This window comes from Streptomyces sp. NPDC003042 (assembly GCF_053591315.1).
On record NZ_JBSFTP010000013.1, the window covers coordinates 53,469 to 110,610 of the forward strand.

The 57,142-nt window shown below is 73.8% G+C and carries 47 protein-coding genes (2 of these 47 only partly in view); 28 read left to right on the forward strand and 19 right to left on the reverse strand.

The annotated features are described in order from the left end of the window. Positions 1-200: the 3' portion of a hypothetical protein gene (locus ACWDYJ_RS10285; protein WP_451565069.1), read on the forward strand. Its footprint begins 175 nt before the window's first position; only the last 200 of its 375 coding nucleotides appear in the window; its start codon lies off the left edge, out of view; it ends in the stop codon at positions 198-200. A 4-nt stretch (positions 201-204) separates the two neighbouring features. On the opposite strand, the gene ACWDYJ_RS10290 is transcribed toward ACWDYJ_RS10285, so the two are convergent. After that, positions 205-960 carry an SOS response-associated peptidase gene (locus ACWDYJ_RS10290; RefSeq protein WP_451565070.1) on the reverse strand — a complete coding sequence of 252 codons (756 nt, stop codon included), beginning with the start codon at positions 958-960 and terminating at the stop codon, positions 205-207. 67 nt (positions 961-1,027) lie between these two features. Here ACWDYJ_RS10290 and ACWDYJ_RS10295 point away from each other — a divergent pair, with 67 nt between their 5' ends. Further along, positions 1,028-1,279 carry a hypothetical protein gene (locus ACWDYJ_RS10295; protein WP_451565071.1) on the forward strand — a complete coding sequence of 84 codons (252 nt, stop codon included), beginning with the start codon at positions 1,028-1,030 and terminating at the stop codon, positions 1,277-1,279. 158 nt (positions 1,280-1,437) lie between these two features. Beyond that, positions 1,438-1,938, forward strand: a complete 501-nt coding sequence (locus ACWDYJ_RS10300; RefSeq protein WP_451565072.1) for a hypothetical protein — start codon at positions 1,438-1,440, stop codon at positions 1,936-1,938. A gap of 24 nt (positions 1,939-1,962) precedes the next feature. On the opposite strand, the gene wrbA is transcribed toward ACWDYJ_RS10300, so the two are convergent. Next, positions 1,963-2,577, reverse strand: coding sequence for an NAD(P)H:quinone oxidoreductase (wrbA, locus tag ACWDYJ_RS10305; RefSeq protein WP_451565073.1), 615 nt, complete (start codon positions 2,575-2,577; stop codon positions 1,963-1,965). A gap of 134 nt (positions 2,578-2,711) precedes the next feature. Here wrbA and ACWDYJ_RS10310 point away from each other — a divergent pair, with 134 nt between their 5' ends. Then, the gene (locus ACWDYJ_RS10310; RefSeq protein ID WP_451565074.1) at positions 2,712-3,332 is read left to right on the forward strand and encodes a TetR/AcrR family transcriptional regulator; all 621 of its coding nucleotides are present in this window, start codon (positions 2,712-2,714) and stop codon (positions 3,330-3,332) included. 115 nt (positions 3,333-3,447) lie between these two features. Further along, the gene (locus ACWDYJ_RS10315) at positions 3,448-5,532 is read left to right on the forward strand and encodes a SpoIIE family protein phosphatase (RefSeq protein ID WP_451565075.1); all 2,085 of its coding nucleotides are present in this window, start codon (positions 3,448-3,450) and stop codon (positions 5,530-5,532) included. Between the two features lie 12 nt (positions 5,533-5,544). Here the strand turns inward: ACWDYJ_RS10315 and ACWDYJ_RS10320 are convergent, their stop codons facing one another. The 7 genes from ACWDYJ_RS10320 to ACWDYJ_RS10350 all read right to left on the reverse strand — a co-directional run bounded on the left by ACWDYJ_RS10320 (position 5,545) and on the right by ACWDYJ_RS10350 (position 14,724). Then, on the reverse strand, positions 5,545-7,605 hold the full coding sequence (locus tag ACWDYJ_RS10320) for a prolyl oligopeptidase family serine peptidase (protein WP_451565076.1): 2,061 nt from the start codon (positions 7,603-7,605) through the stop codon (positions 5,545-5,547). After that, positions 7,605-7,967 carry a PRC-barrel domain containing protein gene (locus tag ACWDYJ_RS10325; RefSeq protein ID WP_451565077.1) on the reverse strand — a complete coding sequence of 121 codons (363 nt, stop codon included), beginning with the start codon at positions 7,965-7,967 and terminating at the stop codon, positions 7,605-7,607. The genes ACWDYJ_RS10320 and ACWDYJ_RS10325 overlap by 1 nt, the downstream gene beginning before the upstream one ends. Before the next feature lie 132 nt (positions 7,968-8,099). Next, positions 8,100-11,366 carry a TIM-barrel domain-containing protein gene (locus tag ACWDYJ_RS10330; RefSeq protein WP_451565078.1) on the reverse strand — a complete coding sequence of 1,089 codons (3,267 nt, stop codon included), beginning with the start codon at positions 11,364-11,366 and terminating at the stop codon, positions 8,100-8,102. A 193-nt stretch (positions 11,367-11,559) separates the two neighbouring features. Continuing rightward, entirely contained in the window at positions 11,560-12,336 is a 777-nt protein-coding gene (locus ACWDYJ_RS10335; protein ID WP_451565079.1) for a class I SAM-dependent DNA methyltransferase, read from the reverse strand. An 89-nt stretch (positions 12,337-12,425) separates the two neighbouring features. Continuing rightward, a complete protein-coding gene (locus ACWDYJ_RS10340) occupies positions 12,426-13,379 on the reverse strand; it encodes a transporter (protein ID WP_451565080.1) in 954 nt (317 codons plus the stop codon). Next, the gene (locus tag ACWDYJ_RS10345; RefSeq protein ID WP_451565081.1) at positions 13,376-14,302 is read right to left on the reverse strand and encodes an ABC transporter ATP-binding protein; all 927 of its coding nucleotides are present in this window, start codon (positions 14,300-14,302) and stop codon (positions 13,376-13,378) included. Before ACWDYJ_RS10345 ends, ACWDYJ_RS10340 begins: the two co-directional genes overlap by 4 nt. Continuing rightward, positions 14,299-14,724: a GntR family transcriptional regulator gene (locus ACWDYJ_RS10350; RefSeq protein WP_451565082.1), complete on the reverse strand. Its 426-nt coding sequence runs from the start codon at positions 14,722-14,724 to the stop codon at positions 14,299-14,301. Before ACWDYJ_RS10350 ends, ACWDYJ_RS10345 begins: the two co-directional genes overlap by 4 nt. Positions 14,725-15,024: 300 nt before the next feature. Between ACWDYJ_RS10350 and ACWDYJ_RS10355 the strand changes: the two genes are divergently transcribed. Then, on the forward strand, positions 15,025-17,556 hold the full coding sequence (locus ACWDYJ_RS10355; protein WP_451565083.1) for a serine hydrolase: 2,532 nt from the start codon (positions 15,025-15,027) through the stop codon (positions 17,554-17,556). Positions 17,557-17,578: 22 nt separating this feature from the next. On the opposite strand, the gene ACWDYJ_RS10360 is transcribed toward ACWDYJ_RS10355, so the two are convergent. The 5 genes from ACWDYJ_RS10360 to ACWDYJ_RS10380 all read right to left on the reverse strand — a co-directional run bounded on the left by ACWDYJ_RS10360 (position 17,579) and on the right by ACWDYJ_RS10380 (position 23,881). Then, positions 17,579-17,965, reverse strand: coding sequence for a hypothetical protein (locus tag ACWDYJ_RS10360; RefSeq protein ID WP_451565084.1), 387 nt, complete (start codon positions 17,963-17,965; stop codon positions 17,579-17,581). Positions 17,966-18,318: 353 nt separating this feature from the next. Further along, positions 18,319-19,242 carry a MurR/RpiR family transcriptional regulator gene (locus tag ACWDYJ_RS10365; protein ID WP_451565085.1) on the reverse strand — a complete coding sequence of 308 codons (924 nt, stop codon included), beginning with the start codon at positions 19,240-19,242 and terminating at the stop codon, positions 18,319-18,321. A 109-nt stretch (positions 19,243-19,351) separates the two neighbouring features. After that, positions 19,352-20,146, reverse strand: a complete 795-nt coding sequence (locus ACWDYJ_RS10370) for a hypothetical protein (RefSeq protein ID WP_451565086.1) — start codon at positions 20,144-20,146, stop codon at positions 19,352-19,354. Next, the gene (locus ACWDYJ_RS10375; protein ID WP_451565087.1) at positions 20,146-21,456 is read right to left on the reverse strand and encodes a VWA domain-containing protein; all 1,311 of its coding nucleotides are present in this window, start codon (positions 21,454-21,456) and stop codon (positions 20,146-20,148) included. The genes ACWDYJ_RS10370 and ACWDYJ_RS10375 overlap by 1 nt, the downstream gene beginning before the upstream one ends. Before the next feature lie 310 nt (positions 21,457-21,766). Continuing rightward, the gene (locus ACWDYJ_RS10380; protein ID WP_451565088.1) at positions 21,767-23,881 is read right to left on the reverse strand and encodes a HelD family protein; all 2,115 of its coding nucleotides are present in this window, start codon (positions 23,879-23,881) and stop codon (positions 21,767-21,769) included. Here ACWDYJ_RS10380 and ACWDYJ_RS10385 point away from each other — a divergent pair. Both ACWDYJ_RS10385 and ACWDYJ_RS10390 read left to right on the forward strand, forming a co-directional pair. After that, on the forward strand, positions 23,864-24,025 hold the full coding sequence (locus ACWDYJ_RS10385) for a hypothetical protein (protein WP_451565089.1): 162 nt from the start codon (positions 23,864-23,866) through the stop codon (positions 24,023-24,025). The genes ACWDYJ_RS10380 and ACWDYJ_RS10385 overlap by 18 nt on opposite strands. A gap of 306 nt (positions 24,026-24,331) precedes the next feature. Then, a complete protein-coding gene (locus tag ACWDYJ_RS10390; RefSeq protein WP_451565090.1) occupies positions 24,332-24,541 on the forward strand; it encodes an acyl-CoA carboxylase epsilon subunit in 210 nt (69 codons plus the stop codon). Positions 24,542-24,555: 14 nt separating this feature from the next. Here the strand turns inward: ACWDYJ_RS10390 and ACWDYJ_RS10395 are convergent, their stop codons facing one another. Further along, positions 24,556-26,187: an FAD-dependent oxidoreductase gene (locus tag ACWDYJ_RS10395; RefSeq protein ID WP_451565091.1), complete on the reverse strand. Its 1,632-nt coding sequence runs from the start codon at positions 26,185-26,187 to the stop codon at positions 24,556-24,558. A 277-nt stretch (positions 26,188-26,464) separates the two neighbouring features. On the opposite strand from ACWDYJ_RS10395, the gene ACWDYJ_RS10400 reads away from it, so the two are divergent. From ACWDYJ_RS10400 to ACWDYJ_RS10435, 8 genes are all read left to right on the forward strand, one after another. After that, positions 26,465-27,565 carry a SchA/CurD-like domain-containing protein gene (locus tag ACWDYJ_RS10400; protein WP_451565092.1) on the forward strand — a complete coding sequence of 367 codons (1,101 nt, stop codon included), beginning with the start codon at positions 26,465-26,467 and terminating at the stop codon, positions 27,563-27,565. A 111-nt stretch (positions 27,566-27,676) separates the two neighbouring features. Beyond that, positions 27,677-28,123 (forward strand): cupin domain-containing protein, encoded by a 447-nt coding sequence (locus ACWDYJ_RS10405; protein ID WP_451565093.1) that lies wholly within the window; start codon positions 27,677-27,679, stop codon positions 28,121-28,123. Then, complete coding sequence (locus ACWDYJ_RS10410; protein ID WP_451565094.1) at positions 28,120-29,391, forward strand: beta-ketoacyl-[acyl-carrier-protein] synthase family protein; 1,272 nt, start codon at positions 28,120-28,122, stop codon at positions 29,389-29,391. The genes ACWDYJ_RS10405 and ACWDYJ_RS10410 overlap by 4 nt, the downstream gene beginning before the upstream one ends. Then, positions 29,388-30,641 carry a beta-ketoacyl synthase N-terminal-like domain-containing protein gene (locus ACWDYJ_RS10415; protein ID WP_451565095.1) on the forward strand — a complete coding sequence of 418 codons (1,254 nt, stop codon included), beginning with the start codon at positions 29,388-29,390 and terminating at the stop codon, positions 30,639-30,641. The genes ACWDYJ_RS10410 and ACWDYJ_RS10415 overlap by 4 nt, the downstream gene beginning before the upstream one ends. A gap of 138 nt (positions 30,642-30,779) precedes the next feature. Beyond that, the gene (locus ACWDYJ_RS10420; RefSeq protein WP_451565096.1) at positions 30,780-31,034 is read left to right on the forward strand and encodes a phosphopantetheine-binding protein; all 255 of its coding nucleotides are present in this window, start codon (positions 30,780-30,782) and stop codon (positions 31,032-31,034) included. 3 nt (positions 31,035-31,037) lie between these two features. Then, entirely contained in the window at positions 31,038-31,517 is a 480-nt protein-coding gene (locus ACWDYJ_RS10425; protein ID WP_451565097.1) for an SRPBCC family protein, read from the forward strand. A 20-nt stretch (positions 31,518-31,537) separates the two neighbouring features. Then, on the forward strand, positions 31,538-31,870 hold the full coding sequence (locus tag ACWDYJ_RS10430; protein WP_451565098.1) for a TcmI family type II polyketide cyclase: 333 nt from the start codon (positions 31,538-31,540) through the stop codon (positions 31,868-31,870). A gap of 116 nt (positions 31,871-31,986) precedes the next feature. After that, positions 31,987-32,499 carry a mycothiol transferase gene (locus tag ACWDYJ_RS10435; protein WP_451565099.1) on the forward strand — a complete coding sequence of 171 codons (513 nt, stop codon included), beginning with the start codon at positions 31,987-31,989 and terminating at the stop codon, positions 32,497-32,499. A 53-nt stretch (positions 32,500-32,552) separates the two neighbouring features. Here ACWDYJ_RS10435 and ACWDYJ_RS10440 read toward each other — a convergent pair whose 3' ends face one another. Then, on the reverse strand, positions 32,553-32,963 hold the full coding sequence (locus ACWDYJ_RS10440; protein ID WP_451565100.1) for an organic hydroperoxide resistance protein: 411 nt from the start codon (positions 32,961-32,963) through the stop codon (positions 32,553-32,555). A 121-nt stretch (positions 32,964-33,084) separates the two neighbouring features. Between ACWDYJ_RS10440 and ACWDYJ_RS10445 the strand changes: the two genes are divergently transcribed. The 11 genes from ACWDYJ_RS10445 (at position 33,085) to ACWDYJ_RS10495 (ending at position 50,247) form a co-directional block, all read left to right on the forward strand. Then, a complete protein-coding gene (locus tag ACWDYJ_RS10445) occupies positions 33,085-33,570 on the forward strand; it encodes a MarR family winged helix-turn-helix transcriptional regulator (protein WP_451565101.1) in 486 nt (161 codons plus the stop codon). A gap of 227 nt (positions 33,571-33,797) precedes the next feature. Beyond that, positions 33,798-34,652, forward strand: a complete 855-nt coding sequence (locus ACWDYJ_RS10450) for a DUF4132 domain-containing protein (RefSeq protein ID WP_451565102.1) — start codon at positions 33,798-33,800, stop codon at positions 34,650-34,652. Further along, the gene (locus ACWDYJ_RS10455) at positions 34,649-39,586 is read left to right on the forward strand and encodes a DNA-binding protein (RefSeq protein ID WP_451565103.1); all 4,938 of its coding nucleotides are present in this window, start codon (positions 34,649-34,651) and stop codon (positions 39,584-39,586) included. Before ACWDYJ_RS10450 ends, ACWDYJ_RS10455 begins: the two co-directional genes overlap by 4 nt. A gap of 108 nt (positions 39,587-39,694) precedes the next feature. Continuing rightward, entirely contained in the window at positions 39,695-40,867 is a 1,173-nt protein-coding gene (locus ACWDYJ_RS10460; protein WP_451565104.1) for an ATP-binding protein, read from the forward strand. After that, on the forward strand, positions 40,864-44,757 hold the full coding sequence (locus ACWDYJ_RS10465) for a vWA domain-containing protein (protein WP_451565105.1): 3,894 nt from the start codon (positions 40,864-40,866) through the stop codon (positions 44,755-44,757). The genes ACWDYJ_RS10460 and ACWDYJ_RS10465 overlap by 4 nt, the downstream gene beginning before the upstream one ends. Beyond that, on the forward strand, positions 44,754-46,772 hold the full coding sequence (locus tag ACWDYJ_RS10470; protein ID WP_451565106.1) for a hypothetical protein: 2,019 nt from the start codon (positions 44,754-44,756) through the stop codon (positions 46,770-46,772). Before ACWDYJ_RS10465 ends, ACWDYJ_RS10470 begins: the two co-directional genes overlap by 4 nt. A 499-nt stretch (positions 46,773-47,271) precedes the next feature. After that, positions 47,272-48,015, forward strand: a complete 744-nt coding sequence (locus ACWDYJ_RS10475; RefSeq protein ID WP_451565107.1) for a GmrSD restriction endonuclease domain-containing protein — start codon at positions 47,272-47,274, stop codon at positions 48,013-48,015. Then, entirely contained in the window at positions 48,012-48,287 is a 276-nt protein-coding gene (locus tag ACWDYJ_RS10480; RefSeq protein WP_451565108.1) for a hypothetical protein, read from the forward strand. The genes ACWDYJ_RS10475 and ACWDYJ_RS10480 overlap by 4 nt, the downstream gene beginning before the upstream one ends. A 105-nt stretch (positions 48,288-48,392) precedes the next feature. Further along, entirely contained in the window at positions 48,393-48,605 is a 213-nt protein-coding gene (locus ACWDYJ_RS10485; RefSeq protein ID WP_451565109.1) for a DUF5302 domain-containing protein, read from the forward strand. Between the two features lie 119 nt (positions 48,606-48,724). Next, positions 48,725-49,138 (forward strand): rodlin, encoded by a 414-nt coding sequence (locus ACWDYJ_RS10490; protein ID WP_451565110.1) that lies wholly within the window; start codon positions 48,725-48,727, stop codon positions 49,136-49,138. Between the two features lie 182 nt (positions 49,139-49,320). Continuing rightward, positions 49,321-50,247 carry a glycoside hydrolase family 19 protein gene (locus tag ACWDYJ_RS10495; protein WP_451565111.1) on the forward strand — a complete coding sequence of 309 codons (927 nt, stop codon included), beginning with the start codon at positions 49,321-49,323 and terminating at the stop codon, positions 50,245-50,247. Between the two features lie 39 nt (positions 50,248-50,286). Here ACWDYJ_RS10495 and ACWDYJ_RS10500 read toward each other — a convergent pair whose 3' ends face one another. The 3 genes from ACWDYJ_RS10500 to ACWDYJ_RS10510 all read right to left on the reverse strand — a co-directional run bounded on the left by ACWDYJ_RS10500 (position 50,287) and on the right by ACWDYJ_RS10510 (position 56,191). Then, positions 50,287-53,046, reverse strand: a complete 2,760-nt coding sequence (locus ACWDYJ_RS10500; protein ID WP_451565112.1) for an AAA family ATPase — start codon at positions 53,044-53,046, stop codon at positions 50,287-50,289. Between the two features lie 227 nt (positions 53,047-53,273). Continuing rightward, on the reverse strand, positions 53,274-55,046 hold the full coding sequence (locus tag ACWDYJ_RS10505; RefSeq protein ID WP_451565127.1) for a S8 family serine peptidase: 1,773 nt from the start codon (positions 55,044-55,046) through the stop codon (positions 53,274-53,276). Positions 55,047-55,441: 395 nt separating this feature from the next. After that, positions 55,442-56,191 (reverse strand): DUF1838 family protein, encoded by a 750-nt coding sequence (locus ACWDYJ_RS10510; RefSeq protein WP_451565113.1) that lies wholly within the window; start codon positions 56,189-56,191, stop codon positions 55,442-55,444. A 139-nt stretch (positions 56,192-56,330) separates the two neighbouring features. On the opposite strand from ACWDYJ_RS10510, the gene ACWDYJ_RS10515 reads away from it, so the two are divergent. Then, on the forward strand, positions 56,331-57,142 hold the 5' portion of the coding sequence (locus ACWDYJ_RS10515) for a DUF1996 domain-containing protein (protein WP_451565114.1). Its footprint extends 175 nt past the window's final position; the window shows 812 of its 987 coding nt (coding positions 1-812); the start codon lies at positions 56,331-56,333; its stop codon lies off the right edge, out of view.

Sequence of the window (57,142 nt, forward strand, 5' to 3'; positions counted from 1 at the left end):
TGGTGCGGCGCACGTACCACCTGTGCGCCGCGCTGGGAGCCTCGCTGGCCGTGGTCACACCGACGGCGGAGTCCCGCCGACTGCTGGGGGCGGGCAGCGGCGGCGGAGCCGGCCCGGCGCTCTTCACGACCACCAGCCAGGCGATCCTCGCCCAGCCCCGTCCCGGTCCGGACCCGTCACGGGCCGCGGGCAGCCGATGACCCGCTAAGCGCCGCCCGTCGGGCTCGCGGGTGCCGCGTCCAACAGTTCCGGGCCGTTGTTGCGGACGCTGTTGACCGCGGTGGTGACCGGGCGGACCTCCAGGTGGCCGCCCGCGGGAGCCGCGAGGAGGGCCCGCAGCGCGTGCGGGTCCTCGTGGGCGGGATCGAGCCAGGCGTCGTAGTCGGCGGGGCCGAGGGCAAGGGGCATCCGGGGGTGGATGCGGCCGGCCGCGTCGGTGGCCTCGGTGGTGATGACGGTGCAGGTCGTCCACCACGCGGCCGGGTCGTCCCCGTCGGGAACCTCGGGGTCGCGCCAGAACTCGTACAGGCCGGCCATCGCCATGACCTCGCCGTCCTCGGGGCGGATGAAGTACGGCTGCTTGTACGCCTTCGCCGTGCCGGCGCCGGCCGGGACGGTCTGCCACTCGTAGAAGCCGTCCGCGGGCAGCAGGCAGCGGCGTTTGGCGAACGCGCGGCGGTAGGCCGGTTTCTCCTGCACCGTCTCGACCCTCGCGTTGATCATCTTCGCCGCGCCTGACGGGCTCTTCGACCAGGAGGGCACCAGGCCCCACCTCATGGGGCGCAGCTGCCGCTCCAGCACTCCGCTCTCCCGGTCGGGGCGCTCCAGCACCGCCCAGACCGGGTCGGTCGGGGCGACGTTCCAGCTCGGCGGGACCACCAGGTCGGAGTTCCACCGCGTGACGCGGAACAGGCTGGTGAGGTCCTCGGGACCGCGGGTGGATACGTAACGGCCGCACATGGTCCCAGCCTGCCACGGCGGGGCCCGCGCGGATGCGACCGCGGCGGACCGGCGCCAGGGTGGACGTATGGAGCACGCGCCGATCGTCGTACACCGCATCTCGCCCTCGGGTGGCCGCCGGGTGACCTTGCGCGTCCAGGACCACGACCAGGCCCTCGGTGTCGCACACTCCGACCCTGATGTGATCGAGTTCCTGCGCCGTGCCGAGGTACCGGACCCCGACGAGGTGGTCCTGGGTGACGAGTCCGCGCTGATCGAGTGGCAGGGCGACGACCCCCACGTCTACGAGGCCGAGCCGACGGACACCGAGGTCCTCTGACCTCACCCGACCGGCAGGCGGGCGTGCCTGCGCGCAGGGCGCATTCGAGCCAATACATGATGTGGCCATGACATCTCAAGCCCCCTGTGGCACTCTCCGTGACGCACTCCGCACCGCCCTCGCACCACCCCCACAAGGACGTGTCAAGGAGGAGCGACATGAGGCACACCTCGAAACTCGCCCTGGCGATGCTGGCCGTCGCGGCCACGATCGGCAGCGCGACGACCGCCACCGCGCTCGGACCCGCCGCCGACCAGAAGGTCGACGGAGTCATCGTGGTGGCGGGCAACACCTGCACCTGGACCAACGCGAGCGCCAGCGCCAATCCCCCGAGCGCGCTCACGGTCGACCGCACCACCATCAACAAGCCCGGCGGCAACCTGTCGTGCAGCGGCGGCATCACCGCCTCCCTCAACAACAACCCCGCCTTCACCTTCGACGACGCCGGCTCCACCGCCCGGACCGACCTCATCGACATCACCGGGCAGCAGAGCTTCGTCTCCTGCCGCTACAAGGCCACGAACATCACCTGGGACCGCGACGCGGGGACCCGCAAGTACCTCAACCGCGCTTTCACGGCGACCAAGACCTCGGGAAGCTTCCTGTGTCCGGGCTCGGTCACCACGGAGGCCGGGGGCGCCTCGATGCTGTTCCGCTGACCCACCGCCGGCACCCGTGGCCCGTCAGCCACGGGTGCCGGCCAGGAGGCGGGTGGTGATGCCCGCCAGGCGCGAGCCCTGGTAGCGCGCGGCTTCCAGGATGTTCTCGCCGGGCGCGCCGGTGGCCGAGGCGTGCGCCGTGCCGTACGGGTTGCCGTTCGCGGCGTAGACCACGGGATCGGTGAACCCCGGCGAGACGATGAGCGAGCCCCAGTGGTGCATCGTGTTGTAGAGGGCCAGCAGGGTGGATTCGTTGCCGCCGTGGAGGTTGGCGGCGCTGACGAAGGCCGTGGCGGGCTTGTCCGCGAAGACGCCCTGCGCCCAGAGGCCGCCGGTGCCGTCGATGAACTGCTTCAGCTGCGCCGAGACGTTGCCGAAACGGGTCGGGGTGCCCAGAGCGTACGCGTCCGCCCAGGTGAGGTCGTCGAGGGTGGCCGTCTCGACGTCCCGTGTGGCCTCGAGGTGCTCGCGCCAGGCCGGGTTGGAGTCGATGGCCTCGTCGGGTGCGAGTTCCGGGGCGCGGCGCAGGCGGACCTCGGCGCCCGCCTTCTCGGCGCCCTCGGCAACGGCCTGCGCGAGCTGGTGGACGGTTCCCGTGGCCGAGTAGTAGACGACGGCGATCTTGGGGGCGGTGGTCATGACGAGGGATCCTCCCGGAGACGTAAGCGGATGACTATCCGCTTCATGGGGTAACAGTGAAGCGGATAGTCATCCGTTTGACAAGCGGTCCGGTACGCTCGCAGGGCCGGGACAGGACAGGACAGGGGGCCGCCGTGGGAGAGTCGCACCGCACCGAACTGCCGCTCGCCGGGGGCCGGCCCGTCGTGGAGCGCGCCGACGCCGCACGCAATCGCCGGCGGATCCTCGACGCCGCGACCGCGATCGTGGCCGAGAGGGGACCCGGGGCGCTCACCATGAATGCCGTCGCACACGCCACGGGCATCGGCGTGGGCACGGTCTACCGCCGGTTCGGCGACGTCTCACAGCTGATCTACGCCCTCCTGGACGACCGCGAGCTCCGGTTCCAGGAGGCCTTCCTCAGCGGTCCGCCCCCGCTGGGCCCGGACGCGCCGCCCGCCGAACGGCTGCGCGCCTTCCTCCACGCACTGGCCGACCGCATCATCGAGCAGCAGAACCTGATGCTCGCCGGGGAGGCCGCGTCCCCCAGCGCGCGCTACGGCAGCGGCCCGTACACCGCCATGCACACGCACGTGGCGACCCTGGTCGGCGCCATCCGGCCGCGGGCCGACGCCGCCGTCCTGGCCCACCTGCTGCTGGCCCCGCTCACCCCGAGCCTGATCAGCCACCTGACCGGGGATCGCGGTGTCACGCCCGAACGGATCAAGGAGAGCCTCGACGAGCTCCTCGGCGTGAGCGCCCTGTACCCGGGCTGACCCCGCTCCAAGGCCCTCGCCGGGCCCCGCTTCCCCTCTTGGCGCGCGGCGACCGGGTCGCAGGCCCGGGTGTGGGGCCGCAGCATGGAAGGAGGTCTGGGTGAGGAGGCAGGTGATGGCCGATGCGCAGCCCTCCGTCCCGACCGCCGGATCCGAGCTGGGTGCTCCGGCGGCGGGCGGCCTGCTGGACGTCCTGGGCGTGGCCGCTATCGTCCTGGACGACGAGGGGAGGATCAGGCTGTGGAGCCCCCAGGCCACCGCGCTGCTCGGGTACACGGCCGCCGAGGCACTGGGGCAGTACGCCGCCCAGCTGATGGTCGAGGAGCGGCACCGCGAGGTGGTGCTGGGCCTGTTCGCCCAGGTGATGACCGGCAAGGGCGCGTGGGCGGGGGCGTTCCCCATCCGGCACCGGGACGGCCGGATCGTCCTCGTGGAGTTCCGCAACATGCGGCTGGAAGCCGACAACGGCCGGCTGTTCGCCCTGGGCCTCGCCTCCGAGAAGGCCACTCTGCGCCGGGTCGAGCGGGATCTGGCCCTGTCCCTGCGCCTCGTCGACCAGTCCCCCATCGGCCTGGCCGTCCTCGACACCGACCTGCGCTACGTCCTGGTCAACCCCGCCCTGGAGCGCATCAACGGAGTGGCGGCCGACCGGCACCTGGGGCAGCGGATCACCGAGATCCTGCCCTTCCTGGACGCGGAGGCCGTCGAGGCGCGCATGCGTCAGGTCATGGAGACCGGCGTGCCGATGCTGGACGAGTTCACCACCGGCCGGATCGAGGCTGACTCCGACGGTGAGCACGCCTGGCTGGTGTCCATCTACCGGCTCGAGGACCAGGCCTCACACGTGATCGGTGTCGCCGTGTCGGTCGTGGACGTGACCGAGCAGCACCGTACGGCCGTATCGGCCGCCCATGCCCGGCGGCGCCTGTCCCTGATCGCCGACGCCTCGGTGCGGATCGGCACCACGCTGGACCTCGACATCACCGCCCGGGAACTGGCCGATGTGGTGGTCCCCGAAGTAGCCGACATCGCGGCCGTCGACGTGCTCGACACCATCCTGACGGGCGCCCGGCCCGGCGACGGCGCGGACACCTGGGCCGTACGGTTCCGCGCGCTGGCGGTCAAGACGGCCTACCCCACCCCGGCCGAGGAGGCCGCCGACCCCGTCGGGGACGTCGCCCTCTACGGCCCCACCCGCCTGGTGGCCCGCTGCGCCCGTACGGGCCGCCCCGTCCTCGTGCCGCACGTGCTGCCGCAGGACCTGCCGCGCATCGCCCGCGACGAGCAGGCGGCGCGGCTGCTCTCCGAGGCCGGGGTCCACTCCTACCTCGCGGTTCCCCTCATCGCCCGCGGCCAGGTGCTCGGCGCCCTCGACCTCAAGCGCGCCCGCAATCCCGCGCCGTTCAGCCAGGACGACGTGCTGCTCGCCTCCGAACTCGCCGCCCACGCCGCCGTGTCCATCGACAACGCCCGGTGGTACCAGCGCCAGCGCCACACCGCCCTCGCGCTCCAGCAGCACCTCCTGCCGCAGCATCCCCGCTCGGCCCCCGGGCTGGAGATCGCCTACCGTTACCAGCCGGCCGGCGCGGCGGACGAAACGGGCGGCGACTGGTTCGACGTCATCCCCCTCACCGCCGACCGGACCGCCCTGGTCGTCGGAGACGTGATGGGCAGCGGCATCAACGCCGCCGCCACCATGGGCCAGCTGCGCGCCACCGCCCGCGCCCTCGCCCGCCTCGGGCTCGAACCGGCGACCGTCCTGACCCACCTCGACGCCGCCACCGCCGACCTCGGCGACGCCATGGCCACCTGCGTCTACGCGGTGTACGACCCGCACACCCGCCTGTGCCAGATCTCCACCGCCGGCCACCTGCCGCCCGTGCACCTGCGGACCGGCCGCCACCCGCAGCTCCTGCGGCTGAAGACGGCGGTGCCCCTGGGCGTCGGCGACGTCCCCTTCGGCACCACCGATGTCCTCCTCGCCCCCGGCGACGAGCTGGTCCTCTACACGGACGGGCTCGTCGAGACCCGCGACCAGGACATCGACACGCGCCTGCTCACCCTGACCGACCTCCTGGCGGGCCCGCACCGCCCCATCGAGGAGACCTGCGACCTCCTGCTCTCGGCCCTGCGCCGCCCCGACACCCACGACGACGTCGCCCTGCTCATCGCGCGCACCCACCCGCACGCGAACCCCTGACGGCGGCCGGGTTCAGCGGGGCGGGGTCAGACGCTCCCACAGGAAGGTGTGCACCAGGGCTTCGTTGAAGGCCGTCTGGCCGTGGTCGGTGGCTCCGGCGTGGCCGCCGCCGAGGTGCTCGTGGAAGTGGACGGGATGTCCGTGCTCGCGCAGCCGGGCGGCCATCTTGCGGGCATGGCCGGGATGGACCCGGTCGTCGCGGGTGGAGGTGAGCAGGAGGAGCGGCGGGTACGGGGCTCCGTCCGCGCGGATCCGGTGGTAGGGGGAGATGCGTTCCAGGTGGGGTCGGTCGGCCGGGTCGTCCGGGTCTCCGTACTCGGCGGTCCAGCTGGCTCCGGCGAGGAGCTTGTGGAAGCGGAGCATGTCCAGCAGCGGTACGTGGGCGACGGCCGCGCCGAAGAGTTCCGGGTCCCGGGTGAGCATCGCGCCCACGAGGAGGCCGCCGTTGCTGCCGCCCTCGATGCCCAGCTGGGCGGGGGTGGTGACGCCGCGGTCGGTGAGGTCGCGGGCGACGGCGGCGAAGTCCTCGAAGGCCCGGACGCGGTGGGCGCCGAGGGCCGCCTGGTGCCAGGCGGGCCCGTACTCGTGGCCGCCCCGGATGCCGGCGACGACGTACGTCCCGCCGCGCGCGAGCCAGGCACGGCCGGTGACGGCGCTGTAGTGCGGGACCTGGGAGAGCTCGAAGCCACCGTACCCGTAGAGCAGGGTGGGTCCGGGGCCGGGGCGATCCGGGGGACCGACGAGGAAGTAGGGCACCTTCGTGCCGTCCGCGGAGGTGGCGAAGTGCCGGCTCACGGCGAGACCGGCCGTGTCGAACATCGACGGTCCCTGTTTGACGCTCTCGCCGACGCCGTCGGCGGTTCCCGCCGTGCCCCGGTAGAGGGTGGAGGGCTGGAGGTAGCCGGAGACGTTCAGGAAGTACTCGTCGCTCGCGTCCGGATCGGTGCACACGACCGAGGCCGTGGACAGCGGCGGAACGCCGGCCAGGGGTGCGCGGCTCCAGCCGTCCGGGCCGGGGGTGAGGAGTTCCAGGTGGGAGGAGACGTCGGCGCGGGTGGCGAGTACGAGGTGGTGGCGGGTCCAGCTGTAGCCGGCGAGCGCGGTGCGCTCGTCCGGCGTGAACAGGACGGCCGGTTCCCGCTCGCCCGCCCGGTAGGCCGCGAAGTCGAAGGCGAGCAAGCTGCCCGCGATGTGCCCGAGCCACGGCGACCTCGTGTGGACGATCAGCCATTCGCGGTGGACGGAGGCGATCGCGTCGTCCGGTACGTCGATCTTCACGGGCGGGGCGGCCGGGCCGTGCGGGAGCAGGAACAGCTCCCCGTTCCAGAAGTCGATCTGGCGGGAGACGAAGTCCCGCTCGAAGCCCGGGGTGTGGTCGCGCCAGCCACTGGCGGAGAGGTCCGACGCCTGCCCCTCGTAGACGGGTTCCGCCTCGTCGAGACGGGTGCCGCGGCGCCAGCGGCGTACCTGGAGCGGGTAGCCGGACGGGGACATCGAGCCGGGCCCGAAGTCCGTGCCGACCCAGACGTGGTCGTGGTCGATCCAGCTGATCCGGGTCTTGGCCTCGGCGACGGCGAAGCCGCCTTCGACGAACTCCAACGTCTCCAGGTCGAACTCGCGCACCACGCAGGCGTCCGCGCCGTCGCGCGACAGCATCACCAGGGCGTGCCGGTAGGCGGGGGCCAGCACGCTGCTGCCGGCCCAGGCCCACTTCTCGCCCTCGGCCTCGGCCAGCGCGTCGAGGTCCAGGACGGTCTCCCAGTGCGGCCGCTCGGTGCGGTACTCCTCCAGGGTGGTGCGCCGCCAGATGCCGCGCACGCGGTCGGCGTCCTGCCAGAAGTTGTAGAGGTGGCGGCCCCGGCGGACGACGTACGGGATCCGGTCGTCGTCGTCCAGCACCTCGCGCACCTCACGCTCCAGCACCTTGAAGCCGGGGGCGTCGGCCAGCGCGGCCACGGTCTCGGCGTTGCGCTCCTGGACCCAGGCGAGGGCGGCCTCGCCGGTCACGTCCTCCAGCCAGAGGTAGGGGTCGGTGCCGGCGGTGCGGGGCGCGGAGGGCTGTTCATCGCTCATCAGCCGATTGTGCCGGACCTACCGGAGGCGTAGTACTTCCCGACGAGCTTGACGAAGGTCGATTCGTCCTCGTCCTGGTCCTTCGCGAATTCCGGCGAGTCCTTCACCTCGTCGCGGGTGCACGAGAGGCGTACGACCCCGGCCTCCGTGTCCACACGGGAGATGACACCTGCCGGGATCACGACCCTGCGGCCGAAGATCCAGGGCCCGGTGTCCACGACGACGTAGGAGCGTTCGACGTCGTCGGTGTGCTTGTCGATCTTTCCGATGGAGCCGTCGGTGGCCTCGACCGCGTAGCCGACGAGGTCCGTTCCCGCCACGTATCCCGCATCACGTCCGTATCCCCAGATGCCTCTTTCCATGTCAGCCTCCTCGCTCATGCCTCAGCAGTCCCCTACCCGCCGCCGGGGGGCGCAACCGGGTCGGACGGACGGGCGGGGGGTCCGCGCGGCGCCACCGGCCTGGTGGGGGGCCAGGCCGGGGGCGCGCGCGGGTCAGGGGGTGAAGGTCCAGCGTTGCGCCGGGGTGGCGGCGCAGGCGGTGCGGGTGAGGCGGGTGCCGTTGGCGGTCGCGGAACCCGCCGGCGTCAGGCATTGACCGCCCGTACGCAGACTGCCGTCCGGGCCGGGCTGCCAGATCTGGCCGGCTGCGCGGTCGCAGGTCTGGACGGTGACCTTGGCGGGGTTGGTGCCGTCGAGGCAGACGCCGGCCAGCCCGGTGACGCGGCCGTCGGGCTGGAGGGTCCAGCGCTGGTTCGGGCCGCCGTGGCAGGAGTAGAGGGTGGGTTCGGTGCCCGGGGTGGTGGCGCTGTGCGGGAGGTCCACGCAGCTCCCGGAAGCGGCGTTGACGAGGGTGGCGTCGGCCGGGAAGGGGGACGGGCGGCCGGTCAGGGTGATTTCGGCGGCGCTGGTCCAGGGGCCGCGGCCGCCGGCTTCGGTCAGGGCCTTGAGGCGGAGGTAGCGTCCCGCCTTGGGGGCCAGGGAGATCTGCTTGGCCGCGGCGGTGTCGGCGAAGGTGCCGGTGGCGGCCGGGCTCCCCCAGTCGGTGGTGGTGTCGGACACGTAGACCTCGTAGGCGCCGATCCGGCCGTTGACCCCGCCGTCCTGGCGGGGCAGGTAGCCGAGGCCGTCCACGCGGTAGCGGGCGCCGAGGTCGATCCGGATCTCGTGCGGGAGCGGTGCCGGGCTGGCCGAGGACCAGGCGGTGTGCCACATGGTGGCCGGGTTCCCGTCGAAGGCGCCCGGGGCGGCGCCGTTCTCGGCGGCGGTCTCCTGGCTGTCGGCGGAGACGAGGGTCCAGGCCGACTGCGGCACGGGCGCCGAGGTGGTCGGGACGGGGACGGCGGCGGGCACGGAGGTGCCGGTGGCCGAGACGGTGAAGGCGCCCGTCTTTGAACCCGTCTTGATCCACAGGATGCCGGAGCGGTCCGACGCGTCGAAGAACCAGCCGGTCGCGGCGGAGTCGTAGGCGGCCTTGGAGGTCAGGCGCGGCAGCGCGGCGCCGTCCACCGTGAGGGCGGTCGGGGCGGTGGCCACGTGGAGGCTGAGCTCGTAGCCCCGGGAGGCCGGTTTGCCCGCGTAGCTGCCGCTGGGCGCGGAGACGGCGACCGTGACCGTGCCGGATCCGGCGGCCGGTGCGGTGACGTCGACGCGCTGGCGGGCGTAGGCGCCGGACTGGTGGGCGCGGGTGCGGCCGTCGTCCTCGTAGAGGCTGAAGGAGGAGGCACCGCGCGGGTGGATGTCGTAGGTGAGGGTGGAGACGGGCTTCTCCCCCGTGTGGTTCATCTGCGGCCACATCGGGACGATCGCGCCGCCCTTGACGAAGAGCGGCAGGGTGTCGAGCGGCGCCTGGTAGTCGTTCAGCCAGCCGGGGCCCGCGTACGTCCTGCCCGTCCAGTAGTCCGTCCAGGTACCGGCGGGGAGGTAGATGCCGTCACGGACGGAGGTGTCGGAGACGACGGGGGCGACGAGGAAGGAGTCGCCGGCCATGAACTGGCCGCTGGTGAGGTTCCCCCGGGCCACCGGGTCGTCGGGGTACTCCAGCACCATCGCGCGGGTGCTGGGGACGCCGCTCTCGTGGGCGACGCGGCTCATCGTGTACAGGTAGGGCATCAGCCGCATCTTGAGCTGGAGGTACTTGCGGTTGATGGAGAGGTAGGGCTCGGCGAAGCGCCAGGGCTGCTTGTCCTGGTATCCGGCAGACGGATTGGTCGCGCCCCAGCCGGACATGGTCATGAAGGCGGGGGTGAAGGCCTTCCACTGGAGGTCGCGGGCGTACGTCTTGGGGCTGCCGCCGAAGATGCCGTCGATGTCGCCGGCCGCGTAGTTGTGGCCGGACAGGCCCGCGCCGGTGATGGCGGGGACGTGCCAGCGCATGTCGTCCCAGGTGCCGTGGGTGTCGCCGGTCCATACGACCGCGTTGCGCTGGGTGCCGGCCCAGCCGTCGACGGTCCAGACGAAGCGGCGGGCGTCGGAGTTCTTCTCGATGCCGTCGACGGCCTGCTGGACGCCGTCGAAGGCGTACTTGTAACCGCTGCCGATCCAGGCGACGTCCGTCTTGACGCCCCGGGAGCCGGCCGTGCCCACCTCGTCGGCGATCGAACCGAGGCCGGTGGAGGTCCACAGGCCGGTCTGGAAGCCCTTGGCCTTCAGCGCGTCCACCGTGGACTTCAGGGGCGCGGTGTAACCGCAGCCGTAGCCGTCGTTGGGCAGGAACCAGCCCGAGGGCATGTCGGCGGCGCGGGCGTCGGCCGCGTAGCCGACCACGTCGGGGGTGGTCTGGTGGCGCAGGCGGTTGTGGTCGCCCTGGTAGTCGGGGTTGGAGGCGTTGAAGCAGTCGGCGTTGCCGAGTTCGAAGCCCCACATCGGCGCCATGAAGGGTTTGCCGCTGACGTCGGTGTAGGCGTCGAGGACGGTTTTGAGGGAGTCGCCGGTGAAGTACCAGGCGTCGAAGCGGTTCTCGTCGTGGGTGAGGGTGGTGGGGGCGTTGAATCCGTAGGAGCCGGGGGCCCAGGTGTTGCGCATGACCCCGTAGGCGTTCGTGGACATGTAGAAGGGTGCGGGGCTGGCGTTGTTGTTCTCGCGCCACTTGTTGTCGACGGCGATGGGGACGTTCTTGTCGCGCAGCGACCATTCGCCGAGGCGCAGGCCGGTTCCGTAGAACTGCTCGTCCGCCCCGCGGGCCAGGTACTGGGTGGTCTGCCCGCCGCCCCAGCGGGTGGGCTGCGTCTCCTGCCAGACGAGGGTGGAGTTGTCGGCGCGGTACACGGAGAACTGCAGGGGCGACTTGTTGACGCGGATGGACAGGCCGCCGGTGGTGATGCGGTAGTACGCGCCGGCGTCGGTGTAACTCGTGCTGACGGGCCCGAAGTCGGTGGTGGGGGCGAGGTCGGAGCCGGCCGGGTCGTCGGTGAAGGCGCCGCTCGGGGACAGCCAGAGCCGGAAGATGTCGGCGCGGGTCACGCTCACGCGGGCCTTGGCGCCGCTGGAGGTGCTCACCGTGAAGGTGCTGCCCGACTGGGCGAAGGCGGTGACCGTGCCGGCCGTGGAGGCGGCGGCGCCCGCGGCCGCCGGGGCGGGGCCGTCCGCGCGCGCCGTGGCCGGTCCGGCGGCGGCCAGGCCGGCGACCGTGAGCGCGGCGGCGAGCAGGGAGGCGAGCGGTGAACGGCTGCCGGGACGGCGCGGGCCGGTGCGCGGGAAGCCGGGACGGCTGGGGCGGGTGCGGGGAGGGTCGTGCCGGTCGCGCCTCGTGGTCAGTCTCATCGGGCAGCTCCTCGTGCGGTCCGGATCGCGGACACACCTCTTTGGCATGCTCTCGGCAAGATAGCGGCCCATGGGGCCTTCCTGAAGGAACTTGCTCGAAGTAGTCCGATACCAAGCAGCTTTGAGCATCCACGGCCCGGAAAGCAGCACCGCGGGGAGGCCGTCGCGACGGCCTCCCCGCGGCGGGCGCCCGTCAGTCGGCGGTGACGCGGATCTTGGACTGCCCGTGGCCCAGCTGCTCCCAGTCCTCCATGAAGCGGGCTTTCAGCCCGTGCCGGGCGGCGAGGTCGACGAGGGTCCGCGTGCGGTAGTAGAAGTCCTCGCGCAGGACCTGGTGTTCGACGCCCTCGGTGCGGTCGAAGGTGAAGTCGAACCAGCCGCCGGGCGCCAGTACGCGTCCCACGTGGGCGAGGCACTCGTCGATGATGCCGATCGGCGAATGGGAGAAGACGCTGTGCGCGTGCACCACGTCGAAGTGGTGGTCGGGCAGGAAGTCCAGCGTCAGGTCCTGCGTGATGGTGAGGTGCGGAAGCTTGTCCTGGAGGCCCTGCCCGGTCAGGGTCTCCTTGGCGGCGATGAGGATATCGGGCGAGATGTCGATGCCGTAGTAGTGGCCGGCGTCCAGGTGGTCGATGAAGCGCCAGCCCGCGCGCAGGTTGCCGCAGCCGATGTCGAGCATGCGGTGTCCCGGCGTGAGGCCGTGGCCGGTCAGGTAGTCGAACTGCATCTTGCCGAGCGCCAGCCAGCGGTCGTGGGTCTGGCTGCCGACAGCGGCTTCCGGGTTGCGGCTGGTGTCGGAGGCCATGACGGCGCGGTAGTAGCCCACGTGGTCGGGGTGCTTGAAGCGCAGCCAGCTGTCACGGGCGGCGCGGCGTACGTACGGGGCGATGCGGGTCGGATTGCTCAGCGCGTAGCGGATCTTGTGGCCGACGGCGGCGCGGTCGGCGGTCAGATTCTTCTTCGTGGCCATGAGGTTTCCCCTGGGGTTCGGACGGGAGGTGCAGGGTTCGGTCAGGCGGTACGGGCGGTCAGGCGGTACGGGTGGCCGGGCGCGGACGCTCAGGCGGTGCGGCGGCGCAGGATCAGCAGCGTCAGGGCCACGAGCAAGGCAGCGGCGCCCAGGTAGAGCGCGGTGTCGATCCACTGGAACGTCCAGAAGTCGCTGCTCGGATAGACCTTGTGGAAGCGCGCCACGAAACCGTTCTCCGCCATGCACTGGCGCAGCTCCTCGCCGGAGAACTGGCAGACGCCATCGATGGAGTGCTCCCGCCCGTCGGGCGTGAGGTAGCCGAACTCACCCGTGGACCACGCGCTGCCGACCCGCTGCTTGGGGGTCATGCCCGGGGTGATCCGCGTCAGCGGATCGACCCAGGCCCGGCGGAAGAACGTCACGAACACCGCCGCCGTGCCGATCGCCGCGAACGTCACCGCCATGGCCGGCAGGACCCGGCGTACCAGCAGACCCGCGAGGGTCCCGGCGGCGAGCGCGAACAGGGCGCAGGCCACGGCGGCCGGCCCGGTCGCGTTGTAGATGGTGGGGTCGTGCCAGTACGGCCCGTCGAGGGTGTTGGAGATCGGCGCCCACCACCAGGCGACGAGGGCCGCGACGACCGCCGAGGCGAGGGTCGCGAAGAGCGCCGCGAGACCGAAGCGGGCGGCGAACCAGCTGCGGGGGCCGACGCCCTGCGTCAGGGCCAGTTTGAACGTCCCGCTCTCCAACTCCCGGCCCAGGAGCGGCGCGCCCCAGAAGACCCCGATGAGGGCGGGGAGCGCCAGCCCGAGGGTGCCGAGCATGTTGATCGCCCCGGTGTTCCCGTCCATGATCCGGAAGGTGGCGGTGCTCTCGCATCCGCCGTTCCAGCCCTTGCAGGGGACCCAGCCGTACGCGTCGATCAGCGTCATCATCTCGGAGCGCCGGTACGCCACCCAGGCCGCGCAGACGACGAGCAGCACGGTGCCGGTCAGGACCATCAGGCGCTGCTGGCGCCAGGCCAGCCACAGGACGCCCTTCACGCGGCGGCCTCCGTGGTGGTGCGCGGTGCGCGCAGGTGTGCCAGCAAGAGGGTTTCCAGGGAGGGGGTTTCGGTGATCCAGTGCCCGTCGGCGCCCGGCGGCGCGACGGGCGCCGCGTCCGGGGAGTGTCGTACGAGGGCGGTGACCTGACGGCCGCCGGTGGCGGCGTGCACGACGGTGGTCCGGTCGAACGCGTGCGGCAGGCCGTCGGCTTCGACCGGGTCGGCGCGGCCGGTGAGCCAGGTGTGCGCGTCGCACAGTTCCTGGACGTCGCCGGCCAGCCGGACGGCGCCGCCCTGGAGCAGCAGTACGTGGTCGCAGACGTCCTCCAGCTCGGCCAGGACGTGCGAGGACATGACGATGCCGGTGCCACGTTCGGCCGCCTGCGCCATGAGTACGGCCATGACCTCGTGCCGGGCGAGCGGGTCGAGATCGGCGAGGGGCTCGTCGAGCAGCAGCAGATCGGCGCGCTTGCCGAGGACGAGGGCCAGGGCGATCCGGGTGCGGCTGCCGCCGGAGAGGGAGCCGACCCGCGCGTGGAGCGGGATGTCCCCGCCGCGCAGGAGGAGTTCGGCGGCCGCCTGGTCCCAGCGGCCGGGGTTCAGTTCGCGGCCGAGGCGCAGGGTGTCCTCGACGGTGAAGCGGAGGTGGAGCGGTTTCTCCTGGGCGAGGAACGCGGTGCGGCGGCGGGCCCGCGCGGTGCCGGGGGCGTCGCCGAAGATGCGTATCTGCCCGCTGGTCGGGGGCAGCAGGCCGGCCGCGAGCTGGAGCAGGGTGCTCTTGCCCGCGCCGTTGGGGCCGACGAGTGCGGTGATGCGCCCTGCGGGCACCTCGACGTCGCACGCGTGCAGGGCCCGGCGGCCCGGGAACTCCCGGGCGAGCCGCGTCGCCCGCAGCGCCGGAGCATGGGTCGGATCGCTCACGCCGTGTCCTCTCTCGACTGTCCGGGCCGCTGTCCGGGCCCGGAGGTACTGAAGCTTTCGTCCGCGGCGGCTGCGATGAGCGCCGTGATGTCCTCGCGTTCCAGGCCCGCCTCGCGCGCCTGGGCCATCCAGGCGGCCAGGGAGAGGCGCAGCGGCGAATCGGCCGCCGTCGCGGGACGGGACAGCGACCGCCGTACGAAGGTGCCCGCGCCGGGACGCGGCTCGACGAGCCCTTCGCGCTCGAGCTCCCGGTACGCCTTGAGGACGGTGTTCGGGTTGATGGCGGTGGCCGCGACCACCTCGCGGACGGTCGGGAGCCGGTCGCCCGGTTCGAGCACGCCCAGGCGCAGGGCCTGCTTCACCTGGGTGACGAGTTGCAGATAGGTGGCGACGCCGCTGCGCCGGTCGACCCGGAACTCCATGCCCACCTCCGCTCAATCCACTAACATGTTAGTGGAATAGTCCACAGTCGGAGCGCGCACGTCAAACCAAGATCTTCTGAGGGGGTCTGGTCGGGTCGGCTCGGACTATGACCGAACCGTCACAGCTTCCGGCGGCGGGAACGGGCGGCGCGTGTGCGGCATCTTGGGGGTCGGCAGGGCCGGAGCAGGCCCCGCCGATGGTGACGGCCGGGTGTGAGCAGCAAGGTGGGCGCTGGGATGAAGGCGGAATCGGTGTCGGGTGAGGTTGGGGACCCCGCGGTGCGGGGACCGGAGGAAACGGTGACCCCACGGGGGGCCGACGCCGAGGGGGTGGGCCCCCGGGAGCGCACGCCGGAACAGGCCCCGGCCGCAGCGGCGCCCGCGCACGGCGAGGGGGCCCCGGCCGATGCCCTGGCCGAGGGCCCGGCCGAGCAGGACGGCTCCGCCGCGGAGGACGGCCAGGAGGCTTCCGACTCCACGGAGCAGGTTCCTGACACGGCCTCAGCCGGTGCGCGGGGGCCGGCCGCCGCTGCGCCGCCGCCGAGCGAAGCCGTGGCCGCCGACGGAAAGACCCCCGTCCGGCAGGCGGCGGCCGACGGCGCCGCCGTCACGCCGCCCACGGAACCGGAGGACCGACCCACCGGGAAGGCAGCTGCCGAACCGGCCCAGGTCGGCGGCGCCGTCGGCCTCCCGGGCGCGGACACCCGGAGGACCCGGAGCACGGCCGGGCACGACGACGGCGGAGCCGCCACGCCGGGCGGCGAAGCCGCCGAAACAGCGCCCGGGGGGCGGCCCCAGGGCAACACCACGGCGGGGGACACTCCCGCCCGCCCGGCCGTCACGCCGAAGCCGTCCAGCGCGAAGGCCCTCGCCGAACCGGCCCCGAACGACGAGGCGGACACCCCGACCCCCGCCACGAGGCCGAGCAACGCCGACGCGGCCGGAACACCGGATCCGGCGACGGACCGCCCGCTCGCAGACCGCCCGCAGGACGGCGAAGCCGTCGAAACCGGGGGCACGCCCGAGCCGGAAGGCGAGTCGGCGAGCGACAGCGCAGCCGCTGCGCCGAGCCTGGCCGCGGGGAAGGCTCCCGCCGAACAGGTGGCGGACGACACCCCGTCCGCCCGCACGGACCGCACTGAAATCGCCCCCAGCGAGGAGGCCGGAACACCGGATCCGGCTGCGGAGCGCCCGCTCGCACAGCGCCCGGAGGACGGCGGAGCCTCCGCACCAGGGCCGCAGAGCAGCGCCGCGACCGGCGACACCTCTGAACCGGACGGCGCAGAGACCCCCACGCGGCAGGCGTCCGACGACGGCGGAGCCGCCGTGCCCGGCACGGCCACGGGGAAGCCGCCCGCCGAACAGGCGGCGGACGACAGCCCGTCGACCCGGAAGGATCGCGCCGAACCCGCCCCGAACGACGAGGCGGGCTCCCGGGCACCGGACGGGGGTGGGAGTGACGGTGAGCGGACGAGTCAGTTCGCGCCGGCGGTCGTCGAGACGACGCGGGAGGCGCCGTTGCCGCCGTTGCCGCCGTTGGAGCTGCTGGCCGAGCTGACCAACACCGCTCCCCCGCCGGAGACGCCCCGCCGGACCCTCGCGCGCCGCGTCAAGGTGTGGACGCCGATCGTGCTGGTGCTGGCGGCCGCCGTCGCCGGGGGGCAGTTGCTGCGCCCGCTGCCCGCGCCGCGACTCGTCGGCACGCAGGACGCGTACACCCTGGAGGGGACCACCGCGATCCCGTGGCCGGGCAAGGGCCAGGGAGCCGTCCGGGTCCCCGGCTCCGGTGACATCGGCGTCTTCGGCGAGCAGCGGGCGGTGCCGACCGCCAGCGTGGCCAAGGTGATGACCGCGTACGTCGTCCTGAAGGACCATCCGCTGCGCAAGAACGACCCGGGTCCGCAGATCGAGGTCGACGCCAAGGCCGTGGCGGACGGCACGTCCGAGCACGAGTCGCGCATCGAAGGGCTCACGGCCGGGACGAAGTTCAGCCAGCAGGACATGCTCAAGATGCTGATGATCCCTTCGGCCAACAACATCGCCCGTTTGCTGGCCCGTTGGGACACCGGTACCGACTCCGAGGCCGCCTTCGTCGCGAAGATGAACGCCGCCGCCGCAGAACTCGGGATGAAGGACACCACGTACACGGACCCCAGCGGCCTGGACGCCGGCACGGTCAGCACCGCCGTGGACCAGCTCAAGCTCGCCGATGCCGTGATGAAGGAGGAGGCGTTCCGCGCGATCGTCGCCCTGTCCAACGCCACCGTCGCGGGGCTGCCCAAGCCGATCATCAACAACAACGGCAACCTGCTCCTGGCGCCCGGCCTGAGCATCAAGGGCATCAAGACCGGTTCGAGTACGGCCGCCGGCGGCGCGCTGATGTGGGCCGCGTACAAGTCGGTCGGGGACGAGACCCCGCTGATCCTGGGCACGTTGATGGACCAGCACGTGGACGGACCGGATCCCAACGGCGCCAACAGCCTGGTCCTGGTGAAGGAGAACAGCCGGAAGATCATCGAGGCCGTCCGCAACGCGCTCGCCTCGGCCCCCGCCGTCCGCAAGGGGCAGACGGTCGGATACGTGGCCGACGGGCTCGGCGGCCGGACGCCGCTCGTGGCCACGCGGGACCTGGGCGTCATCGGCGTTCCGGGCCAGTCGCTGCGGCTCTCGCTCGGCGCGGGCGCGAAGCCGGTGCCGCACGAGGCGAAGGCGGGGACCGAGGTCGGGGTGCTGACGGTCGGCGACGGGAGCGGCGCGAAGACGGTGCCGGTCGCGGTGGGCGAGGATCTGGCCGAGCCCTCGTTCGGCGCCCGGGTGACCCGTACGTCCTGACTCGGCACCGGGCCCGGGCGGACTACGTCCCGCGCCGGGCCTGGGCGCCGCCGAGGAGCGCCTCGGTGACCAGGCGGGCGCCGCGGGCCAGGCGGCTCAGCTGTTCGAGCTCGATCGCGTACATCCTGATCGTCTTCTCGATGACGGACTCGGCCACGCCCAGCGTCGGCAGGTCCGCCCGGCTGGTGTGCAGGGCCACGCGCACGGCGCGCATCTCGTGCTGGAGCTGGAGCTGTACGTGCCGGCCGAGGAGGGCGGGGTGACGGGTCAGCGTCAGGTAGCCGCCGTAACGGGCCGGCAGGAGGTCCCGCAGCCAGCGGGTCGCGGTGCGTTCCCAGTCGTGCGTGCCGGGGGTCTTGACCTGCAAGGGCCAGTCCGGGCTACGCGTGAGGGCGGCCGTCTGGGACATTCTCGTCACTTCCGAGTGGTGTCGAAATCTTGATCGAGACGTGCTGGGGCGGCCTCGGCCCAGGGGTTGACCGAGGCCGCCATGGGGCGCTCTGCGGGATCCGAAAGCCTGACCTGACCACCCGGTCGCGCCGTGAGGAGGAGCGGCGTACTGGGTGTCTGTTCGAGGAGGACGTGGGGCCGCCCTCCTTGGCATCTGATGGATCCGGAGCGCCGCCGTCAGTAAACATATATACCGTTGAGTAAGCAAGAGCATGAAAAATTTCATGCACACACGGAGTGTGAAAATCCCTGCCGCGAGACGGGCCGTGAGGCGGGTCGTGAGACGGGCGCCGTGAGGGCCGGGAATCCGCCCTACAGGAAGAAACCGTGCTGGTCGGCGACCTGCTCGTACTGTTCGAGCCGCGCCTGCGTCCGCTCCGGATCGGCGTCCGCCATCGCCTGGAGCAGCGCCGCGGACAGCATGCCGGGTGCGGCGTACGAGTCGAAGACGAGCCGCGAGCCGGTGCCGGCGGTGAGGCACACGTCCGCCTCGTCCACGAGAGGGCCGAGCGTGGGATCCGTGATCAGTACGACGCGCAGTCCCGTGCTGCGCGCCGCCCGCACCGCCGCCAGGGTCTCGTTGGCGTGCCGGGGCATGGCGAAGGCCAGCACCCAGGTGCCGCCGGCCGCCCGGGACTGGAGCAGGCCGTCGTAGGCGACGCTGCCGCCCCGGGTGACCAGGCGTACGTCGGGGTGGATGCGGCGGGCCGCGTAGGCGAAGTACTCCGCGAGGGAGACCGAGATCCGCAGGCCGAGCACGGTCAGCGGCACGGAGCGGGCCAGCTCGCGGCCGATATCCAGCACCTGGTTGGTGTCGGCGAGCAGCCGGCGCACGTTCTCCAGGTTCTCGATCTCGGCGTCGACGGCCGCCTGGAGCTCGTTGCGGCGGATCTGCTCCCGGCTGTCCGGGGTGCCGGCCACCGCGCTCAGCGCGATCGGCTGGAGGACGTCACGCAGGGCGGGATAGCCACTGAATCCCAGGGAGGAGGCGAACCGGGTCACCGAGGGCTGGCTGACGCCCACCCGTTCGGCGAGCTCGGTGATCGAGAGGAAGGCGGCCTCGGTGAGGTGGTCGATCAGGTACTGGGCGATCCGCCGCTGACCGGGCGAGAGACGGCGGCCGTCGAAGAGCGCCAGCAGCCGGTCGGCGGGTGCCTTTTCCTGCTCCTGATCGGCCGCGTCCCCGGTCGGCTTGATCGCGGCCGCCTGTGCGCGTGCCTGCTGCCCCGATGACACCGGCGGGCCTCCTTCTCACGTCACTCATCTCCCAACATAGCCCACGCTCCGTGGCCGAATGATCATTCTCCGGTGGCGCCGCCGCACCCGTGGGCGCGGCGGCGCCCGCTCAGGCCGCGGACCGGCCTGGCCCGGGACGGCCCGCGCCGCGGGTGAGCGTGTACCCGCGGATGCCCGCGAGGGCCCCGAGCAGTCCGCCGGCGGCGGTCCAGATCCAGCGGTCGGACCACCAGCCCGCGGACCATCCGTCCTCCGGCGCGCGCGCCGCCCGCTGTTCCTGCGACGCGCCGCCGATGCCGGGGACCAGCGGAGCGCCGAGGGCGGCGTCCACCGCCTGGGCGCCGCCCGCCTCCGTCACGTCGGCCTCCACCCGGGCCCGTACCGGCAGGCCGAGGTCCTCCGCCGGAAGGCTGACGACCGTGAGGCGTACGTAGTAGGTGCCCGGCAGCGGGTCGTTCGCCCACGGCTCCGCACCGGAGCGGACGGTGCGCAGGGTGCACGAGAGCTCCACCGTGGCGGCCTCCTTGGCCGCCGTGCCGCTCTGGACGCCGTACGCGCAGGCCTGGCGGCGGCGCAGGCCGTCGTACACGTCCAGCTGCCAGGTCGCGGCGCCGTGCCGGGCCGCGGACTCGGGCAGGGTCACCGAGGCCTTTACGGTGGCCCGTTGGCCCGCGTCGACCGGGAGCATCCAGTAGAGGTAGTCGCCGGTGGACGCGGAGGCCGTGGCCCGCTGGCCCGGCCGGAAGGCCGTCGCGGTGCGGAAGCCGGTGCCGGCCTCGGTCGGGCCGGCCCTGTCCTGGCCGGCGCTCGATGTGGGGCTCGGGGCGGCGGTGGCCGCTGCCGCGCCGGTGGACAGCGCGAGGCCCGTCAGCAGGGCGGCGCTCAGGGTGCGTACGGCATCCATCAGTTGGTCCTCCAGACGGAGATGCGCCAGCGCGAGATCCAGCCCCAGAGCAGACCGGCCGCCAGGCCGGTGAGCGCGAGCACGGCCAGCAGCCACCAGCCGCGTCCGAGGCCGAAGGAGGCGACGTCGGAGGCCTCGTCGGGACCGTCGACCACGTCGATGGTCAGCTCGACGGGCATGCCGGGGGCGGTCTTGACGGCCGGACCGGCGGAGAAGGAGTTGCTGACCTGGAGGCAGACGGTCTCGGCCCGCCCGTCGCCGTCCCCGTCGGCGTCGCCGTCGCCGTCGCCGTCGCCGTCGGCGGCATCGTCGTCGAGGAGCGCCTTCGGGTAGCGCAGGCCCGTCGAGACCACGTCGGTGCGTCCGTCCCCGGCCTCGGAGCCGCGGACGATCTCCCGCCCGTGGACGGTCGTCGCGCGCAGCAGCACGCCGTAGTCACGGTTGACGGCCCGGTCGGCGGCGATGCTCACCGAGGCGCGCAGCTCCTGACCGGGGCGGACGTCGACCCGGTACCAGCGGTGCTCGCCGAAGGTCTCGCGGTCGCTGTAGAGACCGGCCTGGAGCCGCGGGGCGCCCTCGCACTGCTTGGCGCCCTCGGTCGCCACCGGGGTGACGACGGGGTCGGCGGCGCGGTCGACGAGCTGCCTGACCCTGCCGGAGAGTTCGGCGGTGTGCTGTACCGAGGTGTACGTGCCTCCGGTCGCCTCGGCGATGCAGGTCAGCTGGGCGCGGGTCTTGGCGTCGGGGACCAGGCCGAGGGTGTCGACGACGAGGTGGATGCCCCTGGCCGCGATGTCGCGGGCCACTTCGCAGGGGTCGAGCGGGGCGCAGGTGTCCTCGCCGTCGGTGATGAGCACGATCCGGCGGGTGGCGTTGCCGCCCTCCAGATCCTGGGCGGCGCCGAGCAGGGCCGGTCCGATGGGTGTCCAGCCGGTGGGGGCGAGGGTGGCGACGGCGGTCTTGGCCTCGGTGCGGTTCAGCGGCCCGACGGGGTACAGCTGTTGGGTGTCCTTGCAGCCGAGCGCCTTGTCCTCACCGGCATAGGTGGCGCCAAGGGTCCGTATGCCGAGCCGTACGTCGTCCGGTACCGCGTCCAGCACCTCGTTGAAGGCCTGCTTGGCGGCGGCCATCCGGGACTGGCCGTCGATGTCCGTCGCCCTCATCGAGCCGCTGACGTCGAGTACCAGATCGACCTTGGGCGGCTCTTTCGCCGGTCCGTCGGCAGCGGCGGCGCTCGCCGGGAAGAGCCCTGCGCTCAGGGCGACGAGCAGGGCGCAGGCCCCGGCCGCCAGCCGTTTTCTTATGATCATCGCCGGATCGTAGTGAGGATCCTCCACCAATCCAAAACGGCTGCGGGCAGCCGCTGTTCGGATACCGGGCGCACCGGCTGCCGGCGCACCGGGAACCGGACCACCCCTCGTATCAGAGCGCCGGGAAGCCGTGCGAGGCGTCCGCGGGCCGGGCCCTTCGCCGGGTCGGGAAGGCGCTCCAGCAGGTCGCGGATCGCGATCCGGCCCCCGCATCCGGGCCGGCGGGGCGCGATGCGCAAGTGCGGGCCGCGCCCGAAGGCGTTCCGGCCACTGTCCCGGCCCGCGGCCCGCCTCCCGCGCCCGGTGGCGGTCAGCCGGGCAGGCCCTCGGGGAGGCGGCCGGTGTGGATCACCCCGAGGCGCTGGGTGGCGCGGGTGAGGGCGACGTAGAGGTCGCTCGGCTGGTGGTCCGCGGGCTCGACGACGATCACCGTGTCGAACTCCAGCCCCTTGGCCTGGCGCGGGTCCAGCAGGACGACCGGGCGGGTCAGGTCCGGTTCCTCGCCCGCGCGTACGCCGGGCAGCGCCCCGGCCAGCGCGGGGTGCAGCGGGCCCGGCGCGATCACCGCCAGGCGCCCTTCCGCCGGTGCGGCGGCGCGTACCGCCTCGGCGACCGTGCCCACCAGGTCGTCGGTCGCCCGGACCCAGGGCCGCACCCCCGTGGACCGTACGGAGTCCGGGGGTTCGAAGCCGGGGTGGTGGGCCCGCAGGACGGCTGCGGCGACGTCCATGATCTCGGCCGGCGTGCGGTAGTTGACGCCGAGCCGTACGCGCTCCCACCGGTCCCCGACGTACGGGTCCAGGATCTGCTGCCACGAGCCGCAGCCCGCCTCGTCGCCGGTCTGCGCCGGGTCGCCGACCAGCGTCATCGAACGGGTGGGGCAGCGGCGCATCAGCAGGCGCCATGCCATCTCGGACAGTTCCTGCGCCTCGTCGACGATGACGTGCCCGAAGGCCCAGGTGCGGTCGGCGGCGGCCCGTTCGGCGGTCGTGCGGTGGTCGGCCTCCTCGTGCCGCTCGGCCATGCGCTGCGCGTCGATGATGTCGTGGGCGGCGAGGAACTCGTTCTCCGTGTCCTCGAACTCGTAGGACTCCGAGCCCTGGGACAGGTCGAGAACGCCCTGGGCGTAGGCGATGCGCTCCAGCCGGTCGCGCTCCTCGGCGGCCCGCTGCGCGCTGTCGTCGACTCCGAGCAGTTCGGCGGCCTCGTCGAGCAGCGGGATGTCGGCCGGGGTCCAGTCGCCGGTGGCGCGCCGGATCAGCGCGGCGTCCTCGTCGGGGAGATAGGTGGGCTCCGCGAGGAACTCGCGCATCAGCTGCCGTGGCGTCAGGGGCGGCCAGAGGGTGTCGATGGCGGCGTGGACCTCGGCGCTGGTGGCGATCTCCTTGCCGATCTGCGCGACGTCGTCCGGGCCCAGCAGGTTGGGGCCGCCGTAGGGGTCGGCGCCGAGCCGGTCGGCGACCTGGGCCGTGAGGTCGTCGATGACGGCGAACGCGAAGTAGGGGCGCGCCAGGTTGTGGGGCAGGCCGGTGGCGCGGGCCCGGTCGCGGGCCTTGTACGCCATGGTCCGGTCCAGCAGCAGCGTCCCGTGGTCGTCGTGGTCGATCTCCAGGGCCGGTTCGGGGACCACGGCGTTGTCCTCGCCGCTGCCGGCGGGCACGGCCTCGGGCAGTGTCTGCCGGTCGGCGACGACGCGGGCGAGGACGTCCGCCATGGCGGCGCGTCCCTTCACGGCCGCGGCGCCGGGGCGGTCGCGCCCGGTGGCGTGGACGCCGGGGAACAGGTCGGCGGGGGTGGCGAGGAGTACCCCCGTCTCGCCGAGGGCCGGCAGCACCTGTCCGATGTAGCCGAGGAAGGCGGGGTTCGGGCCGACGATCAGCACACCGCGTTTGGCGAGCAGTTCGCGGTGCGCGTAGAGGAGGTAGGCGGCGCGGTGCAGGGCGACGGCCGTCTTGCCGGTGCCGGGGCCGCCCTCCACCACCAGGACTCCGCGGTGGGGCGAGCGGATGACGCGGTCCTGCTCGGCCTGGATGGTCCGCACGATGTCGTGCATGCGGCCGGTGCGGGCGGCGTCGAGGGCGGCGAGCAGCACGGCGTCGGCGTCGGCCCCTTCGTGGCCGGTGCGCTCGGTGTCGGCGAGGTCGAGGATCTCGTCGTGCAGGGCGGTGACCTGCCGTCCCCGGGTGGTGATGTGCCGGCGGCGGCGCAGGCCCATGGGGACGTGGCCGGTCGCCAGGTAGAACGGGCGTGCCACGTCGGCCCGCCAGTCGAGCACGAGGGGTGTGCGATCGGCGTCGTCCTGCCTGATTCCGATACGGCCGATGTGGTGGTCCCGGCCGTCCGAGAACTCGAGCCGCCCGAAACAGAGCCCCTCTTCGGCCGAATTCAGTGCGGAAAGCAGACCTGATTGCTCGGCTACGAGCACATCCCGCTCCAGTCGCGCCTGAAACCCGCTCCCGCTGTCTCCCAAACCTCCGTGAACAGCGCGTTCGGCTTCGTCGCGCAGGGCTTCGAGGCGTGCGTACAGCCGAGTGATGAATCGCTGCTCATTTTGGATTTCCATGTTTGACAATTCCACTCCCGGCGCGATACGGTGCCTCTGCAAAGCTTGTCGACGCCTTCTTTCAGGCGAGACGTGAAACATTGAATATACGCAGAAGAAGGCCCCGGACGTCAATTGGTCCGGGGCCTTCTTCCGCGATGGGTACAGCGTGCGACGGGAGCGCCCGCGAGGCCTCTGGTCCCGGGCGTGTCGCACGAATGGGTGTGGACAGAGCTCCCCCGCACGACAGGCCGACGGCGGGCTCGTAGCGTCGTGAGCGTCAGGGTCCTGATGGCCCGACAAGGTGAACTCTCCTGATGAGAGGCCGTGTCGATGCGAAGCGACGTTCCCATATCGAGCCTGCTCCGGGTCCACCGTGGCACCGCCGAACCGGAAGAACTGGCCGCGATCGCGGTCGTGGTCGCCTGCCTCGCGGGCCGGGCCGCCCGTGCCGCGTCCCGGCCCGCCCGGGCCGCGCACCGCCGCCCGCGTCCGCGGCCACCGGGCCACGGATGCTGGGCGGGGTGCTGGGCCTGCCGCTGAGTGCGGCTACCGCGTCAGCGGCGCCGCAGCAGCTGCGACATCACGTCGAGGAGCACGGTCTCCGGGTCGGCCACGGCGCCTTCCGAGCGCCAGGCCACGAACCCGTCCGGGCGTACGAGCACCGCTCCGTCGGCCGGCAGCTCGTGGACTTCCGCCCAGTCGGCGTCCTGTGCCTGGACGAGGTCGGCGCCCGGTGCGGAGCCGATCGTCCAGGCCTCAAGGGGTGCGCCCAGCTGCCGCGCCACCTGGCCGGCCGCCGCCCGCCAGGGCGTGCCCTCGCCGCTGAGCAGCACGAACGACTGCTCGTAGAGGTCGAGGAGCGAGATCCGCTGCCCGGCCCGGGTCAGCCACATGTGCGGCGCGCGCGTGCCGACATCGCCCTTGAGCCGCAGCGCTTCCGGGATGACGGGCCGGGAGGGGTCCGCGCCGACGACCGCGCCGCGCGGGTAGCAGTAACCCATCGCCGTGGTGAGGACCCCGCTGCCCGGGCCGCCGCCCAGGGTGGGCGGCGGTACGTACCCGGGGTGGCTGTGTTCGGCCGAACGGGCGGAAGCGCGCTCGCTCGTGGCGCGGGCCACCGGGAGCCGCTCGGCCTCGTAGGTGTCCAGCAGTTCCGGTCCGGCGGAGCCGCTCAGTACCGCCGCGATCTTCCAGGCGAGGTTGTGCGCGTCCTGGATGCCGGTGTTGGAGCCGAACGCTCCCGTGGGGGCCATCTCGTGGGCCGCGTCGCCGACCAGGAAGACCCTGCCGACCGCGTACTGCTCCGCGACCCGTTCCGCGGCGTGCCAGGGCGCCGTGCCGCCGATTTCGACGTCCAGGTCGGGTACGCCGATCGCCTCGCGGATCTGCGCCACGCAGCGCTCGTCGGTGAAGTCCTCCAGGGTCTCGCCCGTCTCCGGGTGCCAGGGGGCGTGGAAGACCCACTGGGTTTTGTTGTCCACCGGAAGCAGGGCCCCGTCGGCGCCCGGACGCATCAGGTAGCAGACGATGAACCGCAGGTCGCCCAGGACCTCGGCGAGCCGCTCGGAGCGGAAGGTGATGCTCACGTTGTGGAACAGCTCGCCGTTGCCCGTCTGCGGGATGCGCAGTGCCTCCCGGACGGGGCTGCGCGGGCCGTCGGCGGCGATCAGGAAGTCCGCGCGGACGGTGAGGTGCTCACCGGTTTCGCGGTTCTTCACCAGGGCGGTCACGCCCGTGGCGTCCTGGTCGAAACTCATCAGTTCGGTGGAGAAGCGCACATCGGCGCCTTGCGCGCCGCTCTGGGCCGCGAGCACCGGCTCGATGTTGTTCTGGCTGCACAGGCACCAGCCGGTCGGGCTGAACCGGGCGATCGCCCCGGTCGGGTCGACCTCCTTGACCAGCCAGGTGTGCTCGCCGCCGATGAGCGACTGCGTCTGCAGAATGCCCTGATTGGCCTCAAGCGCCGAGGCTTCCTTGCGGATGGCGGGCTCGGCACCCGCCGTCCGGAAGAGTTCCATGGTCCGGGCGTTGATTCCCCGGCCGCGGGGGTGGACGGAGGTACCGGCGTGCTTTTCGACCAGCAGGTGCCTGATGCCGTGACGGCTCAGGAACAGCGAGGTGGACAGGCCCACGAGGGAGCCGCCCACGACGAGGACCGGTACGCGAACATCGGCATGCTCTTCCATCAGCTGCGGGCTCCTGTTTCCTGTGGGGGGCAGTAGTCGCCTTATGCCCCCGATCAGCCTTCGTGCCCTGGCGAGTCGCCGGTTGTCACCCGCTTGATCCGGAGATGTAGCGATCCGTACCCGGCCGGATGACGATGAGCGACAGCGGCCGGGCCTCTCGGTCCCGCCGTTCCGACCGCGGAGGCCGCCGGCCCCGCGACCCCGGACAGTCGCCGCCGATGACGCATGCGAGCGCGCAGCACGCCGGGCCTCCATGCACGCACGAAGGAGTGAGCAGATGACAACCACCCTGTCCGAACGGGTGTCGCAGTCCGCCTTCGACGGCTCGATGCTCCGGGTCGTCCTGCTGATGGATCTGCACGAGGGCGTCCAGCAACAGTTCTTCGAGGCCTACGAGCAGCTGCGGCACGACATCGCGTCCGTGCCCGGCCACCTCGGCGACCAGCTCTGCCAGTCTTTCGAGAATCCCTCCCAGTGGCTGATCACCAGCGAGTGGGAGAGCGCGCCCCAGTACCTCGCCTGGGTGAACAGCGAGGAGCACGCCGAGCAGGTCCGGCCGCTGGGCGCCTGCGCACGCTCCATGCGCCCGCTGAAGTTCACCGTCCTGCGGGAGACCGGCAGGCGCTACGAGGACCCGGCGCGGGCCTCGCTCGGAAGCCGGCTCCAGGACGCCCCCCGGCTCGGCGCGGGCATCGTGCGCCACGCCCTGACCTTCACGGTCAAGCCCGGCAGCGAGAAGCAGGTCGCCGAGATCCTGTCCTCGTACGCGTCCCCGGCCGCACGCGTCGACGAGCACACCCGGCTCTGCCGCACCTCGCTGTTCATGCACGGCAACCGGGTCGTGCGGGCGGTGGAGGTCCAGGGAGACCTGATGGCCGCCCTGCGGCACGTGTCCGAGCAGCCCGAGGTCCGGGCCGTCGAGCACGCCATCAACCCGTACCTGGAGCAGGACCGGGACCTGGCCGATCCGGAGTCCGCCCGGATGTTCTTCATGCGGGCGGCCCTCCCGGCCGTCCACCACGTCGCCGCGCACGGCCCGCAACCGGCGCTGGTCGAGCGGCACGCGCTGTTCTACCCGGCCAAGGCGGGCTGCGGGCAGTTGCTCGCCCGGTTCCTGGCCGGGCAGGACGAGGCCGCGGCCCAGCGCCCCGCCGGCCCCGTGCTGAGCAGCAGCATCTTCCAGCGGGACGACATCGTCGTCCGTCTGCTCGATGTGCGGGGGCCCTCGGACACCGTTCCCGGCGGGGACTTCGGCATCGAAGGACCCCGTCAGGCGGCCGTACTGGAGCGCCTGCTGGCCACGTCCCCGGGAGCCGATCCGGCCGCCCCCCACCCCATGGACCTGATCACCGACCGTCGGGCTCCGGCGCAGTCCTGATCCGGACGGGCCGCGGCCGTGTCCCTCTCCCCCGGCCGGCCCCGGCCCTTCGTACCCCCCACCACCGGCAGCCCACGACCAGGCTCCCCATCCGCCAGGAGGAAGTCAGCCATGACCAGACATCACCCGCGCATCGTCGACCTCAGCGAGACCCAGCCCAACCGCAGGCGCGGAGGTGATCTGCGGGCCGTGCTCACCCCGACCTCGGTGGGCTCGACCAGCGGCTTCATGGGCCTGGCCGTGATGGCCCCCGGCGAGTCGATCGCCGAGCACTACCACCCCTACTCCGAGGAGTTCGTCTACGTGGTCAGCGGCAGGCTCGAGGTCGACCTCGACGGCGATCCCCATCCGCTGCGCACCGATCAGGGGCTGCTGGTCCCGCTGAACGTGCGCCACCGCTTCCGCAACGTCGGCGACACCGAGGCCCGGATGGTCTTCCACCTCGGCCCCCTCGCCCCGCGCCCCGAGCTGGGGCACGTCGACACGGAGGAGGCTCCGAACCCGGAGGCCTCCGGTTGGGCGGAGCGCCCGCCCGAGCACACCAGGGTGGTCTCGTGACCCGCCGGCGGGTCGCCGTCACCGGGGTCGGTGTCGTCGCCCCCGGCGGTATCGGCGCCTCCGCCTTCTGGGACCTGCTGTCCAACGGGCGTACGGCGACCCGTGGCATCACCCTCTTCGACCCGACCGGGTTCCGCTCCCGGATAGCCGCCGAGGTCGACTTCGACCCCGCCGCACACGGCCTCGGCCCCGACGAGACGGCCCGGGCGGACCGGTACATCCAGTTCGCCCTGGTCGCCGCCCGTGAGGCGGTGGCCGATGCCGGCCTCGACCTCGACGGTGACGGGGCGTGGCGTACGGGCGTCTCGCTGGGCACGGCCGTCGGCGGGACCACCCGCCTGGAACACGACTACGTCGCCGTCAGCCAGCGGGGCGCGTGGTGGGACGTGGACCACCGGCTCGCGTCCCCGTTCCTGCACCGCGCCTTCACCCCCGCCACCCTCGCTTCGGCGGTGGCGGAGCAGACCGGGGCCCGCGGCCCCGTACAGACCGTCTCCACCGGCTGCACGTCCGGTCTCGACGCCGTCGGGTACGCCGTGCACGCCATCCAGGAGGGCCGGATGGACGTGTGTATCGCCGGCGCCTCCGATTCCCCCGTCTCCCCCATCACCGTGGCCTGCTTCGACGCCATCAAGGCGACCTCGGCGAACAACGACGACCCGGCGCACGCCTCACGGCCGTTCGACGCCGACCGGGACGGCTTCGTCCTCGGCGAGGGCGGCGCGGTCCTCGTCCTGGAGGAGCTGGAGCACGCCCGGGCCCGCGGCGCGAGCGTCTACTGCGAGATCGGCGGGTACGCCACCTTCGGCAACGCCCACCACATGACGGGGCTGACCACCGAGGGCCTGGAGATGGCCCGGGCCATCGAGACCGCCCTGGGGCAGGCCCGGATCGACGCCGCGGACATCGACTACGTGAACGCGCACGGCTCCGGCACCAAGCAGAACGACCGCCACGAGACCGCTGCCGTCAAGCGGGTGCTGGGCGAGCACGCGTACAAGACGCCGATGACCTCCATCAAATCCATGGTGGGGCACTCGCTCGGGGCGATCGGGGCGATCGAACTCGCCGCGTGCGTGCTGGCCATGACCCATCACGTGGTGCCGCCGACCGCGAACTACGAGACCCCCGACCCTGAATGCGACCTGGACTACGTGCCGCGCACCGCCCGCAGCCACACGCTGCGCAACGTGCTCTCCGTCGGCAGTGGTTTCGGCGGCTTCCAGTCCGCCGTGGTCATGACCCAGCCCAAGGAGGTACGCGCGTGAACAGCCGTACTGCCGGCAAGAGCGTGGTCGTCACGGGCATCGGGGTCGTCGCGCCCAACGGGATCGGCGCCGACGCCTTCTGGAAGGCGACCCAGGCGGGTGTCGGCGTCCTGGACCGGGTCACCCGCCAGGGGTGCGAGCACCTTCCCCTGCGGGTCGCCGGTGAGGTACGGGGCTTCGACGCCGGAGCCCTGGTCGACGACCGCTTCCTCGTACAGACCGACCGCTTCAGCCACTACGCCCTCGCCGCGGCCGAACTCGCCCTGGAGCACGCCCGGCTCGGCCGGTCGGACTACGAGGACGACCCGTACGCGGTGGGCGTGGTCACGGCGGCCGGATCGGGCGGCGGCGAGTTCGGGCAGCGCGAGCTGCAACGGCTGTGGGGGCAGGGCCCCCGCTACGTCGGCCCGTACCAGTCGATCGCCTGGTTCTACGCGGCGAGCACCGGCCAGGTCTCCATCCGGCGCGGGTTCAAGGGCCCGTGCGGTGTGGTGGCGAGCGACGAGGCGGGCGGGCTGGACGCCTTCGCGCACGCCGCACGGGCGATCCGCCAGGGCAGCCGGGCCATGCTCGTCGGCGCCACGGAGGCCCCGCTCGCGCCGTACTCGGTGGTCTGCCAGCTGGGTTACCCGGGGCTGAGCGCCCAGGACGACCCGGAGCGCGCCTACCGGCCCTTCACCGCCCAGGCGTGCGGCTTCGTCCCGGCGGAGGGCGGCGCGATGTTCGTCGTCGAGGACGCGGAAGCGGCCGGGCGGCGGGGCGCGACCGTGCGGGCCGTACTGGCCGGCCACGCCGCGACCTTCACCGGGCCGGGGCGCTGGGCGGAGTCGGCGGAAGGCCTGGCCCGTGCGATCCGCGGGGCACTGCGCGAGGCCGGCTGCGCCCCCGAGGAGGTGGACGTCGTCTTCGCCGACGCCCTGGGCACGCCGGAGGCCGACGCCGCCGAGGCGCGGGCGATCCACGAGGCGCTCGGCGGACACGGCGCCAAGGTGGCGGTGACCGCTCCCAAGACCGGTACGGGACGGGCGTACTGCGCGGCCGCGACCCTGGACGTGGCCTCCGCGGTCCTGGCGCTGGAGCACGGCGTCGTGCCTCCCACTCCGAACGTCTTCGACGTGTGCCACGACCTGGACGTGGTCACCGGCAGCGCCCGTGTCGCGCCCTTGCGGACCGCGCTCGTGCTGAGCCGGGGCCTGATGGGATCGAACGCGGCACTCGTCCTTCGCAAGGGGCCTGGATCCGGCACCTAGGAATCGGGACCCGACGCCATCAGCGGACCGCGCGGGGCTTCGGCGCGGCACTCCACAAGACCCGCAGGACCTGTGTGATCCCGCACGAGCGGCGGGTCGCGCGGGACCGGCGGTCGCAGGAAAGAGAGAAGGCACCCCATGTCCGACCGACTGACCATGGAAGAGCTGGCGGCCCTGATGAAGAGCGCCGGCATCACCGTCGACCCCACCGAGATGGCGAGCCGTCCGGACTCCCAGTTCGACGACTACGGCCTCGACTCACTGGGCCTGCTCGGCATCGTCGGTGAGCTGGAGAACCGTCGCGGTCGCGCGCTGCCCACCGACGCGGACCGCTGCAAGAGCCCCCGCGAGTTCCTCGACCTCGTCAACAACAGCCTCATGACAGGAGCCTGAGAGATGCCTGGACACACCGACAACGAGATCACCGTCAAGGCCCCCGTGGACGTCGTCTGGGACGTGACCAACGACCTCGCGAACTGGCCGAACCTGTTCAGCGAGTACGCGTCGGTCGAGATCCTCGACGAGGTCGGGGACACGACGAAGTTCCGCCTGACCATGCACCCCGACGACAACGGCGTCGTGTGGAGCTGGGTCTCGGAGCGCACGGTGGACCGCGAGGGTCTCAGCGTGCGCGCGCGCCGCGTCGAGACCGGCCCGTTCGCGCACATGAACATCCACTGGGAGTACGCGCCGGTGCCCGGCGGCACCCGGATGCGGTGGGTCCAGGACTTCGCGATGAAGCCGGACGCCCCGGTCGACGACGCCTGGATGACCGACAACATCAACCGCAACTCCCGGATCCAGATGGCGCTCATCCGGGACAAGATCGAAGAGCGGGTGCGGGAGGGTCTCGACCCCGTGCTCGGCATCCGCTGACGGACGAAAGGCAGTCTCCGATGCACCAAGCCCTCATCGTGGCCCGCATGGCGCCGGGTTCGGCGCCCGACATCGCCCGGCTGTTCGCCGCCTCCGACGCGGGTGAGCTGCCCGGCCTGGTCGGGGTCAGCCGTCGCAGTCTCTTCCAGTTCGGCGACGTGTACCTGCACCTGATCGAGTCCGAGAAGGACCCCGGTCCGGCCATCGCGCAGGTGACCGGCCACCCGGAGTTCCGCGATCTCAGCGACCGGCTCTCGGCGTTCATCAGTCCGCACGACCCGCAGACCTGGCGGAGCCCGAAGGACGCGATGGCGCACCGGTTCTACCGCTGGGATCGGGACGCCGCCCGCTAGGAAACAGCAGCCTGGACCGTACGGGTGCCCTTGCCGCCGCCGCGACCGGCCGGCCGGCCTGGGCACCCACGGCCCCCGGGCGGGGGCCGCCCCACGCACACGGCTGGAGACGGCACATGAAGGCAACGGCGCTGCTCACCGACGGCTTCGGCCGCATCCAGGAGGTGGTCCACGAAGTGGTGGAGGGCCTCCCGGCCGAGGAACTCAACGCCCGGCTCGACCCGGCGGCGAACTCGATCGCCTGGCTGGTCTGGCACCTGACGCGGGTGCAGGACGGCCATGTCGCCGAGGCCTCGGAGTCGGCCGAGGTGTGGCTGGACCAGGAGTGGCACGACCGGTTCGCCCTGCGGCTGCCCGCCGAGGCCACCGGCTACGGACACACCGCCAAGCAGGCAGGAGCGGTCCGCGTCGACTCGGGCGAGCTGCTGCTCGGCTACTTCGACGCGGTGCACGAACAGACCCTGCGGTTCGTCCGCGGCCTCGGCGCCGCCGACCTGGACCGGGTGGTCGACGAAAGCTGGGACCCCCCGGTCACCCTCGGGGTGCGCCTGGTCAGCGTCCTCGCGGACGACCTCCAGCACGCGGGGCAGGCGGCGTACGTACGGGGGGTGCTCCAACGGCGCCACTGACCCGGCCCGCCCGCGCCGCGTCGGCGCGGCAGCTCGGCCCGCCGCTGTGCGACTTATTCGATGACGAGCTCGACGGGGATGTTGCCCCGCGTGGCGCGGGAGTACGGGCAGACCTCGTGCGCCTGCTTGACCAGCAGCGCGCCGGTCTCGCCCGCCAGGGACTCGGGGAGTTCGATGCGCAGGGTGACGGCGAGCGCGAAGCCGCCCGCGTCCTGGCCGATGGAGGTCTCGGCGGTGACGGAGACGTCGCTGGTGTCGACCTTGGCCTTGCGGCCGACCAGGCCGAGGGCGCTGGCGAAGCAGGCGGCGTAGCCGGCCGCGAACAGCTGCTCGGGGTTGGTGCCCTGCCCGTTGCCGCCCAGCGCCGGGGGCATGGCGAGCGCGAGGTCGATCTGGCCGTCGGAGCTGACGGCGCGGCCCTCGCGGCCGTTGGCGGTGGCGACAGCGGTGTACAGCGCGTCCATCGGAAGGTCCTTTCGCAGGGGCGGGGCGGCCGGTGGCCGACCCTCGACCACAACTAGAGCACACAATTCAGTTGTGCACAACTAAATGGCTCGCAAGGCGCCCTCCGGTACACTGGGAACCATGACCGAGCAGCCCGCCGACACCCTCCGTGACCAGGACTTCCTCCGCCTGGACGGCCAGATCTGCTTCGCGCTCAACGCCGCGAGCCGTGCCTTCGGGGGGCTCTACCGCGTCATCCTGAAGGATCTGGGCCTGACCTATCCCCAGTACCTGGTGATGCTCGTGCTCTGGGAGCACGGCACCATGCCCGTCAAGCAGCTCGGACAGCACCTACGGCTCGACTCGGGGACCCTTTCCCCCCTGCTCAAGCGCCTGGAGGCGGCCGGTCTGATCCGGCGCGAGCGCAGCACCGAGGACGAGCGGTCCGTCCACGCCGTACTCACCGGGGAGGGCGCCGCGCTGCGCGAGCGCGCGGTGGAGGTCCCCCGGCGGATCGCGACGGCCACGGGTTTCGACCTGGCCGAGATCCGTGACCTCCAGGCGCGCCTGGGCCGCCTCACCGCCGCCCTCGACGCCGCCGCACCGGACGCCGCCGACGCCGGCTGAGCGGGCAGTGGACGGCCCCGGCAGCCGGGGCCTCCTCGTTCGTCCCGTACCGCCGTCGTCCGTGAGCCGTATTGCGCGACGGTCCCTCAGCCCGCCCGAGGGGCCTGGGAGACGGCGTTGTCAGTGCGGCTCGCTACTCTCCCCGCATACCGCGGCTCACCAGGCGATGGCGCCGGGCCGCGGGCTGCGCGGATGCGGATACGGACAGGCGGGAGGGGCACGGGCTGATGGCTTGGCTGGCGGTGGACGAGGGGTACGAGATCGCCCTCGTGGAGGGGCGGGTCGCGGCACGGCGGCCCGCGGGGCGGCAGTTGAAGGCGCTCCCGAAGGCGCTGCGCGATCATCCGGAGGTGGACCGGCTGCGCCGGCTCTCCGAATGGCTCGACCGGCACGAGGCGGCGTGCGTCGCCCAGGTGGACACCTGGATGGTGTCCTCGCTGCCGGTGCCGACCACCCTCCTCGCCCGGGTCTGGCCCGACGCGGCCTGGCAGGGCGCGCTGCGCGACCTCGCGATCGTCGGCGACGACCCGGACGACGTGGGCTTCCTGCGCGACGCCACCGCCTCGGGCGAGCTGAAGGTGGTCAACCTCGACGGCGAGACCGTACGGCTCTCCCCGCGCACGGTGACGCTGCCGCACCCGGTGCTGCTGGCCGACCTGGACGACGTACGGGACTTCGCGGCCGAACTGGGCATCACCCAGCGGGTCGAGCAGATCCACCGGGCGACGTGGGCCAGGCCCGCGGACCACGCGCCGGCCGCGACCGAGGTACGGGACTACGCGGGCGGGGTGTTCCCGTCCCGGTTCAGCCTCGCCGCCCGGGCCACCGGACTCGGCTACCGGGTCTCCGGCGGCTACGCCACCCGCAAGGTCCGCGACTCGGGCCGCGCGGTGGAGGCGGCCGTGTGGATCGGCGAGCCGTACTGGGAGGACGAGTCGGCCACCGGCGCGCTGAACTGGCACGACGAGGACGGCCGGGCGGTGCGGCTCGGCGAGGTCGGGCCGGTGGCCTGGTCCGAGGGGATGCGGATGGCCGCGGCGCTGTACGCCGGGCGCAAGATCGAGGAGGGCGGGGACGCGTGAACACCACGACCATCACCACCAGCACGGGTACGGACAGCGCGGCCGCACTGCTCCGGGCGGGCGCCGTCCTGCCGGCCGACGCCACCGGCGCGGGCGCGGACGCCGTAGCGCTGACCGCCCGGACGTACCGTCACCCGGCCCTCGGGGACGAGCGCGTCGTCGTCCGGCTCGCCGCGGCCGAGCTGGGCGCCGCCGAGGATCTCGCCGCCGGCTTCCTGGGCCTCGTACTCGACGGCGAGCCGCCCGTGGTCGGCCTCGGCCGCCGTCAGGCGCTCGGCTTCCCCGAGTGGGTGCTGGTGCACCACCCCGAGGACGGTCACCACGCGCTGGCCGTCGTCCCCGAGCTGGACCGGCTGGCCCGCCAGGCGAAGACCAAGCCCAAGGCGGCCCTGGACGCCTGCCACGAGCTGGCGGGCCGGCTGGCCGCTTCCGTCCCGCACTTCCTGCCCGTCTTCTACGAGCAGGCCGCGCGCACCTTCCTCGCCGTGGAGAACACCACCTACGCCGCGCAGCTGTTCGGCCGGGCCCGCGGGAGCGAGGCCCAGTTCGGGCTGGCCGTCGACGAGGACCGGCTGGACGCCGTCTTCCTCGAATTCGCGCTGGCCGGCGCCCTCCCGGTGAAGGTGCTCACCGGCTACGGCAAGGACCTCGCGCTGCGGGTCTCCCCCGCCGAGGCCCTCGACCGCTTCCGCCGACTGTGCGTACGCCGCACCGCGGGCGGACTCCCGCCGTCCGCGCAGGTCGCCGTCGAGCTGCGCCGGCTGGCCCGCGCGGCGGGCCTGAGCGGCACCGAGGCCGAAGAGGAGTATGTCGCCGAGCTGCTGCCGCTGCCCGCCACCCTGCGCGCCGCGACCGGCTGGTGGAAGTCCCACCGCACCGCGCTCGTCGCACTGGCCCGGCGCGTGCCGTCCGTACGCGGAACCCTGCTCGGGCTGATGCCCAGCGGCGGCGAGGCCGCCGAACTGGCCGCGCTGTGGCTGGAGCTGCTGGAGGAGTCGGGCGCCACCGCCGGGCTGGCCGACGGCGGCCTGCCCGCCGAGGAACGCTGCGCCGACGGCGCGGCCGGCTGGCTGGAGCGCTTCCACACCGCCCGGTACAGCGGCTGGGGCACCCCGCCCGCGCTGCCGGCGCTGCTGCGGCTCGTCACCCGCTGCGCCGAGCGGCTGCGTACCGAACTCGCCGCCCCCGAGCGTCAGGACGGTCTGCGCCTCGGCCTCCAGGACGTCAACCTCCTCGACCTGCTGCTCTCCCTCGGTCTGTCGGTCACCGAAGCCGGCAGCGGCCGGGCCCCCGGCGTGCTGGGCCTGGAGCAGTGGGCCACCGCGCCCGAGCGGCGCGATCTGCGGGCCCTGTGCGCCGAGGAGGGGCTGCGGCCCGCCTTCTTCCGCGCCCTGCACGGACTCAACGGCCGCGCGTCCAACGGGACGACGACGGTCCGGCTGCTCGCCCGGTCGCCCGGCAGCAGCGCCCTGGTGGCGGAGTGGGTCCGCGAGGTCGCCACCACCTCCACGGCCTCGGCGCTGCCGGAACTGCCCGACGCCGTCCGGCGCGTGAGCTGGCTGCCCGCCGAGGCCCTGGCGCTCGCCCCGGCCGAAGTGGCCCGGGTGGCCGCCACCGACCTGGGGGAGATCCTCGCGCGCACCCTGCGCGGCGGCCTGTTCGAGGAGCTGGCCTGGCCCGCCTGGGAGGAGGCCCTCGCCGAGCTGTCGCCCGGTAAGGGGCGCGTGAGCGTGATGGACGCCTGGCCCCATGTGATCGTGGCCAACTCCACGCAGGTCCGGGTCATCGACGCCGACTCCACCGTGCTGACGCACGATCTGCGGATCCCCACCGGCCCCCAGATCCAGCCCGGGTTCCACTACACCGACGGCGACCTGCTGGTCTTCTGGGCCACCTACAACAGCCCGGTCCAGGGCTACTGGCTCAGCGCACCGGGTGAGGTCCTCACCCTGGACTCCACCGCCACCTACTGGTCGCTGCGCTCCGAGCACGTCACCCTGCCGCTGCCGGGGGGCGGCCGCACCACCGGCTGCGGCGTCCTGCACCCGGGCGACACCCTGCTGCCGGCCGAGCGGGCGGTCATCTCCGACGGCACCTCGTACTGGGCCTGGGAGCGGAACCCGGAGCCGGGCGAGGCGGGATGGGCCGAGTACGACCCGGCCACCGGCCTGACCGGGCGCCGTTCGATGCCGGCCTTCCTCGCCGACGCCCTGCGCGGCCACGCCCAGGGCAGCACCCTGCCCGACAGCATCGGCCAGAACTGGCTGCGGCCCACGCCCACGGTCGAGGGCTCGGTGCTCGGGGCCCCGGTGGACGGCCTGCTCGGCTGGCGTGCCGTACACACGCCCGACCGGGGCTGGCACGGCTCCGACAACGCCGGGCGCGCCGTCACCGTGCGGGCGGACGGCCGCGTTCCGTGCGCGGCGCTGAGCCTGCCCGGCGACGACCGGCCGCGCGCCGTGTCGTCCGACTGGCGGATGCTGACGCTCAGCGATCCGGAGGGGGTCGTCACCTCCCAGGCCCGGTCCGACCGCAACAGCGGCACGTACGGCGCGCACTGCGTGGAACTCCCGCCGCTCCCCTACTGGTACTGCCTGCGCGCCCGGGACCCCGAGGGTTCGGCGGCGCTGCGCGCGGTGGACGGGGCGAGCGCCGGAGTGCTGCTGAAGGCGGCCGCCGAGGCCACCGGGCCCGACGAGCTGTCGGCGCTCGTGAGCGCCGCCCTGCCGCAGGTCACCGCGCCGGCGCTGCTCGGCGGTGTGGTCGCGAAGCTGCGGACGGCGCTGCACCAGCGCAAGGCCCTGGCCTCGCTGGCGGAGGCGCTGAAGCCGGGCGTCGTCAACGCCGCTCCCCCGGCCGAGCGGGGCCCCTCCGACATGGTGCTCGACGGCGCGCTGAACGGCCTCGTGGGCCCGGGGCACTACCGCTACGGCGCGGACGGCGACACGGCGTTCCGGACTCTGCGGGCGCTCGCCGCGGCGGCCGCCGACACCGCGGCCGAGGCGGTGCCCGGCCGACTGCACATGGACGTGCCCACGCTGGGCCACTCGGCGTTCCCGTGGAGCGATGCCTTCCTGGACCAGCCCGCGGCGGTCGCGTACCGCGCGGTCGTGACCGGCGCCGACGAGGAGCAGCGGACGGCGCTGTGCCGGGTGCTCGCCGAGCTGGACGCCCTGGGCCTCGGCTCGGCCGAGGAGTCCGCCGGGCGCTGGCGCCGCGTGCGGGTCCGGCTCGACCTGGCCCACCTGACGGGGCCCGACGGCCACGTTCGGGGTGCGTATCACCGCAGCGTCCTGCCCCTGGGGGGCGGCTCCGCGCTCGGCCTGACGGAGCACCGCGAAGAGGTCGTCGGCGGCCACGAGTTCGGTGCGCTCCTGCACGACCCGAGCGGCCGTTTCACGGTTCCCTCGCCCTACACCGTACGGGTGACCCCCGCGCCGCTGGGCGACTCGGAGCGCGGGGCCGGCTGGCTGGCCGCCTTCCTGCGCGAGGCCGCCGAGCGGGGCGCGGCGCCCTGGTTCCCCGGCGCGGCCGAGGAGTTCAGCCGCCTGACCGGGGTCTCCACCGCCATGGCCGCGCTGGTGCTCGCCGGTCTGCCACGCCTGGACACGTTCGATCGGTCCTGGCTGCCCGCCGGGCTGCGTACCGCTCTCGGGATCAAGGCCGCCGACGCCGCCCCCGCCCGCGACGACCTGATGGAACTCCGCTTCGACGTACGGCGGGAGCTGGTCGCCGCGCTGCTGCCCGCCGACCCGGCGCTGCTGTGGACCGAAGGCCCGGACGCGGCCGCCGCCGCCGAGGTATGGAACCGGCGCGTGGGCCGACGTACGCCCGTGCCCGAATGGCTGCTCGCCGAGGCGGCACGGCACGTGGACACCAGCTGGGCCGCGCACCGGGCGCTGCCCGCCCTGCTCGACCCGGCGGCGGCTCCGGCGCTCTCCACCGACGCGGAATGGGCGGTGAAGGAGGGCCAGGCGGTGCCCGTGGAGCCGGCCGCCGCTCTCTTCCACACGTCCGTGTTCGTGGGGGCGATGGCCCATATGGCGTGGCTGGCACACCGGCTTCCCGCCGGTGATCCCCTACGGGCCTGCCTGCCGCCCGCGCTGACGGCGGTGCGCCAGCGCCTCGCCGCGCCCGGCCTGCTGCTGGCCGTCGGCCACTACACCGACCTGGCCGACTTCCGCAAGGCGGCGGGCACGCCGACCGAGAGCGGCGAGGGCTACGAGCGGTACGGGGCGGTGGTGCTGGCCGTCCAAGGCGAACACGCGAGGCCCGCCCTGCGGCCGGCGCTGCTGGACTCGACGGGCAGCGACCCGTACCTGCCGCTGCTGCGCGGCACCGACCAGCACCCGTCGGGGCCCGAGACCGCGCTGCGCCTGGCCCACGACCCGGGCTTCGCCGCGCTGCTCGCCGATCCGGGAGCACCGGCGGCGGGCGCCGTGGACAAGGACGGGACGTGGTGGCCGCAGGACCCGAGCCGTTCGGTGCCGGAGCTGGTGGCGGAGGCGGGCGCCGCGTACGGACTGGGGGCGGACGCCGCAGCCCTGTACCTCGCGCTGCTCGCGATGCCCGATCCCACCGACCGCAACACGGCGCGCTGGACGGGCTGGAAGCCGGCCCGGCTGAAGGCGGCGCGCGCCGAACTGGCCGCCACCGACCTGGTGGTGGCGGCCGGCCGCAGCCGGGCGGGGCGCTCGCTGTTCCTGCCCGGCGGGTGGGCCGAGATGGACTCCCCGGCGCTGCCGGTGGAGCTGTGGAAGCTGCCGATGTACGCGCCGCTCGCCGAGAGCGGGCGGACGGTGCTGGGCGGCGTGCTCGTGCCCACGCAGCCGGCCGCGGACCTGTACCGCCGGGCGTGGGGACGGGTCCGGGAGGGCGACGTACCGCGCTTCGAGGAGCTGAAGGTGAAGCGCACGGCGGCGCGGCGGCGCTGACCTGGCCGGGATCCGGTGGGGGCGGCGGCGCGCCGCCCCCACCGGGCCCGCTCCCGGCGACGCCCTTTTTTGTCTTTCCCACGATCCATCCAGAACTCAGAGGACCTGATGACCGTCATCGACCAGCCCGCTCCGGCCCCCGACCCCTCTCCCGCCCGGCAGGTCATGCCGGCGGAGGAGCGGTACGCCGTCGAACTCGCCTTCCTCGCAGCCCAGGACGCCGGGCCCCGGCCGCCCGGCTGGGCGCTGACACCGCGCGCGGTGGTCACCTTCGTGTGCGGCAGCGAGGGCGCGGAGCTCGCCCTGCCCGGGCGCCGTGCCGGGCTGCCCGGCAAGCTGGTGATCGCGCCGAAGTTCGTCGGCGAACGCGCCCTGGTCGAACGGTGCGTGGTCACCCTGGCCGGCGAGCGCGGACTGCTGCTCACCGGCGAGCCGGGCACCGCCAAGTCGATGCTGTCCGAGCTGCTGGCCGCCGCCGTGTCCGGCACCAGCGCCCTCACCGTGCAGGGCACCGCGGGCACCACCGAGGACGCCTTCCGGTACGGCTGGAACTACGCCCTGCTGCTCGCCCAGGGCCCCACCTCCGAGGCCCTGGTCGACTCCCCCGTGCTCTCCGCCATGCGGACGGGCCGGGTGGTGCGCGTCGAGGAGATCACCCGCTGCCTGCCGGAGGTGCAGGACGCGCTGGTGTCGATCCTGTCCGACCGGCGGGTCACCGTGCCCGAACTGACGGCGACCCAGGACGCGTTGGTCACGGCGGCACCCGGCTTCACGGTCATCGCCACCGCCAACCTGCGGGACCGGGGCGTCTCGGAGATGTCGGCCGCGCTCAAGCGTCGCTTCAACTTCGAGACGGTCGCGCCGATCGCGGACGCCGACGCGGAGGCCACCTTGATCCGGCGCCAGGCCGTCGCCGCCGTGCAGCGCGCAGGAGCGGCCTTCGCGGTGGACGACAGCGTGCTCGACGCGCTCGTCACGGTGTTCCGGGACCTGCGCTCGGGGCGCAGCGCCGAGGGCTGGGACGTGGAGCGGCCCGGTACGGTCATGTCCACCGCCGAGGCCGTGCAGGTGGCGGCCTCGCTGGGGGTGGCCGCCGCGTACCTGCCGGGCGGGGACGTGCTGGATCTGCTGCCGGGCCATCTGCTGGGCGTCGTGCGCAAGGACGACCCGGCCGACCACGGGCGGCTGCTGGGGTACTGGGACGGCCCGGTCCGCCGGCGGGCCGAGGACGGCTCGGCGATGTGGCGCCGGCTGTGGGACCTGCGCGGGAGCCTGCGTTGACGCTCACCGATCCGCGGGCGGCGGTGGAGGGGCTCGCCGCGTCGCGCGCACCGTACCTGCTGGGCATACGCCACCACAGTCCCGCGCTGGCGGCGGTGGTTCCGGCGCTGCTGGAGGCGGCGGGCGCGGAGGTGGTGTGCGTGGAGCTGCCGACGGACTTCCAGCCGTGGCTGACGCACCTGGGTGATCCGGAAACGCTCGCCCCGGTCGCGCTGGCCGGCCTCGGGCGGGAAGGGCGCATGGCCTTCTACCCGTTCGCGGACTTCTCGCCGGAGCTGGCGGCGATCCGCTGGGCGCGGGAGCGGGGGGTGGAGGTCGTGTGCTGCGACCTTCCGCTGTCGGATCCCGGTTGGTCCCTGCCGTCCCCCGCGGGAGTTGTCGCGGAGACGGGCCCCGGAGCGGACACCGCCCCGGACCGTGGCACGGATCACGGCGCCGTGGCAGCGGGCGGCGCCCGCGGACGTGGCTTCGCGGACGCCCTCGCCGCGTCCGGCACCGGGCGCGACGGTGACGACCTGTGGGACCGCGCGGTGGAGGTGCTGGCTCCGGGCTGCTCCTCCGAGGCCGTACGCCGGGCCGCGCTCGGGGTCGGCTGGGCGCTGCGCACGGACGCGGGCGCCGTCCCCGCGACGGACCTCGCCCGCGAGGCCCACATGCGGCGCGTGATCGCCACCGCCTCCACCGGCGGACGCCGGGTGGCCGCCCTGATCGGCGCCTTCCACGCCCCGGCGCTGCTCCCCGCCGTCCCGGTCCCGCGCCCGGCCGATGGCCCGCACGGCCTGAACGGTCCGCAGGCCGACACCGGTCCGGACCCGGAATCGGGGACCGGTCCCGACCACGCCGTACCCGCCGCAGGCCCGGCCGGGGCCACCGGCCCCCAGACACGGCGGGACACCGCCGCCCGCCAGGACAGCGTGTCCGGGCCGCAGGCCGACACCGGTCCGGTTGCAGGATCCGGGCCCGACCCGGCCCGACCGGGTGGCCCCGCCGGTCAGGCCGACACCGCCAGGCCTGACGGGGACACCCGCCGGACCCTGACGGGCACCGACGCTCGCCGGAGGAGGCTGGACCCGGCCCGGCCGGACACCCCCCTGGTCCGGACGGACCAGGGGGGCGACGGGGTCGTGACCTCGTTCGTGGCGTACTCCTTCGATCTGCTCGACGCGCGCTCCGGGTATCCCGCCGGGATCCGGGATCCGCTCTGGCAGCAGGCCGTGTTCGCCGCGGGCGGGGTTCCGCAGCGACTGCGGGAGGCGGCGTCGGTCGCCGTCACCGGGGTGTGCCGCGAGCTGCGCCGGGCCGGGCACACCGCCGGAACCGGGGAGGCCGCCGAGACGCTGCGCCTCGCCTGCGATCTGGCGGTGCTGCGAGGGCTGCCCGCCCCGGGCCGGGGTGAGCTGCTGGAGGCCGTCACCACCGTGCTCGGCCAGGGCGAGCTCCTCGGCCGTGGGCGGGCGCTGGCCCGCGCCCTGGAGGCCGTGCTCGTCGGCGGCGGCCGAGGCCGCACCACCCCGCACGCCCCGCGTTCCGGGCTCGGCCCCTCCGTCGAGGCGGAACTGGCCGCGCTGCGCCTGCCGTCCCCGGAGGATCCCGCACCCCGCGAGGTCCGCCTCGACCCCCTGCGCTCCGAACTCGACGGCCGCCGCGAGGTCCTGCTCCAGCGCCTGCTGGTCTGCGGTGCCTCCTACGGAGAGCCCGTCGCCGTCGCCGCCACCGGTGACGGCACCGCCCTCGGGAGCAAGTGGCGGCTGTCCTGGACGCCGTCCGTCCCGGCGCGCCTGGACCTGGCTGGGGTGCGCGGCGTCACCGCCGCCCAGGCGGCCGCCGGGACGCTGCGGGATCTCGCCCGCCGCGAGGCCGCCGACGGCGGTCCGACGGCGGCGCAGACGCTGGCCGGGCTGGCCGCCGCCGCGCGGTGCGATCTGCCCGAGCTGGTCGACGTACGCCTGGACGAGGTCGCCACCGTCCTGCCGGACACCGCCACCCTGCCGGAACTCCTCGACGCCGTCGACCTGTTGGAGGGCCTGCGGCGCGGGCATCTGCCCGGCGGCTCCCCCGCGGCCCGGGCCACCGCCGCCGCGCTCACCGGTGACCTGCTGGCCACCGCCGTACGCTGCCTGCCCGGCCTCGCCGGCAGCGACGACCCCGCCGACGCCGCCGCCCTCGTAGCCCTCGCCGACCGGGCCGCCGCCCGGCGGCTGGGGCTGCGGATGGACGCCGCCCTGGCGGAACTGGCCTCCACCGCCTCCCCGTTGATGCGGGGCGCGGCCCTGGCCGTACGGGTGCTGCTGGACCTGGATCCCGCCGTCGCGCTGGGCAACCGCGCCGCCGCCTGGGTCGACGGCGCGGCCACCGCCGACGGCCGGCGCACCCTGGCCCGTCGGCTCGCCGGTGTGCTCAGCGCCGCCGGGCCGCTGCTGGACGCCTCCCCGGCCGCCCTCACCCCGCTGCTGGACCGGGTGGACAGCCTCGGCGACGAGGGGTTCCTGGAACGCCTGCCCGCGCTGCGCGGCGGGTTCGACGTACTCTCCCCGGCGGCCCGCGACCGGCTGCTGTCCACCGTGACCGAGCGGATCGGCGACCGCGTCGACCTCTCGCTCGACGCGCCGCCCGCGCTGCTCGCCCTGTGGGCCGCCGCCGACGCCGCCGGGCTCGCCGCGCTCAAGGAGCTGCCGCTGCCCGCCGGTTCGCGATCCGAGCTCCCGGATCCCGAGCTCCCGGATCCCGGGCCCGCGGGTCCGGCGCCGCCGCACGCCGACGCCCCCGCCGGCCGGCGCCTCGCACCGGCCGACCGGTGGCGGCTGCTGCTCGGCCGCCAGCGCGACCGGCTCCCGGCCGGCGCGCACCGCTACGCCCGCGCGCTCGACGAGCTGTACGGCTCCGGGCACGGCGAGGGCTCCGGCGACGTCGACCGGGGAGGGCAGGGCGGCGGGGACGAACTCTCCTTCCCCACGGCCCGGGAGTGGTCGGCGGAGCTGGAGTCGCTGTTCGGCGCCGACGTACGCGAGGAGGTGCTCGCCGACGCGGCGGGCGCGGGCCGCACCGATGTACTGGCCCAGCTCGACCCGGCGGCCGTACGCCCCTCCGTGGAGCTGCTGAGCTCGGTGCTCTCGCTGGCGGGCGGCATGCCGGAGCGGCAACTCGCCCGTCTGCGGCCCCTGGTGCGGCGGCTGGTCGACGAGCTGGCCAAGGAGCTGGCGACCCGGCTGCGCCCCACGCTCTCGGGTCTGACCACCCCGCGCCCGACCCGCCGTCCCGGCGGCAGAATCGACCTGGCGCGCACCCTGCGGGCCAATCTCGCGCACACCCGCCGGCTGGACGACGGGCGGGTGGTGGTCGTACCGGAACGGCCGGTGTTCAGCACCCGGGCCTCCCGCGAGGCCGACTGGCGGCTGATCCTGGTCGTCGACGTCTCCGGCTCGATGGAGGCCTCCGTCATCTGGTCGGCGCTGACGGCGGCGGTGCTGGGCGGAGTCCCGACCCTGTCCACGCATTTCCTGGCCTTCTCCACCCAGGTCGTGGACCTGACGGACCGGGTCGACGATCCGCTGTCGCTGCTGCTGGAGGTCCGGGTCGGGGGCGGTACGCACATCGCGGCGGCCCTCGCGCACGCCCGTTCGCTGATCACCGTGCCGAGCCGCACCCTGGTCGTCGTCGTCAGCGACTTCGAGGAGGGCGCCCCGGTCGGCGGCCTGCTCGGCGAGGTCCGCGCCCTGGCCGCCTCCGGCGCCCACCTGCTGGGCTGCGCCGCGCTCGACGACGCGGGCGCACCCCGGTACTCGGTGCCGGTGGCGCGGCAACTCGTCGCGGCCGGGATGCCGGTGGCCGCCCTCAGCCCTCTCGCCCTCGCCCGCTGGGTGGGCGAACGACTCCGTGGAGAACCCAGATGACCCACACCAGCGCCGACACTGGTCCGTTCCCGCCCGTCGCCCCCGAGGTCCTCGCGCAGGCCGTGGAGAACCTGAGCGCCCGGCTGCGCAAGCGGCTCGACGCCGCCATCGAGAGCTGCGGGCAGGGTGCGGTGGCCGGGGCGGACGGGAGTGTCACCGTCCGCTTCGGCGAGGACGCGGTGGTCACGCTGCTGCCGGGCCCCTCGGGGGTGGTGACGGAGGCCGGACAGGCCGTCTGCGGCTGCCTGCTGGCGCCGCGCTGCCTGCACCGGGCCGCCGTACTGGGCGCGTCGCCGCTGGCGGATCCTGCGCCGGGGGCGGAGCCGGACCCCGGCGCGGAGGCCCCACCGGGCTCCGCCGCGAGGCTCTCGACCAGGGCCGGCTCCGGGGCCGGTGGCCCTGGCGGTGCCGGACCCACACCCGAGTCCGAGGTCGGCGCCCTCACCGGTCCGGGGGCGGGTGCCGAAACCCGGGCCGGGGCCGGCGATACCCGGTCCGACAGCAACGCCCGGTCCGGCGACCGGGCCGGGTCCGGCGGCGGTGACGGGGCCGGCGACCGGGCCGGTGACCGGGTCGGGGGGACGGGCGAGTCGGCCGAACCGCTCAGCCCCGCTCAGCGGCGGGCCGCCGCCGCGCTGTGGGCGGCCGCCGCCGAGGCCCTGGCCGCCGGGGTCAGCGCCGGGGGCGCGGTGGTCCAGGCCGAGCTGTTGCGGGCCGCCCACACCACGCGCCTCGCCGGGCTGCCGCACGCCGAGGCCGCCGCCCTGCGGGTCGTACGCGGCCTGCGCGCGGCCAGGGAACGCAGCGCCGCGCAGCGGCTGTCCGACCTGGCCGCGGCCTTCGCGGAACTGCTCCGGGCCGCGGCGCTCCCCGCGGCCGGGAGCGGCCGGCGGGCCTACCGGCCCGGGGGCAGCCTCCGGGTCCACGGCCTGTGCCGGGAGCCCGTGCTGACCGACACCGGCTACGGGGGCGTGGTCACCCACCTGCTGGGCGAGGACGGCTCCCGGTACTCGGTGTCCGACGTCCGCCCCGGCGGGCTCGCCCGCGCCCGGGGCGCCGGGGCCGCGTCCGTGGCTCTCGGCGGGGCCGCCCTCGACCACGCCGGACTCGCGCGCGGGGGTCTGCGTATCGTCGGCGCGACGGTCTCCCCCGACGGGCGGCTCGGCGCCGGACGCGGTGTCCGGGGCACGCCGGCGCCCGGGGCCTCCTGGGCCGAGGAGCCCCTCGCCTCGCTCTTCTCCCGCCCGGCGGCCGAGGCGGTGGCCCTGGCGCTGGCCGCCGCTGCCGCGCAGCCCGGCGCCGGGCCGGACCTGCTGGGCTGCGACGTCCAGGTCGTCGGCGCGTCCGGTGAGCACCTCCTGGTGCGGGAGCTGTCGCCCGACGGCACGGTCCGCACCGGCGCCCCCCTGCTCGGACTGCGCCCCGCCCATCCGCACCCCGAGCTGGCGCACACCGCCAACCTGCGGCGGCTGGCCGGGTATCCCGGCCTGGCGGTACGGGTCCTGGGGCGGCCCGACCCGGACCGGGCGGCGACACTGCACGCGCTCGCCGTGGGGCCGGTGCCCGGGGCTCCGTACACGCTGCGGCTGCCGCCGGAGTGGCTGGACCGCGCCGACCTCGGCTACGACCGGCTCCAGGGGAGCCACTTCCCGGGTGAGGCTCCCGAGCCGGTGGTGGCGGACTCCCGCGCACCGGAGCCCGATCCGCTGGCCGACTCGCCCCTGTGGCGGGTCCGCCGGCTGCTGGAGACGGGCGTCGCGGGCGGCCGCCGGGCCGTGGCCGAGTCCGCCCGGGGACCGGAACCGCTCACCGCGTACGGGCCGCTGCGGCGGGCCGGGTTCGCGGCGGCGGCGGACCTGGCCACCGCGCTCGTCCTCGAGGCGGACCGGCGGCCCCGGGACTCCTTCGGCCGCCTCACCGAAGCCTCCGCGGACGGGTACGCCTGGGCCTGGCTCGCCGCCGCCACCCACCTCACGGCGGCCCAGCGCTCCCTGGTGGCCGCGTCCTGGGCCTGACCGGCGTACCCCGCGCTCCGGCCGACTGCGGCCCGTCCGACGAGGACCACCGCAAGGTTCCACCGTGTACGGGCGGCGCGCTGCCGCCCGCTGAACACCGCAGCCGGTCGCCTACGGGGCTGGCCCCGGCACCGCCGGGGTCGTGGCACTGGCGGTGCCGGTACCGCTGTCCGGTCCGGTGCACCGGGCCGAACAGGGCGCGCCTCTGGCCGACTTGCTCCGCCTTCCGCCGGAGGTGAAGCGCCGTGCGGCAGGGCCGTACCCCTAAGGGCTGTCCCGTAATCCCCGGTGGATCAGCGCACGGCGTCAGATGCGGTGCATCGCAAGGCGGAGGGGCGTCCTCATACTGGGCGTATTCGGGCGTTCCGACAACGCGGCGAGGTGCCGTAGCTGTCGTCGTGCGCCCGCCGGGGATTACGGGACAGCCCTTAGGCGCAGGGATGTCCGGTTATGGGTAGTCTTCCCGAAACAATGTGCGAAGTCTCCTCGGGGTGGGGTCATGCGGCGTCAGACATGGGTGCGTGGTGGGGCGGTGGCCGTGGCGCTGCTGCTCGGTGTGAGTGGGTGCGGTCGGCCGGGCTCGGGGGGCGGGGACGCCAAGGGCGCGGCGACGCCGGTGGCGACCGCGAGCGGTATACCCTCCGCGCCGGCGCCGTCCGGCGGTGGCGGGAAGCCGGCCGCCGGGGACGTGCTGCCCGGCATGGTGAGCGCGGCCGTGGCCAGGACGCAGCTGGCCGCGCTGAGCGTCGGCCGGCCCGGCACGATGGCCGGGTACAGCCGCGACAAGTTCACGCACTGGGCGGAGCAGGGGGACAAGTGCGACACGCGCGAGGTCGTCCTCGAGCGTGACGGCGCCGGCGTCACCCAGGATGCGGAGTGCCGCGCCGTGTCGGGCAGCTGGAAGAGCCTGTACGACGGGGCGGCCCTCACCGAGGCCTCGAAGCTGGACATCGACCACATGGTCCCGCTCGCCGAGGCCTGGCGGTCGGGTGCCTCGGGGTGGGAGGCGGCCCGGCGCAAGGCCTTCGCCAACGACCTGACCCGTCCGCAGCTGCTGGCGGTGTCGGCGTCCTCCAACCGTTCCAAGGGAGATCAGAGCCCCGACCTGTGGCAGCCCACGGACGCCTCGAGCTGGTGTCAGTACGGGCGCGCCTGGACCACCGTGAAGTCCCAGTACGCTCTGACCGTCACCGAAGCCGAGAGGGCCACGCTCACCATGATGCTCGACACCTGCACCTCATGACCGCACCCGGGCCGTGGCAGGACCAGGTGCTCGCCGGGCCCGGTGGCGCCATGACCGACGAGGTCGGCGTCATCACCGGCCCGCTCACCTTGCGCACCACCGGCGGGCCGGACGGCAAGGTCCGGTTCGAGGTCCAGTACACCGACGCGGACGAGTGGTACACCCTCGCCGGCAGCCCCGTGGCCCACGGCGATCCGTACGCCCTCCACACCGCGGCCCTGTCCGCGATCCGCGACGGGCACGGGGCCGGGGCCCCCGTCACGCCCGCCTGACCGCCTGACCTGCCGGTGCTTCGGCGGCCTGTGGGGGACGCCGATGGCTTGCGGTCGGCGCGGCTGACAGACTGGGGTCACTGATCACACCAGGAGGTAGCTGAGATGGCTGACCAGAACGACACCCCGCAGACGGACGCGGACGTCCCCGAGAACGAATCCCCGGCCGACGAGGCGAAGCGCAAGTTCCGGGAGGCCCTGGAGCGCAACGCCGCGAATGCCCAGTCCCAGGAGGCGCACCAGAGCCGGGCCAAGGTCCAGGGCTCCAGCAGTGGCCCCGGCGGCAAGAACAAGAAGGTGCGGCGCAAGACCGGCTGACCCGGCGCGCCGGGCGGATTGTTGGGCCGCATGGGTGAGGGGCGATAACCCCCGACGGCGAGGGCAGTTGATCAGGACGTCCCGCCGGGGACAGCTCATGCGACAGAAGGATCTTCACGATGCTCAAGAAGTTCATGGCCACCGCCGCGGTCACCATCTCCGTACTCGGCACGGGTGCCATCACGGCCGCCCCGGCGATGGCGATCGGTAACGACACCGGCGTCGACACCCTCAACGGCAACGGTGCCACGCAGATCTACGGCAACCAGGAGACCGAGGGGCCCATGAGCCCGCAGCTCGGGGCGATCCAGGGCTCGCTGAACAAGCTCTGCGTCGGCCTGCCCGCGAAGGTCAACGCCCAGTCGCTGGTCGCGATCATCGCCAACGTCGCTGTCCAGGACATCAACGTCCTGGCCAACCCGCAGGACCAGCAGTGCGCCGAGAACTCGACCCAGGGCAAGGGCGACGAGTCCCTGTCCCACCTGGTCAGCAACATCCCGGTCCTGTCCGGGAACGTCTCGGCCGACAGCTGATCCGCCCGCCCGAACCGGCGTGACGACCCAGGTCGTCACGCCGGTTCGGCGTTTTCCCCTGCTCTTCCAGATCCGAAAGTTTGGTCTAGACCTTGACAGGTCCAGACCACTTTCGGTTCAGTGTCGGTAGTTGTCGCGCCCCCTCACACCGCGCCAACTACCCCCACTGAAGGAGCAGTTACGTGATACGTGCGCTACGCCGCCGCGCCCTCGCCCTCGCCGCGGCCGTCGCCGTGACCGTCGGCCTGGCCGTCGCCCTCCCCGCCTCACCCGCCGCCGCCGCGCCCGCCTGCGCCGGATCCTGGGCCTCCTCGGCCGTCTACACCAACGGCATGAGCGCCTCGTACAGCGGTCACAACTGGCAGGCCAAGTGGTGGACGCAGGGCGAGACGCCCGGCAGCACCGGCCAGTGGGGCGTCTGGTCGGACCAGGGTGCCTGCGGCGACGGCGGCCAGGATCCGGATCCGGATCCGGATCCCGGCAACCCGTCCGGCTTCGTGGTCAGCGAGGCCCGGTTCCAGCAGATGTTCCCGAACCGCAACCCCTTCTACACCTACGACGGCCTGGTCGCGGCGCTCTCCGCCTACCCCGGCTTCGCGAACACCGGCGACGACACCGTCAAGCGCCGCGAGGCGGCAGCCTTCCTCGCGAACGTCTCGCACGAGACGGGCGGGCTGGTGCACATAGTGGAGCAGAACACCGCGAACTACCCCCACTACTGCGACGCTGCCCAGCCGTACGGCTGCCCGGCCGGCCAGGCCGCGTACTACGGCCGCGGCCCCATCCAGCTGAGTTGGAACTTCAACTACAAGGCCGCGGGCGACGCCCTCGGCATCAACCTGCTCGCCAACCCCTACCTCGTCGAGCGGGACCCGGCCGTCGCCATGAAGACGGCGCTCTGGTACTGGAACACGCAGAACGGCCCGGGCACGATGACCGCCCACGCCGCGATGGTGAACGGCGCGGGCTTCGGCGAGACCATCCGCTCCATCAACGGCGCCCTGGAGTGCAACGGCGGCAACCCCGCCCAGGTGCAGAGCCGGATCAGCACGTACCAGAGCTTCACCCAGCTGCTGGGCGTCACCCCCGGGAACAACCTCGGCTGCTGACCCGCGGCACGGGCCACCCGCTTCTACCGGCCGCCCGCTCTACAGTCCACGCAGCGCGGTGGCCAGCTGGGCCCGGGAGCGGACCTCGAGCTTCTGGTAGATCCGGGTGAGCCGGGACTCCACCGTCTTCACGCTCAGGAACAGCTTCGCGGCCGCTTCCTGGTTGCTGGCGCCCTCGCCGACGAGGAGGGCGAGCCGGGTCTCGGCCTCGGTCAGCGCCGCCACCCCGGGGTGCGGGGTGGCGGTCTCGGGCGCGGTCTCCCGGGCGAGGTCGAGCCAGGGTTTCGCACCCGCCCGCTCGAACAGCTCGGCCGCGGTGGTCAGCGCGGTCCGGGCGGGCGCCCGGCGACGGCGCCGGCGTTCGACCCGGGCCAGCGCGAGCAGCGTACGGCCGTGTTCGAGGGGCAGCCCGAGGGCGCCGAAGCGCCGCGCCGTGTCCTCCAGGAGGGCGACGGCCGCCTCCGCCTCGCCCCGCGCCGACAGGCACAGGCCGCGGGCCCGGTCCAGTGCGGCGAGCACCGCCGTGCGCCCGAGGGAGCGGGCGACGGGGGTGACGCGGTCCAGCAGTTCCCCGGCCCGGCCGGGGGCGTCGGCGGCGACCAGGGCCTCGGCGAGTTCCCCGTGCCAGCGCAGGACGGAGGGGTCCACCACCTGCTGGGCCTCCTCCAGTTCGGCGACGCGCAGGAGGGTGGCCGCCGCCTTCGCGGCCTCCCCGGTGGCCAGTTCGACCGTGCCGAGCGCGTACAGGCCCCGGGACAGGAAGACCTGGTCGTGCTCCTCCTCCGACGCCTGGATGCCCCTGCGGGCGTATCCGGCGGCCCGGGCGAAGCTGCCGCCCGCGGCCTCGGCGGTCGCGGCGACGTACCAGGCGGGTCCGGGTGAGAGGCCCGCCTCGATGGTCAGCTCCAGGGCGCGGCGGGCATGCGCGGCCCCGGCGGCGCAGCGGCCACCGCGCAGTTCGACCTCGGTGAGGCTGCGCAGCACCTCGAAGACGTCCTCGGCGGACCCGGTGCGCTGGACGGCGGGCAGCAGGACGAGGAGCTGTCTTCGGGCGTCGCCGAGCCGGTCGTCGAAGAGGGCGTGGCGGACGGCGAGGTACTGGGGCGCGTTGCGCATGCCGAGGGGGACTTCGGGCGCGGGCAGGGCGAGGGCCTGGGCGAGGATGTCCTCGGCGTCGGGGTCTCCCAGGATGCGGCCCATGCGGGCCCGTACGGTCAGGGCCATGGCCTCGGCGACGTGGTCGCCCCCGGCCTTGGCGAGTGCGCCGGCCTCGGCGGCGGCGTCGCGGGAGCGGACGGGGTCTCCGTCGCTGAGGTTGTGCTTCCAGGCGATCCGCAGCTGTACGGCGGCCCGCAGGGAGAGGTCTCCGGCCGCGTCGGCCACGGCGCAGGCGAAGGTTTCATCGAGGTCGGCCAGGGCCTGCCCGGCCGCGTCGATGACGGCGAGGCGGGCCCGTACGCGCTGGGCGGGCGAGGCGTCGCGGGCGAGCACGGCGCGGGTGGCGCGGCGGGCGAGGTCGGCGCGGCCGGCCCAGCCGGCGTCCTCGGCGGCGGCGACGAGGCGGGCGAGTTCCTCCTGGGGCAGGGCGGCGGGTGTGCGTTCGGCGGCGAGCAGCCCGAGTTCGGCGGCGAGGGCGCGCCGGCCCTGGCGGCGGCAGGAGGCGGCGGCCTCCGTGATCTCGGCGGCGAGGCGGGCGTCGGGGGTGTCCACGGCCAGCGCGCGGTGGCGTACGGCCTGGACGGGGTCGTCGACGGCGGCGGCGAGAGCGGCGTGCCCGGCGGCCCGTTCGGGCCAGCCCGCGTCGGCGGCCAGCGCCGTCGGCAGGGCGCCGGCCGTGAACGACACGGCGCCGTCCTCTCCTACGGTGACCAGCGCGGCCCGTTCGGCCTGCGCGAGTTCCGCCTCCGCGTCGGGGCGTCCGGCCCGGCGCAGCAGGGCGGTGGTGGGGCGGGCGGCGAGGGCGGCGAGAAGGAGGGTGGGGCGGGTGTGGGAGGGGGCCCCGGCGAGGAGTCGGCGGGCGACCTCGCGGGCCTGGCCGCAGACGGGCAGGGTGTCGGCGTGGTGGGCGCCGCCGTCGCGGGTTCCGGCGGCTTCGGCGAGGGAGTGCCCGAGGGCGAGGGCGAGCCGGGGGTTGCCGCCGCTGGCCTGGTGGATGCGTCCGGCGAGGCGGGCGGGCAGGCCGTGGCGCAGCAGCAGCTCGGCGACCTCGTCGGCGCCGAGCGGGGGGATCCGGATGGTGGGGGTGCCGGGGCCGCAGAGGGGTTCGGCGACGGGGGCGGCGCCCTGGACGCATTCGGCCACGAGGACGCGTACGTGGGGCGGGGTGAGGCGCAGCGCGAAGCGGAGCAGATCGGTGCTCTCGGCGTCGAGCCACTGGGCGTTGTCGAGGACGAGGAGGACGGGTCCCGGGGTGGCCAGGGTGCGGAGCACTTCGACGAGGGCGAGGCGCAGCGCGACGTGGTCGCGGCCGGCGCCGGGGGTGTCGGCCTCGCGGCGGAGCAGGGCGATGGCGGTGCGCTGCGGTCCGGCGAGCCCCTGCAGGACGGAGCAGGGTACGGAGGCGAGCAGGGCGGCGGCGGAGGCCTCCGCTATCCACTGGTCGCCGGCTTCGGGGGCGAGGCGCAGGACGGTCTCGCGGCGCCCGTCGGCGGCGGCCGCGACGGCGCGCGCCACCTCTGTCTTCCCCGATCCCGCCGGTCCGGTGACGATGGCCCGGCCGTGCGTCGTCAGCGCGCGGTCGACCGCCTCGATCAGTTCACTGTGTCCGACGTTGGTGTCAGCGTTCCCCGTCGCCGCCACGCACAGCCACCAGCCTTTCGCTCCCCTGTGCCTTTCCTGTGAGACGCGACAATACGAGGTCGGCCGCCGGACCGACCCGGATTGTGACGCAGAAATCAGTCAGGTGACAGGAAAGCACGACGGACCTGCCGGTACGGGAGGTACCTGCAGGTCCGCGCGCTGGGTTGGTCCGTACTATCGGCCCGTCAGGACGGAGTTGGGGGACTCCGCCAGGGCCTCGGACCGGGTCAGAAGCCGAGGCTCCAGGAGTCGATGCGGCCGGTGTCGCCGCCGGCGTTGTCGTTGACGCGCAGCTTCCAGGTGCCGTTGGCGACCTCGGAGGAGGCGTTGACGGTGTAGGTCTGGTTGATGTTGTCGGCGCTGCCGCCGGCGTAGTTGTGGAGCGTGTACACGGTGCCGTCCGGGGCGACGAGGTCGACCTTGAGGTCACCGGTGTAGGTGTGGACGATGTTCACGCCGACCTGGAGGGTGGCCGGGGCGTTGCCGGTCACACCGGTGACGGTGATCGGGCTCTCCACGGTGGTGTTGTCACCGATGGCGACGTCCGTCGTGTTCTCGAAGCCCGGGGTGGTGGGGGTGGAGGTCAGGGCGTTCACGGTCGCGGCCGCGTCGGCGAGACCGGCGCCGCAGCCACCGGTGCAGGTGCCGGCCAGCGGGCGGGCGTTGGTCTTGATCGCCGACTCGATCTGCGCCGGGGTGAGCGCGGGCTTGGCGGCGACCATGAGGGCGGCGAGGCCAGCGACGTGCGGGGCGGCCATGCTGGTGCCCTGGTACGGCTTGTAGTTCTCGACGCCCGGGGTGGTGGTGCCCGCGTTCAGCGTGGAGAGGATGCCGTTCTCGGGGGTGGTGATGGTGCCGGGCGTGTCGGTGGCGCGGCGGGTCTCACCGCCCGGGGCGGCGATGTCGATGAGCGTGCCGTAGTTGGAGTAGAAGGAGCGGTCGCCGGTGCGGTTGCTGGCGGCGACGTTGATCACGTTGTTGCAGCTGGCGGGCGAGAAGCCGCTCGCGTTCGCGTTGCTGTTGCCGGCGGCCACGACGACGGTCGTACCGCGGGCGACGGCGGCGTTGATGGCGTTCTGGTAGGTGGCGGTGCAGGCGCCCGAGCCGCCGAGGCTCATGTTGATCACCTTGGCGGGGGTGGCGTTCGCCGGGATGCCCGGGACGGAGCCGCCGGAGGACCAGGTGATGGCGTCGACGATGTCGGAGGTGGCGCCGCCGCACTTGCCCAGCACGCGGACGGGCTGGATCTTCGCGCCGTACGCGATGCCCGCGATGCCCTTGGCGTTGTTCGTGGCCGCGGCGATGGTGCCCGCGACGTGGGTGCCGTGCCACGAGGAGCCACTGGCCGGGGAGCCGGTGCCGCACTCGCCCGCCGCGCTCCAGTCGCCCTGATCGGCGGGGTTGCTGTCGCGGCCGTTGCCGTCGCGGGCGGCGGTGGAGCTGGAGATGAAGTCGTAGCCGGCGACCACGTTCGAGGCGAGGTCGGAGTGGGCCACGTAGCCGGTGTCGATCACGGCGACGGTGACGCCGGCGCCGGTGGTCTTGTCCCAGGCGGCGGGCACGTTCATGCCGGCGGTGGGCTCGAAGAGGTCCCACTGCTTGGCGTAGTCGGTGTCGTTGGGGGTGGCCAGCGCGTAGGCGCGGGAGTCCACCTCGACGTACGCGACGTCCGGGTCGGCGCGGAACTGGGCCAGCACCGCGGCGGCGTCGGCGGGGGCGACGGATCCGCCGAGGTCGACGAGGGCGGCTCCGGTGCCGAGGCGGCGTTCGAAGGTGGCGCTCTTGCCGGCCTTCTTGCCCTTCGCGGCGGCGTCGTCGGCGGCTGCCGAGTTGGAACTCGCCTCGGTGGCCGAGGACTTGTATCCGACGATGAGGTTCTCGACCGGCGCTCCGGTCGTCGTGGTGGGGGCCGCGACGGCGGGGAGGGTGGTGGCCGGGTCGCTCGCGGTGGTCACGGCCACGGAAGCGGTGGCGGAGCCGGCGAGCAGGGTGACGGACATCGCCACCACGGATATGAGCCTACGCCTGGATGCGTGCACGTTGTTCCCTTTCGAGGGCCGTTTCCGGGCAGGCCCGGAGCGACCGGTCGGTGCAGTGGGGGAGGTGACCGGCGGCCGCGGGACCGGGACGGGCTGGTCGAACCCACCCGGCCACCGCTGCGCGCCGCGTTGCCCGGCCGCGACGGCGGGGCAGGGCAACGGCGGTCACCGGCGATCCGCGCGGCCTCGTTCGGCTTCACACCATGTGGGGTTGGTGCGGGGGCACTTCGTGGTCGGGAAGATCGCCGGTGGGCAGACAGTAGGCAACGCGGGGATGAACCCGATACGGGGAAAACCCTTGTCCGGACCCCTGTGGCGCCCCGGCCCGCCCCCGGGGCGCTCCGTGGCTGAAAGGGTTACCGCGGGTCGAGCTTGCGGAAGTAGGTCCAGCTCGACTCGTTCGGCTCGGTCCACTTCTCCGGTGCGTGCGCGAACCGCGGGTGCCGCTCGGCGATGTACGCGCGGGTGCGCTCGGGCACCTCCTCGTAGGAGCCCAGCTTCACGCCCCGGCAGTGGAAGGCCAGGCCGCCGGGGCGCTGCGCCTGTTCCATCCAGGGCAGCCAGGGGGACATCCGTGTCCACGACATCGTGGCCGGCACGCTCGGCGCGTCACCGGCCAGGGCGGTCGCGGGTGTGAAGAACTGGAAGAGCTCCAGCGCCTTGTAGGTGTCGGAGGCGGAGTGCAGCGGGTAGTCCGCGACCGGCAACGGGGAGGGGTAGGCGAGGGGGATCTCCAGGCTGAAACAGATCTGGTCGCCGAGCTGGGTGCGCGGCACCGGAAAGGGCCGCAACGTCTGGTTCGCCGGATCGTTCCAGACGTGGATCACCCGCTTGTCCTGCCAGGTCTCCAGGATCTCCCGGGTCCCCGGGTCGAGGTAGAAGGCGGCTTCGCGGGAGAGCATCCGGTAGCCGCCCGGCCCTCGGTCCGGCTGCGCCTCGACGGGCTCCAGGCGGGCGACGTTGAGGCCTTCGAAGCCGAAGAGGCGCTGGTAGGGCTCGTCGGGGGCCCAGGAGTAGATGTCGCCGGACCACCAGAAGGTGACCTCGGCGCCGTCGAGGGAGGCGCGGGTACGGGCGAAGTCGTGCAGCAGGTCGTCCGGTGTCATACGGAGAACTCTGCGCGGCCGCCGACCGGCGCGGCAAGCAGCGGACGGGCCAACCGGCCCGCGTACGACGGAGGTACGGGTGCCCGCCATGCGGATGCCCGGTTGACGGCCGTACCGGGCAGCGGCAAACGTGACCGCCATGGGGAACGAACACCGACTGCTGGCGCTGCTCGTCTGCCTGGTGCTCGGCGCCGGGCTGGCCGCCGCCGTGCTGGGGGCTTCACGGGCGGCCGGTCCGCGTCACGCCGCCGTGGCGGGTGACTACGTGGACATACGTGAGGTTCCGCGCGATTCGGGGGCGGCGCCGCCCCCGGCCGGGCCCGGGGCCTCCACGGGCCGGGTGACGGTGGCCTGCGGGCGCAACGAGGAAGGCCACTACAACGAGGACAACCTGGTGGTGTCGCCGGGGCTGCGGGCGGGCGCCCACCACACGCACGCGTACGTCGGGAACCTGTCCACGGACGCCCTGTCGGTCGACGCCTCCCTGGACGCGGCGGCCACGAGCTGCTCCGGCGGCGACCGTTCCGCCTACTACTGGCCCGTGCTGCGCCGTCTCGACCGGCCGGGGACGCGCCCCCACGAGGGTGCGGCGGGGCACGGCAACACGGGCGAGATCCTGCCGGAGGCGGCGGTGGGCGTGGAGTTCCGGGGCAGCCCGGTGAGCAAGGTCGTGCCGATGCCCCGCTTCCTGCGGGCGATGACCGGTGACGCCGTCGCGTACACGGCGGACTCGGACGCCGACGTCCGGGCCCGCTGGGGCTGTTCGGGCTTCCCCGACCGCTCCACCACCAGCTATCCGCGCTGCCCGGCGGGGGACCTGCTCACCCGTACGCTCGTCTTCCCGAGCTGCTGGAACGGTCTGGACACGGTCGCCGACGACCACCGCTCGCACCTGCTGTTCCCCTCTGCGGCGGGCGTCTGCCCGCAGGGCACCTTCCCGGTGCCGGAGCT

Bases quoted from the DNA above. Each gene is read 5' to 3' on its own strand.
- ACWDYJ_RS10290 (WP_451565070.1), bottom strand. From the start codon at position 960: ATGTGCGGCCGTTACGTATCCACCCGCGGTCCCGAGGACCTCACCAGC.
- ACWDYJ_RS10295 (WP_451565071.1), top strand. From the start codon at position 1,028: ATGGAGCACGCGCCGATCGTCGTACACCGCATCTCGCCCTCGGGTGGC.
- ACWDYJ_RS10300 (WP_451565072.1), top strand. From the start codon at position 1,438: ATGAGGCACACCTCGAAACTCGCCCTGGCGATGCTGGCCGTCGCGGCC.
- wrbA (WP_451565073.1), bottom strand. From the start codon at position 2,577: ATGACCACCGCCCCCAAGATCGCCGTCGTCTACTACTCGGCCACGGGA.
- ACWDYJ_RS10315 (WP_451565075.1), top strand. From the start codon at position 3,448: ATGGCCGATGCGCAGCCCTCCGTCCCGACCGCCGGATCCGAGCTGGGT.
- ACWDYJ_RS10320 (WP_451565076.1), bottom strand. From the start codon at position 7,605: ATGAGCGATGAACAGCCCTCCGCGCCCCGCACCGCCGGCACCGACCCC.
- ACWDYJ_RS10325 (WP_451565077.1), bottom strand. From the start codon at position 7,967: ATGGAAAGAGGCATCTGGGGATACGGACGTGATGCGGGATACGTGGCG.
- ACWDYJ_RS10330 (WP_451565078.1), bottom strand. From the start codon at position 11,366: ATGAGACTGACCACGAGGCGCGACCGGCACGACCCTCCCCGCACCCGC.
- ACWDYJ_RS10335 (WP_451565079.1), bottom strand. From the start codon at position 12,336: ATGGCCACGAAGAAGAATCTGACCGCCGACCGCGCCGCCGTCGGCCAC.
- ACWDYJ_RS10350 (WP_451565082.1), bottom strand. From the start codon at position 14,724: ATGGAGTTCCGGGTCGACCGGCGCAGCGGCGTCGCCACCTATCTGCAA.
- ACWDYJ_RS10360 (WP_451565084.1), bottom strand. From the start codon at position 17,965: ATGTCCCAGACGGCCGCCCTCACGCGTAGCCCGGACTGGCCCTTGCAG.
- ACWDYJ_RS10370 (WP_451565086.1), bottom strand. From the start codon at position 20,146: ATGGATGCCGTACGCACCCTGAGCGCCGCCCTGCTGACGGGCCTCGCG.
- ACWDYJ_RS10375 (WP_451565087.1), bottom strand. From the start codon at position 21,456: ATGATCATAAGAAAACGGCTGGCGGCCGGGGCCTGCGCCCTGCTCGTC.
- ACWDYJ_RS10390 (WP_451565090.1), top strand. From the start codon at position 24,332: ATGCGAAGCGACGTTCCCATATCGAGCCTGCTCCGGGTCCACCGTGGC.
- ACWDYJ_RS10395 (WP_451565091.1), bottom strand. From the start codon at position 26,187: ATGGAAGAGCATGCCGATGTTCGCGTACCGGTCCTCGTCGTGGGCGGC.
- ACWDYJ_RS10400 (WP_451565092.1), top strand. From the start codon at position 26,465: ATGACAACCACCCTGTCCGAACGGGTGTCGCAGTCCGCCTTCGACGGC.
- ACWDYJ_RS10405 (WP_451565093.1), top strand. From the start codon at position 27,677: ATGACCAGACATCACCCGCGCATCGTCGACCTCAGCGAGACCCAGCCC.
- ACWDYJ_RS10420 (WP_451565096.1), top strand. From the start codon at position 30,780: ATGTCCGACCGACTGACCATGGAAGAGCTGGCGGCCCTGATGAAGAGC.
- ACWDYJ_RS10425 (WP_451565097.1), top strand. From the start codon at position 31,038: ATGCCTGGACACACCGACAACGAGATCACCGTCAAGGCCCCCGTGGAC.
- ACWDYJ_RS10430 (WP_451565098.1), top strand. From the start codon at position 31,538: ATGCACCAAGCCCTCATCGTGGCCCGCATGGCGCCGGGTTCGGCGCCC.
- ACWDYJ_RS10435 (WP_451565099.1), top strand. From the start codon at position 31,987: ATGAAGGCAACGGCGCTGCTCACCGACGGCTTCGGCCGCATCCAGGAG.
- ACWDYJ_RS10440 (WP_451565100.1), bottom strand. From the start codon at position 32,963: ATGGACGCGCTGTACACCGCTGTCGCCACCGCCAACGGCCGCGAGGGC.
- ACWDYJ_RS10445 (WP_451565101.1), top strand. From the start codon at position 33,085: ATGACCGAGCAGCCCGCCGACACCCTCCGTGACCAGGACTTCCTCCGC.
- ACWDYJ_RS10450 (WP_451565102.1), top strand. From the start codon at position 33,798: ATGGCTTGGCTGGCGGTGGACGAGGGGTACGAGATCGCCCTCGTGGAG.
- ACWDYJ_RS10460 (WP_451565104.1), top strand. From the start codon at position 39,695: ATGACCGTCATCGACCAGCCCGCTCCGGCCCCCGACCCCTCTCCCGCC.
- ACWDYJ_RS10470 (WP_451565106.1), top strand. From the start codon at position 44,754: ATGACCCACACCAGCGCCGACACTGGTCCGTTCCCGCCCGTCGCCCCC.
- ACWDYJ_RS10475 (WP_451565107.1), top strand. From the start codon at position 47,272: ATGCGGCGTCAGACATGGGTGCGTGGTGGGGCGGTGGCCGTGGCGCTG.
- ACWDYJ_RS10480 (WP_451565108.1), top strand. From the start codon at position 48,012: ATGACCGCACCCGGGCCGTGGCAGGACCAGGTGCTCGCCGGGCCCGGT.
- ACWDYJ_RS10485 (WP_451565109.1), top strand. From the start codon at position 48,393: ATGGCTGACCAGAACGACACCCCGCAGACGGACGCGGACGTCCCCGAG.
- ACWDYJ_RS10490 (WP_451565110.1), top strand. From the start codon at position 48,725: ATGCTCAAGAAGTTCATGGCCACCGCCGCGGTCACCATCTCCGTACTC.
- ACWDYJ_RS10505 (WP_451565127.1), bottom strand. From the start codon at position 55,046: ATGTCCGTCACCCTGCTCGCCGGCTCCGCCACCGCTTCCGTGGCCGTG.
- ACWDYJ_RS10510 (WP_451565113.1), bottom strand. From the start codon at position 56,191: ATGACACCGGACGACCTGCTGCACGACTTCGCCCGTACCCGCGCCTCC.